General features: G+C 71.9%; 33 protein-coding genes. 19 read left to right on the top strand and 14 right to left on the bottom strand.

Annotated features, from left to right (window positions below; genetic code table 11):
• A partial coding sequence (locus tag AOK22_RS15725) for a hypothetical protein (RefSeq protein ID WP_055699274.1) occupies positions 1-2,756 on the top strand: 2,756 nt, incomplete at its 5' end.
• Here AOK22_RS15725 and AOK22_RS15720 read toward each other — a convergent pair.
• Complete coding sequence (locus AOK22_RS15720) at positions 2,749-3,192, bottom strand: ATP-binding protein (RefSeq protein ID WP_069885471.1); 444 nt, start codon at positions 3,190-3,192, stop codon at positions 2,749-2,751. The two genes, AOK22_RS15725 and AOK22_RS15720, sit on opposite strands and share 8 nt — an antisense overlap.
• 307 nt (positions 3,193-3,499) lie before the next feature.
• On the opposite strand from AOK22_RS15720, the gene AOK22_RS15715 reads away from it, so the two are divergent.
• Entirely contained in the window at positions 3,500-4,327 is an 828-nt protein-coding gene (locus tag AOK22_RS15715) for an enoyl-CoA hydratase family protein (protein ID WP_055699272.1), read from the top strand.
• 2 nt (positions 4,328-4,329) lie between these two features.
• Positions 4,330-6,660 (top strand): bifunctional salicylyl-CoA 5-hydroxylase/oxidoreductase, encoded by a 2,331-nt coding sequence (locus AOK22_RS15710; protein WP_055699271.1) that lies wholly within the window; start codon positions 4,330-4,332, stop codon positions 6,658-6,660.
• Between the two features lie 24 nt (positions 6,661-6,684).
• Here AOK22_RS15710 and AOK22_RS15705 read toward each other — a convergent pair whose 3' ends face one another.
• Positions 6,685-7,551, bottom strand: a complete 867-nt coding sequence (locus AOK22_RS15705; RefSeq protein WP_055699270.1) for a PaaX family transcriptional regulator — start codon at positions 7,549-7,551, stop codon at positions 6,685-6,687.
• 4 nt (positions 7,552-7,555) lie between these two features.
• On the bottom strand, positions 7,556-9,214 hold the full coding sequence (locus tag AOK22_RS15700) for an AMP-binding protein (protein WP_055699269.1): 1,659 nt from the start codon (positions 9,212-9,214) through the stop codon (positions 7,556-7,558).
• A 109-nt stretch (positions 9,215-9,323) separates the two neighbouring features.
• On the opposite strand from AOK22_RS15700, the gene AOK22_RS15695 reads away from it, so the two are divergent.
• The 3 genes from AOK22_RS15695 (at position 9,324) to AOK22_RS15685 (ending at position 11,862) form a co-directional block, all read left to right on the top strand.
• Positions 9,324-10,487 (top strand): acyl-CoA dehydrogenase family protein, encoded by a 1,164-nt coding sequence (locus AOK22_RS15695; RefSeq protein ID WP_055699268.1) that lies wholly within the window; start codon positions 9,324-9,326, stop codon positions 10,485-10,487.
• Positions 10,484-10,885, top strand: a complete 402-nt coding sequence (locus AOK22_RS15690) for a RidA family protein (protein WP_055699267.1) — start codon at positions 10,484-10,486, stop codon at positions 10,883-10,885. Before AOK22_RS15695 ends, AOK22_RS15690 begins: the two co-directional genes overlap by 4 nt.
• Before the next feature lie 227 nt (positions 10,886-11,112).
• The gene (locus tag AOK22_RS15685) at positions 11,113-11,862 is read left to right on the top strand and encodes a hypothetical protein (RefSeq protein ID WP_055699266.1); all 750 of its coding nucleotides are present in this window, start codon (positions 11,113-11,115) and stop codon (positions 11,860-11,862) included.
• Between the two features lie 66 nt (positions 11,863-11,928).
• Here the strand turns inward: AOK22_RS15685 and AOK22_RS15680 are convergent, their stop codons facing one another.
• Together AOK22_RS15680 and AOK22_RS15675 are read right to left on the bottom strand one after the other, a co-directional pair.
• Positions 11,929-13,458 (bottom strand): helix-turn-helix domain-containing protein, encoded by a 1,530-nt coding sequence (locus tag AOK22_RS15680; protein ID WP_055699265.1) that lies wholly within the window; start codon positions 13,456-13,458, stop codon positions 11,929-11,931.
• 93 nt (positions 13,459-13,551) lie between these two features.
• Positions 13,552-15,441, bottom strand: coding sequence for an amidohydrolase (locus tag AOK22_RS15675; protein ID WP_055699264.1), 1,890 nt, complete (start codon positions 15,439-15,441; stop codon positions 13,552-13,554).
• A 125-nt stretch (positions 15,442-15,566) separates the two neighbouring features.
• Here AOK22_RS15675 and AOK22_RS15670 point away from each other — a divergent pair, with 125 nt between their 5' ends.
• Positions 15,567-16,571, top strand: a complete 1,005-nt coding sequence (locus tag AOK22_RS15670) for a LacI family DNA-binding transcriptional regulator (protein ID WP_055699263.1) — start codon at positions 15,567-15,569, stop codon at positions 16,569-16,571.
• On the opposite strand, the gene AOK22_RS15665 is transcribed toward AOK22_RS15670, so the two are convergent.
• On the bottom strand, positions 16,553-17,662 hold the full coding sequence (locus tag AOK22_RS15665; protein ID WP_055699262.1) for an alkene reductase: 1,110 nt from the start codon (positions 17,660-17,662) through the stop codon (positions 16,553-16,555). The two genes, AOK22_RS15670 and AOK22_RS15665, sit on opposite strands and share 19 nt — an antisense overlap.
• 87 nt (positions 17,663-17,749) lie before the next feature.
• Here AOK22_RS15665 and AOK22_RS15660 point away from each other — a divergent pair, with 87 nt between their 5' ends.
• Complete coding sequence (locus AOK22_RS15660; RefSeq protein WP_055699261.1) at positions 17,750-18,649, top strand: sigma-70 family RNA polymerase sigma factor; 900 nt, start codon at positions 17,750-17,752, stop codon at positions 18,647-18,649.
• Between the two features lie 35 nt (positions 18,650-18,684).
• Here AOK22_RS15660 and AOK22_RS15655 read toward each other — a convergent pair whose 3' ends face one another.
• A complete protein-coding gene (locus tag AOK22_RS15655; RefSeq protein ID WP_055699260.1) occupies positions 18,685-19,281 on the bottom strand; it encodes a TetR family transcriptional regulator in 597 nt (198 codons plus the stop codon).
• Positions 19,282-19,355: 74 nt separating this feature from the next.
• Here AOK22_RS15655 and AOK22_RS15650 point away from each other — a divergent pair, with 74 nt between their 5' ends.
• On the top strand, positions 19,356-20,222 hold the full coding sequence (locus AOK22_RS15650; RefSeq protein WP_055699259.1) for a class I SAM-dependent methyltransferase: 867 nt from the start codon (positions 19,356-19,358) through the stop codon (positions 20,220-20,222).
• A gap of 156 nt (positions 20,223-20,378) precedes the next feature.
• A complete protein-coding gene (gene acnA / locus AOK22_RS15645; protein WP_055699281.1) occupies positions 20,379-23,093 on the top strand; it encodes an aconitate hydratase AcnA in 2,715 nt (904 codons plus the stop codon).
• Positions 23,094-23,206: 113 nt separating this feature from the next.
• Here the strand turns inward: acnA and AOK22_RS15640 are convergent, their stop codons facing one another.
• Positions 23,207-24,514, bottom strand: coding sequence for a flavin-containing monooxygenase (locus AOK22_RS15640; protein WP_055699258.1), 1,308 nt, complete (start codon positions 24,512-24,514; stop codon positions 23,207-23,209).
• A gap of 91 nt (positions 24,515-24,605) precedes the next feature.
• On the opposite strand from AOK22_RS15640, the gene AOK22_RS15635 reads away from it, so the two are divergent.
• Positions 24,606-25,193, top strand: a complete 588-nt coding sequence (locus AOK22_RS15635) for a helix-turn-helix domain-containing protein (RefSeq protein ID WP_055699280.1) — start codon at positions 24,606-24,608, stop codon at positions 25,191-25,193.
• On the opposite strand, the gene AOK22_RS15630 is transcribed toward AOK22_RS15635, so the two are convergent.
• From AOK22_RS15630 to AOK22_RS15620, 3 genes are all read right to left on the bottom strand, one after another.
• Complete coding sequence (locus tag AOK22_RS15630; protein ID WP_055699257.1) at positions 25,194-25,952, bottom strand: hypothetical protein; 759 nt, start codon at positions 25,950-25,952, stop codon at positions 25,194-25,196.
• A 136-nt stretch (positions 25,953-26,088) separates the two neighbouring features.
• Positions 26,089-26,481: a VOC family protein gene (locus AOK22_RS15625; protein ID WP_055699256.1), complete on the bottom strand. Its 393-nt coding sequence runs from the start codon at positions 26,479-26,481 to the stop codon at positions 26,089-26,091.
• A 124-nt stretch (positions 26,482-26,605) separates the two neighbouring features.
• Complete coding sequence (locus tag AOK22_RS15620) at positions 26,606-27,955, bottom strand: MFS transporter (RefSeq protein WP_055699255.1); 1,350 nt, start codon at positions 27,953-27,955, stop codon at positions 26,606-26,608.
• A 468-nt stretch (positions 27,956-28,423) separates the two neighbouring features.
• On the opposite strand from AOK22_RS15620, the gene AOK22_RS15615 reads away from it, so the two are divergent.
• Both AOK22_RS15615 and AOK22_RS15610 read left to right on the top strand, forming a co-directional pair.
• On the top strand, positions 28,424-29,596 hold the full coding sequence (locus AOK22_RS15615) for a S1 family peptidase (RefSeq protein ID WP_055699254.1): 1,173 nt from the start codon (positions 28,424-28,426) through the stop codon (positions 29,594-29,596).
• Positions 29,597-29,776: 180 nt separating this feature from the next.
• Entirely contained in the window at positions 29,777-30,361 is a 585-nt protein-coding gene (locus tag AOK22_RS15610; RefSeq protein WP_055699253.1) for a DinB family protein, read from the top strand.
• On the opposite strand, the gene AOK22_RS15605 is transcribed toward AOK22_RS15610, so the two are convergent.
• From AOK22_RS15605 to AOK22_RS15595, 3 genes are all read right to left on the bottom strand, one after another.
• Entirely contained in the window at positions 30,358-32,316 is a 1,959-nt protein-coding gene (locus AOK22_RS15605) for a HEAT repeat domain-containing protein (RefSeq protein WP_055699252.1), read from the bottom strand. The two genes, AOK22_RS15610 and AOK22_RS15605, sit on opposite strands and share 4 nt — an antisense overlap.
• Positions 32,317-33,030, bottom strand: coding sequence for a DUF7019 family protein (locus AOK22_RS15600; protein WP_237773313.1), 714 nt, complete (start codon positions 33,028-33,030; stop codon positions 32,317-32,319).
• Between the two features lie 80 nt (positions 33,031-33,110).
• Complete coding sequence (locus AOK22_RS15595) at positions 33,111-37,016, bottom strand: GH92 family glycosyl hydrolase (protein WP_079036588.1); 3,906 nt, start codon at positions 37,014-37,016, stop codon at positions 33,111-33,113.
• Positions 37,017-37,692: 676 nt separating this feature from the next.
• Here AOK22_RS15595 and ngcE point away from each other — a divergent pair.
• The 6 genes from ngcE (at position 37,693) to AOK22_RS15565 (ending at position 44,533) form a co-directional block, all read left to right on the top strand.
• Entirely contained in the window at positions 37,693-39,126 is a 1,434-nt protein-coding gene (ngcE, locus tag AOK22_RS15590; protein WP_055699251.1) for an N-acetylglucosamine/diacetylchitobiose ABC transporter substrate-binding protein, read from the top strand.
• A 257-nt stretch (positions 39,127-39,383) separates the two neighbouring features.
• Entirely contained in the window at positions 39,384-40,325 is a 942-nt protein-coding gene (locus AOK22_RS15585; RefSeq protein WP_055699277.1) for a carbohydrate ABC transporter permease, read from the top strand.
• 20 nt (positions 40,326-40,345) lie between these two features.
• Positions 40,346-41,242, top strand: a complete 897-nt coding sequence (locus AOK22_RS15580; protein ID WP_055699250.1) for a carbohydrate ABC transporter permease — start codon at positions 40,346-40,348, stop codon at positions 41,240-41,242.
• Positions 41,243-41,432: 190 nt separating this feature from the next.
• Positions 41,433-42,653 carry an extracellular solute-binding protein gene (locus tag AOK22_RS15575; RefSeq protein ID WP_055699276.1) on the top strand — a complete coding sequence of 407 codons (1,221 nt, stop codon included), beginning with the start codon at positions 41,433-41,435 and terminating at the stop codon, positions 42,651-42,653.
• 51 nt (positions 42,654-42,704) lie between these two features.
• A complete protein-coding gene (locus tag AOK22_RS15570) occupies positions 42,705-43,652 on the top strand; it encodes a carbohydrate ABC transporter permease (RefSeq protein WP_193433206.1) in 948 nt (315 codons plus the stop codon).
• On the top strand, positions 43,652-44,533 hold the full coding sequence (locus tag AOK22_RS15565; protein ID WP_055699249.1) for a carbohydrate ABC transporter permease: 882 nt from the start codon (positions 43,652-43,654) through the stop codon (positions 44,531-44,533). The genes AOK22_RS15570 and AOK22_RS15565 overlap by 1 nt, the downstream gene beginning before the upstream one ends.
• Positions 44,534-44,707: the final 174 nt, after the last annotated feature.

The raw sequence follows: 44,707 nt of genomic DNA, 5'->3' as shown, positions 1-44,707 counted from the left end.
TCGCCACCCTGCTGCCGCCCCGGCCCCCCGAGAACGTCCGGGTCCTGGTGACCAGCCGCCCGCACCCGGGCGTCCCCCTCGACGTGCCGGACGACCACCCGCTGCGGCACTGCGTCTGCCGGCGCCTGGACGCGAACGAGTTCGCCCGGCACACCCGGGACGAGGCCAAGCGCGAGCTGCACGAGGCGCTGCGCGGCGACCGTTCGCAGGTGGACCTGCTCGGCCTGCTCACCGCGGCCCAGGGCGGCCTCACCGCCCGCGACCTCGTCGAGCTGACGAAGATGCTCCCCTACCAACTGGAGTCCCGGCTCGCCAGCGTGCTCGGCCGCAGTCTGCGCACCCGCACCCGCTGGGACCTCCAGGAGGAGCAGGGCTATCTGTTCGCCCACGAGACGCTGCGCGAGCAGGCCGAGCAGGCGCTCGGCCCGGCCGTCGCGGAGTACCGCGCCCGCATCCACGCGTGGGCCGACGGGTACCGCGACCGGGGCTGGCCCGAGGAGACGCCCGGCTATCTGCTGCACACCTACGGCAGGCTGCTCGCGGGCGGCGACGACCTGAAGCGCCACCTCGCCACCATCACCGATCCGCGCCGCCAGGAACGGCTCCTCGCCGTCACCGGCAGCGACGTCGTCGCGCGGGCCGACATCCAGGCCGCCCGCAGACGGCTCGTCGCGCTGCCCGGTGCCGACCTCGGCACGGTGAGCGACCTGGCCCTGCTCGACGACGAGCTGGGACACCGGGGCGGATCCCTGCCGGAGTGCCTGCCCGCCGTGTGGGCCGCCCTGGGGCGCGGGGCGCTCGCGGAAGGCATGGCCCGGTCCCTGCTCTCGCCCGAGGGCAGGAGTCGTGCCCTGGCGCGGATGGTCGCGCACACGGCGGTGCCCGACCCGCGGCTCGCCCGGAGCGTCGCCGAGGAGACCGCGGACCTCGCGAGGCGGTCGGTCGGGGCCGTGCCGTCGGCGGCCGGGTACGCCCACCACAGGTTCTGCCTGGACCGTGCGACCGGGCTGCTCAGGGCGGGGGAACCACGCGCCGCCCTGGCCGAGGCGCTGCGCCCCGAGGAGGTCCGGGAGCGGGTCGCCGTGCTGCGCGCCCTCGCCGAGCGCGCCCGCGCGGACACGTCCGTCGACGTCATGGAACTGGCCGAGGCCGCACAGGAGTCGGCGGAGCTGCTGCGCAGGCGGCCGGACCGTGAGCAGCCCGACCGCGCCCTGCTCCTGGGGTGCGCGGCGCTGCTGGTCCGCGAGGCCCACCCGGACCGCGGCGAGCGCCTCCTGCGGGCCGCGGAACAGGTGCCCCGCAGACGCGCCGGGCTCGCCCTCTCCTCGCTCGCCCTGCTGTTGTGGCCGACCGATCCGGTGCGCGCCGAGCGGCTGGACATCCACGCGCGGGTGCGCGGGGGCGGGGCGTACGTGCGCCAAGACGCGGTGCCCGGCGACACGTTCGCGCTCTGCGCGGCCGCCGAGCGCGGGGAGCAGGTCGACCTGCCGCCGCTCGACGCCGGGGCACGGCGGTACGCGGGCGAGGCGCTCGCGCTGGCGGGGCGGACCACGGAGGCCGGGCGGGCCGCGGCCACGCTGGCCCCCGAGACGGCCGCCGAGGTGGAGGCGGCCATCGCCCTCTCCCTGGTCGCCACCGCCCCCGAGGAGGCCGTCGCCCGCGCGCGGTCGCTCGCGGAGCGCTCCCGCAGCCCCGGCAGCGACCGCGTCGCGCTGCGCCCGGTGCTCTCGACGCTCCCCACGGCGCTCGCCACCGCGGGCAACGGCGACCTGGCGCGCACGCTCTCCCGGCACGCCGCCGAGCCGTCGACGACCTGGGCGTACACCCTGGCCTGGCGGTTCGAGGTCGGGGCCGGGACGAAGGGCGTCCTGCGCAGGGCGGGGCTGCGGCTGCCGAACGGCGCCGGCGGGCTCTGGCCCGACGCGGTCGACATGCTGGCCCGCTTCAAGGGGGTGGACCGGGCCGCCGCCCTCGTAGAGGAGGGGTACGGCGAGAGGGCGGTCACCTGTCTCGCCTCGCTGATCAGACAGCTCCCGCCGGACGACCCGCGCCGGGCGCGGTACGCGGAACTGGCCCGCGCGAAGGCCGGTGAGGAGGACCCGCGGCCGGACCCCTCCGCCGTGTGGTGGGCGGCGCTCGCCGCGACCCTGTGGGGCCAGCCGGACGCGGTGCGCCAGTGGATCGCCAGCCGTGAGCGTTCCGTGGGCCGGGCGGCGACGGGCCTGCACTCCCGTATGCCGAGGACGGCCTCCACGCGCTGGCTGGCCTCGCCGTTCGAGCGCGCCTCGGCGGTCCTCGCGCTGGCCCGCGTCGACCGCGCCGAGGCCCGTGCGCGGTTCAAGGAGTGGCGGCGCAGGGACGTGTGGTCGGGCAGCCCGCAGCGGGCCGAGTCGGAGGCGCTGTGGGCGATGACCGCGTTCCTGCTGGACGACGCCGTCGGCGCGTGGGAGCCGCGGGTGCCGGAACAGACCGCCGGGACGTTCCTCGCCACGGCCGCCCTCGCCCACCTGGGCGGCGGCCGGGAGTGGTGCTCGATGGACGGTCTGCCCATCGGCATCCCGTCGATGCTGCGCCGTCTCGTGCTCCTGCACGCCTATGCGGAACCGCCCCCGGAGGTCCGCGCGGCCTCGGGCGAGCAGCTCGTCCGCGACCTGCTCGTGCGCGACGACTGGTGGCGGGTGCTGCCCGTGCTCGCGCTGCTCGACCCGGCGGCGGTCGACCGCTTCGGCGAGACCGTGCGCGGCCGGCTCAGCTGACCGGGGGGCCGCCCGCGCACCCGTGCGCCGGCAGCGTGAACCAGACCGCCTTGCCCGAGTCGGTGGCGCGGTGGCCGCAGGACGAGCTGAGGGTGCGGATCAGGAGGAGACCGCGGCCGTGCTCCTGCCAGGGGTCCGGCTCGCCGGCCGGGTCCGGGTCCGTGAGGTCGCCGGGCGGCAGGGGGTTGGAGTCGTGCACCTCGACCTGGCAGCCGGTCGGCAGCAGCTCGATGACCAGCTCTATGGGGTCGTGTCCCTCGGTGTGCTCGACGGCGTTGGCGACGAGTTCCGCGGTGAGCAGCTCGGCGGTGTCGGTGTCGGCGGTGGACTCGATGTCGTTGAGCGCGGTACGGACCAGGGCGCGCGCGATCGGTACGGCCGCCGTGGTGTGCGGCAGCGCGATGCGCCACGAGGCGGGGGAGGGAGGTTCGGGCAAGGCGGGTCCGTTCAAGGCAGCAGGCGGTCCTGCTTTCAACCGTACGAATCTTAAGCGCTATGTCGACAGGGTCGACGGTCGGGCATGCCCGGGACGTCCGGCCCTGTGGTGCTCCGTGAGACAAGACGCGCATGTCGTGATTTCCGTTCCCTTTCCGGGCGGCCGGGACGGCTGAGGTCCGCCCTCGGCCGGGCCCGGTCGCACCCCCCGGATGTGCTGTATCGCGTACTCGTGACGACAGTCACGGAACGGTGATACCTTCGGAAGGCAGCGCACTCCAGCCCCCAGGCCGAGGAGGCCGCACCTGATGAGTCCCTTCACCGGCTCCGCGTCCCGCACCCCCGACTGGCGGCACCTGCGCCTGACCGTCGACGACGGGGTCGCCACGGTCACCCTCGCCCGCCCGGACAAGCTCAACGCGCTCACCTTCGGCGCCTACGCCGACCTGCGCGACCTGCTCGCCGAGCTCTCCCGCGACAAGTCCGTGCGCTCCCTGGTGCTCGGCGGCGAGGGGCGCGGCTTCTGCTCCGGCGGCGACGTCGACGAGATCATCGGCGCGACGCTCGCCATGGACACCGCCCAGCTCCTCGACTTCAACCGGATGACCGGACAGGTCGTACGGGCCGTCCGCGAGTGCCCCTTCCCGGTGATCGCCGCCGTCCACGGGGTCGCCGCGGGCGCCGGCGCCGTGCTCGCCCTCGCCGCGGACTTCCGCGTCGCCGACCCCTCGGCGCGCTTCGCCTTCCTCTTCACCCGCGTCGGCCTCTCCGGCGGTGACATGGGCGCCGCCTACCTCTTGCCCCGCGTCGTCGGCCTCGGCCACGCCACCCGGCTGCTGATGCTGGGCGAACCGGTGCGCGCCCCCGAGGCCGAGCGCATCGGACTGATCAGCGAGCTGACGGAGGAGGGCGGCGCCGACGAGGCCGCGGCGGTCCTCGCCCGCCGCCTCGCCGACGGCCCCGCCCTCGCGTACGCCCAGACCAAGGCGCTGCTCACCGCCGAGCTGGACATGCCGCTCGCCGCCGCCGTGGAGCTGGACGCGGCGACCCAGGCCCTACTCATGAACGGCGAGGACTACGCCGAGTTCCACGCGGCCTTCACGGAGAAGCGCCCGCCGAAGTGGCAGGGGCGGTGACGATGGCGACCTCCGCGACCCCCGCCCCGGCCGCCTCCCCGACCCCTGCCCCGGGTGGTGGCGCCCGCCGCATCGCCGTCATCGGCGGCGGCCCCGGCGGCCTCTACGCCGCCGCGCTGCTCAAGCGGCTCGACCCCGCCCGCGAGGTGACCGTCTGGGAGCGCAACGCCCCCGACGACACCTTCGGCTTCGGCGTCGTCCTCTCCGACGAGACCCTCGGCGGCATCGAGCACGCCGACCCCGCCGTCTACGCCGCGCTCCAGGCCGAGTTCGTGCGCTGGGACGACATCGACATCGTCCACCGCGACCGGCGGCACACCTCCGGCGGCCACGGCTTCGCCGCGCTCGGGCGGCGCCGGCTCCTGGAGATCCTGCACGCGCGCTGCCGCGACCTCGGCGTCGAGCTCCGCTTCCGCGCCGAGGCGCCGCCCGCCGCCACGCTCGCCGCGGCGTACGACCTGGTCGTCGCGGCGGACGGCGTGCACAGCCTCACCCGCGCCGCGTACGCCGACGTCTTCGGGCCGAGCGTCACCACCCACCGCTGCCGCTACATCTGGCTGGCCGCCGACTTCGCCTTCGACGCGTTCCGCTTCGAGATCGCCGAGACCGAGCACGGCGTGATGCAGCTGCACGGCTACCCCTACGCACGCGACGCCTCGACGGTCATCGTCGAGATGCGCGAAGAGGTCTGGCGGTCCGCGGGCTTCGCGGAGCTCGACGAGGGCGAGTCCACCGAGCGCTGCGCCAAGATCTTCGCGGACGCGCTCGGCGGCCGCCCCCTGCGCGGCAACAACTCCGCCTGGATCAACTTCCGCACGGTCGTCAACTCCCGCTGGTCGCACGGCAACACGGTCCTGCTCGGCGACGCGGCCCACACCGCCCACTTCTCCATCGGCTCCGGCACCAAGCTCGCCGTCGAGGACGCCCTCGCCCTCGCCGCGTGCCTCCAGGAGCAGCCCGACCTGCCGAGCGCGCTGGCCGCGTACGAGACCGAGCGCCGCCCCGTCGTCGCGTCCACGCAGCGCGCGGCCCGCGCCAGCCTGGAGTGGTTCGAGCGGCTGCCCGACTACCTCGACCAGCCGCCCCGCCAGTTCGCGTTCAACCTCCTCACCCGCAGTCGCCGCGTCACCCACGACAACCTCCGGCTGCGCGACGCGGACTTCACCCGCGGCGTCGAGCGCGACTTCGGCTGCCCGGACGGCACCCCGCCGATGTTCACGCCCTTCCGGCTGCGCGGGCTGACCCTGCGCAACCGCGTCGTCGTCTCCCCGATGGACATGTACTCCGCGGTGGACGGCGTCCCCGGCGACTTCCACCTCGTCCACCTGGGCGCGCGGGCGCTCGGCGGCGCGGGCCTGGTCATGACCGAGATGGTCTGCGTCAGCGAGCGCGGCCGCATCACCCCGGGCTGCGCCGGCCTCTACACCGCCGAACAGGCCGGGGCCTGGCGCCGCGTCACCGACTTCGTCCACGCCCAGGCGCCCGGCACGGCCCTCGGCGTCCAGCTCGGCCACTCGGGCCGCAAGGGCTCGACGAAGCTGATGTGGGACGGCATCGACGAACCGCTGCCCGACGGCAACTGGCCGCTGGACGCCGCGTCCCCGCTGCCCTACCGGCCCGACAGCCAGACCCCGCGCGCCCTCTCCCGCGCCGGACTGAACGAGATCCGCCGGCAGTTCGTCGAGGCGGCCCGGCGCGCCGACCTGGCCGGCTTCGACCTCCTCGAACTGCACTGCGCCCACGGCTACTTGCTCTCCGGGTTCCTCTCGCCGCTGACCAACCGCCGCACGGACGCGTACGGCGGATCACTGGAGAACCGGCTCCGCTTCCCCCTCGAAGTCTTCGACGCGGTACGGGAGTCCTGGCCGGACGGCAAACCGATGACGGTCCGCATCTCCGCCACCGACTGGGCCGACGGCGGCACCACCGCCGAGGACGCGGTCGGGATCGCCCGCGCCTTCGCCGCGCACGGCGCCGACGCGATCGACGTCTCCACGGGCCAGGTGGTGTCCGACGAACGCCCCGACTACGGCCGCTCCTACCAGACGCCGTACGCCGACCGGATCAGGAACGAGACCGGCATCCCCGTGATCACGGTCGGCGCCGTCTCCTCCTGGGACGACGTCAACTCCCTGATCCTGGCGGGCCGCGCGGACCTCTGCGCCCTGGCCCGCCCCCACCTCTACGACCCCCACTGGACCCTGCACGCCGCCGCCGAGCAGGACTACGCGGGACCGGGCGCGCCCTGGCCCGTGCAGTACCGCGCGGGCAGCCGACGCCCCCAGACGGGCCGCACCGACACCCCCAAGCAGCGCCTCACGCTGGAGAGCTGAGGCCGGGCGCCGGGCCGGCCGGGCTCAGGCGCCCTCCGTCACGAACCGGCCCCCGGCCTCCCGCAGCCGGCCGTCCAGCGCCGCGAACACCGCGGCCGAGCGGGCGCCCGGCCAGCCGTCCGGCAGCAGGTCCGCGGGCAGGCCCGGGTCCGCGTACGGGAGCCGGCGCCAGGAGTCGAGGGCCAGGAGGTAGTCGCGGTAGGCCTCCTCGGGCGGCGGGGGAGTGTCCTTGTGCCTCTCCCAGGAGTGGAGCACCGGCTCGTGGCGGTCCAGGAACGCCTCGTGCTGCTTGGCCAGCGAGGAGAGGTCCCACCAGCGCGCCACGGCCTCGGCCGTCGGCGTGAAGCCCAGGTGCTCGCCGCGGAACAGGTCGACGTACGGCGCGAGTTGGAGGCGTTCCAGGGTGTGCCGGGTCTCCTCGTAGAGGTGCGCGGGGGCGATCCAGACGCCCGGCGCCGCCGTGCCGAAGCCGAGGCCCGCGAGGCGGGAGCGCAGCACGTGCCGCTTGTGGCGCTCCGCTTCGGGGACGGAGAAGACGGCGAGGACCCAGCCGCTCCCGCGCACGGTGTCCGCCGTGGCGCCGTGGACCAGCCGCACGCCGTCCCGGCGGGCACCGGCCGAGGCGGCGTAGATGCGGTGGTCGCCGTCCTCCAGGAGCTGCCGGGCGTCGGGCGAGAGCGCGTACCCCGCGGCGCCCGACTCCGTGCGCGCGGGCACGAGCAGGCCCCGCCGCTTCAGCCGGGACACCGACGAGCGCACGGAGGGCGCGTCGACGCCGACCGGCGCGAGGAGGCGCACCAGTTCGGCGACCGGCACCGGGCCGGGCGCGGCCCGGCCGTAGGCGCCGTAGAAGGTGACGATCAGGGACCGTGGAGTGTGCTGCTCGGACACGTGATCACTCTACGGGCCCGGATCCCGCCGGCCGTCCGGCCCGGTCCCCGGCCCGCAGCACGAAACGCTGCAGCTTCCCCGTCGCGGTGCGCGGCAGCGCGTCCAGGAAGACGATCTCGCGCGGGCACTTGTAGGGCACGAGCTCCGCCTTGACGAACTCCCGCAGCCGGTCCGCGTCCGGCGCCGCTCCCGCGCGCGGGACCACGTACGCCACCACCACCTGCCCGCGCAGCTCGTCGGCGCGCCCCACGACCGCCGCCTCGGCGACGTCGGGATGGCGCAGCAGGGCGTCCTCCACCTCGGGACCCGCGATGTTGTACCCGGCCGAGATGATCATGTCGTCGGCGCGGGCGACATAACGGAAGTAGCCGTCGGCGTCGCGTATGTAGGTGTCGCCCGTGACGTTCCAGCCGTGGCGCACGTACTGGAGCTGGCGGTCGTCGGCGAGATAGCGGCAGCCGACCGGGCCGCGCACGGCGAGCAGTCCGGGCTCGCCGTCCGGCACCGGGGCGCCGGTCTCGTCGACCACGCGCGCGTGCCACCCCGGCACGGCCCGGCCCGTCGTGCCGGGCCTGATCGCGTCGTCCGCCGCGGAGATGAAGATGTGCAGGAGCTCCGTCGCGCCGATGCCGTTGATGATGCGGTGCCCGGTGCGCTCGTGCCAGGCCTGCCAGGTGCCCGCCGGGAGGTTCTCGCCGGCCGAGACGCAGCGGCGCAGCGAGGAGACGTCGTGCTCCGCCAGCTGGTCCAGCATCGTGCGGTACGCGGTCGGCGCGGTGAAGAGCACCGTGATCCCGTGCCGTCCGATCGCGGGCAGCATCTGTTTGGGCCCGGCCTGTTCGAGCAGCACGGACGAGGCGCCGAAGCGCAGCGGGAAGATCACCAGGCCGCCGAGCCCGAAGGTGAAGCCCAGCGGGGGACTGCCCGCGAAGACGTCGTCGGGGACGGGCTTGAGGACGTGCCGCGCGAAGGTGTCCGCGATGGCGAGCACATCGCGGTGGAAGTGCATGCAGCCCTTGGGGCGGCCCGTGGTGCCGGAGGTGAACGCGATCAGCGCGACGTCGTCGGCGGCCGTGTCCACCGCCTCGTAGGACGCGGGCTGCCGCGCGGCGCGCGCCAGGAGGTCGTCGGGGCCCTCGCCGCCGTACGTGGTGACGCTCAGGCCGGGCACACCGGCCTTCGTCAGGTCGTCGACCGAGCGGATGTCGCACAGCGCGTGCCGCACCTCGGCGATCTCGCACATCGTGGCGAGCTCCTGGGCGCGCTGCTGGGCGAGGACGGTCACGGCGACGGCGCCCGCCTTCATCACGGCGAGCCAACAGGCAGCGAGCCAGGGGGTGGTGGGCCCGCGCAGCAGCACGCGCTGTCCCGGCCGTACGTCGAGCTCGTCCGTCAGCACGTGCGCGATCCGGTCGACGTGGCCCCGCAGCACGCCGTACGTCCAGGTCTCGCCGGACGCCGCGTGGAAGGCGGGCCGCTCGGCGCCGAGCCGCTCCACGGTCCGGTCGAGGAGTTCCGCGCCGCAGTTGAGCCGGGCGGGGTAGTGCAGCTCGGGGCGGTCGTGGACCAGCGCGGGCCACCGTTCACGCGGCGGGAGGTGGTCCCGGGCGAAGGTGTCGACGTGGCCGGACGGTGTCAGCCCTGGGTTGCCGATGGAGTCCATGGCGGCTCTGCCCCCTTGCCTGCCGGTCGGGCGCTGTGGTGGGCTCGCTCCATGAGCGTATCGTGATGGTGACGACAGTCAACGGTGCGCGATAGAGGAGGGGTCCGAGATGACGGCATTCTCGCTCAATCCGGAGCAAATCGCCCGCTGCGCGGAGCTGCGCACCCTCGCCGCCGAGCGGCTGCTCCCGCTGGCGGAGAAGGGCGAGCCCGGCCATGTGAACCGGCCACTGGTGGCGGCCCTGGGGGAACTGGGGCTCCTGGAGGGCCTGTTCACCTCCGGCGCCCTCGACCTCTGCCTGATGCGGGAGTCCCTCGCCCACGCCTGCACGGAGGCCGAGACCGCCCTCGCGCTCCAGGGCCTCGGCGCCCATCCGGTGCACGCGCACGGCTCGGCGGCGCAGCGGGAGCGCTGGCTGCCGGGGGTGTGCGCGGGGCGCACCGTCGCGGCCTTCGCGCTCTCCGAGCCGGGCGCGGGGTCCGACGCGGCGGCCCTCTCCCTGGAGGCGGCGGGCGACGGCTCCGGCTGGCGCCTGACCGGAGAGAAGTGCTGGATCTCCAACGCCCCCGAGGCCGACCTCTACACCGTCTTCGCCCGTACGTCCCCGGGCGCGGGCTCCCGCGGCGTCACCGCCTTCCTGGTCCCCGCCGACCGCGCGGGCCTCACCGGCAGCCCCCTCGACATGCTCTCCCCGCACCCCATCGGCACGCTCGCCTTCGACGGCGTGCGGGTGGACGCGGCCGACGTGCTCGGCGAGGTGGACCGGGGCTTCAGGGTCGCCATGACCACCCTCAACCGCTTCCGGCCCAGCGTCGGCGCGTTCGCGGTCGGCATGGCCCGGGCCGCCCTCGACGCCACGCTCGCCCACACCGCCGAACGGACCGCGTTCGGCGGCCCGTTGAAGGACCTCCAGGCGGTCGCCCACCAGGTCGCCGAGATGGCCACGCGCACGGAGGCGGCCCGCCTGATGGTGTACGCGGCAGCGGCGGCGTACGACCGCGAGGGCCCCCAGGCCCCGGGCATCGCCCGCCGCGCCGCCATGGCGAAGCTGCTGGCCACCGAGACCGCGCAGTACGTGGTCGACGCGGCCGTCCAGTTGCACGGCGCGCGTGCGCTGCGGCGCGGGCACCTCCTGGAGCACCTGTACCGCGAGGTGCGCGCGCCCCGCATCTACGAGGGGGCGAGCGAGGTCCAGCGCACCATCATCGCGAAGGAACTGTTCGCGAACCCGCCGCAGCCCGCCCCGACCTCCGCCGAGGAGCCGCCCGCATGAGCAGCCTGCACCGCGTCAACCCCGCCGAACTCTCCCCGCCCACCGGCTTCTCGCACGCCGTCGCCGCGACCGGCTCCCGGCTCGTCTTCCTCGCCGGGCAGACCGCCCTCGACGGCGAGGGCAAGGTCACCGGCGCGACCCTGCCCGAGCAGTTCGAGCGGGCCCTCACCAACCTCCTCACCGCCCTGCGCCACTCCGGCGGCACCCCCGCCGACCTCGCCCGCGTCACCGTCTACGCCACGGACGTCGCCGACTACCGCGCGTGCGCCCCCGAACTCGGCCGTATCTGGCGGCGGTTGGCGGGCCGCGACTACCCGGCGATGGCGGTGGTCGGCATCGTCCGCCTGTGGGACGAGCAGGCCATGGTGGAGATCGACGGGGTGGCGGTGCTCGACTGACCGCGCTGTTCGCGTGCGTGATCCATGGCGCGTGGCCGCTCGATTCTTCGCGCTCGACCTCTCGATTCGCCCCGCCGCGCATTCCCCCGATTCGCCGTTCCATGCGGGAAGGGTGAATTCCCGGATTCCGTGTGAGAGCGGGGAATTCCCGGGTACCTGATGGCAATCGCGGTCATCGGGGCCGCGGGGAATCGGGACGTCCAGGCGTTCCGCGGGAGGTTGAAGACGTGCGCGCCTGCAAGGTTTCGGGTGTCATCGGGATCACGGTGCTTTCGGCGGCTCTGCTGACGGGCTGCGGCGACGACGGCGGGGACGGGGGCGACTCGGGAAAGCCGTTCGCCGGGGACAGCGCGGACCAGATAGCGGCGAAGGCGGTCGCGGCGACCAAGAAGGCTGATTCGATGCGCCTCAAGGGCGACATGACGCAGGGCGGTAAATCGGTCGCCATGGATCTCGCGGTGGACCAGGAGAAGAACTGCGAGGGCACGGTCGACACCGACGGTGCAAAGGCAGACGTGCGGCACACGAATGGTGTGCTGTACATACGCGGAAACGAGCACTACTGGAAGAACGCTCTGAAGAACAAGCCCGGTTCGGAAAAGGTGCTTTCCAAGGTCGCCGACAAGTGGGTCAAGATGCCGGCCGACGACGCCTCCACATCCGGAATGTGCGACAAGCAGGGGCTTGTCGCGTCGATGGACGAGAACAAGTCGGAGCGCACGGGCCTGAAGAAGGGCGACACGACGTCCATCGACGGCAAGGAGGCGATCGCCCTGACGAAGAAGACCTCGGGCGGCGAGACCCACACCCTGTACGTCGCCACGGAGGGCGAGCCCTACCTCCTGCGCACCTCCGTGAAGGGCGGCGACCGGCCCAACGAGGCGACGTTCAGTGACTACGGCAAGCCCGTGAGCCCGAAGGCGCCGGGCAAGGACGAGACGGTCGACCTGAAGGAACTCGCCGCTTCCGGCGAGTAGCCCCGTGCCGGGGACGGCCACCCGCACCCGGCACGGGTGGCGTGGCCGTCCCCGGGGCCGCCGGGCTCAGATGTCCCGGAAGGTCTCGATCTGGGCGCCCACCGAGTTGAGCCGCTCCGCCAGGTCCTCGTACCCGCGGTTGATGACGTAGACGTTGCGCAGCACGGACGTGCCCTCCGCCGCCATCATCGCGAGCAGCACCACCACCGCGGGCCGCAGCGCCGGCGGGCACATCATCTCGGCGGCGCGCCAGCGGGTCGGCCCCTCGACCAGGACCCGGTGCGGGTCCAGGAGCTGGAGGCGTCCGCCGAGGCGGTTGAGGTCCGTGAGGTAGATCGCGCGGTTGTCGTAGACCCAGTCGTGGATCAGCGTCTTGCCCTGCGCCGCCGCCGCGATGGCCGCGAAGAAGGGGACGTTGTCGATGTTCAGGCCCGGGAACGGCATCGGGTGGATCTTGTCGATCGGCGCCTCCAGCTTGGAGGGCCGCACCGTGAGGTCGACCAGGCGCGTACGGCCGTTGTCGGCGAAGTACTCCGCCGTGCGGTCGTGGTCCAGGCCCATCTCCTCCAGGACCGCGAGCTCGATCTCCAGGAACTCGATCGGCACCCGGCGCACCGTCAGCTCGGACTCCGTGACGACGGCGGCGGCCAGCAGGCTCATCGCCTCGACCGGGTCCTCGGAGGGGGAGTAGTCGACGTCGACGTCGATGTTCGGGACGCCGTGCACGGTCAGGGTGGTCGTGCCGATGCCCTCGACCTTGACGCCCAGCGCCTCCAGGAAGAAGCACAGGTCCTGGACCATGTAGTTCGACGAGGCGTTGCGGATGACGGTCGTGCCGGCGCTGCGCGCCGCGGCGAGCAGCGCGTTCTCGGTGACGGTGTCCCCGCGCTCGGTGAGGACGATGGGGCGGTCGGGGGTGATGTCGCGCGCGACCTCGGCGTGATAGAGCCCCTCGGTCGCCGCGATGTCCAGGCCGAACCGGCGCAGCGCGATCATGTGTGGCTCGATCGTGCGGGTGCCCAGGTCGCAGCCGCCCGCGTACGGCAGCTTGAAGCGGTCCATGCGGTGCAGCAGCGGGCCGAGGAACATGATGATCGAGCGGGTCCGGATCGCGGCCTCCGCGTCGATGGCCTCCATGTCCAGCTTCGCGGGCGGCACGATCTCCAGGTCGACGCCGTCGTTGATCCAACGGGTGCGCACGCCGATGGAGTTGAGGACCTCCAGGAGGCGGTAGACCTCCTCGATGCGGGCGACGCGGCGCAGCACCGTGCGGCCCTTGTTGAGCAGGGACGCGCAGAGCAGCGCCACGCACGCGTTCTTGCTCGTCTTGACGTCGATGGCGCCGGAGAGCCGGCGACCGCCGACCACCCGCAGGTGCATCGGCCCGGCGTAGCCGAGCGACACGATCTCGCTGTCGAGCGCCTCGCCGATCCGGGCGATCATCTCAAGGCTGATGTTCTGGTTGCCGCGCTCGATGCGGTTCACGGCGCTCTGGCTGGTGCTGAGCGCCTCGGCGAGCTGCGTCTGTGTCCAGCCCCGGTGCTGCCGGGCGTCACGGATGAGCTTGCCGATGCGTACGAGGTAGTCGTCTGCCATGCGTCGCAGGTTATCTCAGATATGAGATGGCGCACGCGCTGGGGTAGGCCATATGAGGAGCGGCCGCCCGGCGACCGCTCCCCGCACGGGAGTTCAGCCGCAGCCGCACGACGCGTGTCGCCCGCCGTGCACCGACGCGTGAGCCGTGGGCCGGGGCCCCGCCGCCGCCCGCGTCACTCGGGCGGCGGCCGCGCGACCTGCCGACGACTCGGCGTCGTGCACCACTGTGCCCCCGACGAGCGTGAGGCGCACCTCGACGGAGCTGATATCGGCCACCGGACACCGCGTCACATCGCGGTCGAGCAGCACCAGATCGGCCGCTTTGCCTCTCTCGACGGTCCCGGTGATGTGCTCCATGCGCAGTTGACGCGCGGTGCCCAAGGTGTGCATGAGCAGGGACGACGTCCGCGTGAGGCCTTCCTCGGCGCGGTAGAGGCCGCCCCCGCCCTCCGTGCCCTCGCGGTCGATCGCGGTACGGATCTGGTTCCAGACCTGTAGAGGGTCGACCGGCCAGTCCGAGCCACCCGCGAGCGCCGCGCGCCGGTCCCGCAGACTGCGCGCCGGGTACAGCCACCGATGGCGCTCCGGGCCGATGTAGGGCAGCAGGGCGTCCATCGTCCAGGTGTTGCGGGCGGCCCACTGGAGCTGCATGCACGGGACGACACCCAGCGCGGCGAAGCGGGGGAGGTCGGCGGGGTCGACCAGTTGGAGGTGCGCTGTGGTGTTGCGGAGATCACGGCGGCCGGTGCGGCGCAGCGCGTACGCGTACCCGTCCAGGGACGTCCGCACGGCGCGGTCGCCGATGGCGTGGGCGTGCATCTGCCAGCCGTCGGCGTTGAAGGCGGCGCTGAGGCGGCCGTAGTCCGCCGCCGACACGTACAGGTCGCCGCGGTGGTCGGTGGGCCTGCCGTCCTCGTCGAGATAGGGCTTCAGGAGCGCGGCGGTCTGCGCCGGGTACTCGATGACGCCGTCGAGGAACACCTTGATGGTGCCGAAGCGCAGTGCGCGTACGTCCCGGAAGTCCTTGCGCAGCTTCCGCGCGTACGCGACCGCGGCGGCCGGGTCCTTGGTCTGCTCGGTCTCGACGCGCAGCGCGGGCACGAAGCGCTGCAGGAGGCGGTCCGACTCGGCGAGCCGCCGGTAGAGCCCCAGTTCGTCGCGGCCCACCACGGCCTCCATGAACGTGGTGATCCCGGACGCGGCCGCCTCGGCGAGGATTTTCGCGGCGGCATCGGCCAACCGGGTCTCGTCGGGCTCGGGGATGTGCCGCGCGACGAGCGGCTGCGCGTCGTCCTTGAGCACGCCGGTCGGTTTCCCGTCCGTACCCTTCACGATCTTTCCGCCGACCGGGTCGGGCGTCGAGTCGGTGATCTTCGCGATGTCCAGGGCGCGCTGATTGGCCCACAGATTGTGGCCGTCGCCGCCGCGCAGCGCGATCGGCCGGCGCGTCGGCAGCGCGTCGAGCATGGAGTGGTGCGGGGCGGTGCCGTGCGGGAGCAGTCCCACCGGGTTCCAGTCCTCGACCACCAGCCAGCCGTCGGGCTCCTGCTCGGCGGAGTCCCTCAGGAACCCGGTCAGCGTCTTCTGCAGCTCCCCGACGGTCTGCTCGGCGCCCGCGAGCGAGGGCCGCAGCGAGCGGTTCGCGGCGTCCATCGGGTGGGCGTGGCCGTCGTGGACACCGCTCATCACGGTGCCGCCGCGCGCGTCCACGACGTCCGTGTCGCGCCCGACGAAGCGCCGCAGGGCGGCGTCCGTGCCGACGGCGAGGATCTTCCCGTCCCGTCCGACGGCCACCGCCTCGGCGGACGCGTGTCCCGAAGTGCCGGTGAACACACGGGCGTTGTGCACGACGAGTGCGGCGGAGCGGCGGGGCGAGGAGGCCTCGGCGGGGCCCGCGACGGTGACGAGGCCGGCGGCTCCCGCGGCCCCCGCGGCGGCGAGCAGGCCGCGCCGGGAGAGCGGGGGAAGGGACGACTGGGGCATGACCACACTCCAACGCGTAGCGGTGACGGGTGGAGGGAACCCTCGACGAGTAATCCGTTAACCAGAACCCGCCGCCGACGACGGATTCCGCACGAGCGGCGTCCGCCGCCGGCGGACTCCGTACGATGTGCCGCGTGCCAGGCCCGACACTCGCCGACATCGCCCGCGCCGCGGAGGTCTCGACCGCGACGGTCTCGCACGCCCTCAACGGCACCGGCAGGATCGGCGAGGCCACCCGCCGCCGGGTCCGCGAGACCGCGACACGCCTCGGCTACGGCACCCCCGGCCCGCCGCGCGGCCGCACGATCGGCATCGCCGTCACCACCTTCCCCGCCGCCTGGAACTACACGGAGATCGCCTACTTCTCGCGCGCGGTCACCGCCGCCACCTCCGCCGCCCACGCGCGCGGCTACGCCCTCACCACGCTCCCCGCCGACCGCGCCGCCGACGACTCCTGGCACGGCCTCGCCGTCGACGGCATGGTGATCATGGACAGCCCGCGCGGCGACCCCATGGCCCGCGCCCTGCGCGCCCGCGGCATCCCGCTCGTCTTCGACGGCGTCCCCGGCGACCCGTGCCCCGGCGACCACTGGGTCGACAACGACCACGAGGCGACCACCCGCGAGGTCCTCGACCACCTCGCCGCGTCCGGCGCCCGCCGCGTCGCCCTCCAGTCGGGCAACGGCGACGAGCACTACGCGCGCGCGGTGACGGCGGCGTACGAAGCGTGGTGCGCGGAGCGCGGTACGCCCCCGCTCGTCGTGTGCTTCGACCCGGCCGACGACCAGGGTCACGCCTTCGACGAGCTGTTGCGACGCCCCGACCGCCCCGACGCCTGCTACGCCGCCTACGACCCCGGCGGCCGGCAGCTCCTGTCCGCCGCGGCCCGGCACGCCCTGCGCGTCCCGGACGACCTGCGCGTGATCTGCGCGAGCGAGGACCCCGCCTACGCCCGCACGGCGCCCCCGCTCACCACGGTCACCCTCGACCCGGAGCGCACGGCCCGCACGGCGGTGACGCTCCTGATCGACCTGGTCGAGCACACGCGCACGACCGCACCGGGCCCGGTGACCGTGCCCGCCCGGCTCCTCGTCCGCGCATCGTGCGGCGCTCAGCCCGCGGCGGGGTAGTCGACGTATCCCTCGGCGCCGCCCTGGTAGTACGTGGCGGGGTCGCCGGCCGCCAGCTCCCGCCCGAGCGCGAACCGGCTCACCAGGTCCGGGTTGGCGACGAAGTGCGTGGCGAAGGAGACGGCGTCGGCGAGTCCCGCGTCGACGAGGGCGTTCGCGGACTCCCGGGAGAAGCCGTTGTTCGCGATCAGCGGCCCGTCGAACCGCCGCCGCCAGCGCGCGAACGTCGCGAAGTCGGGGGTCTCGTCCGGGCCCGCGAGGTCCGGGCCGCGCAGATGGAGGTAGGCGAGGGGACGGTCGGCGAGCACCGTCACGAGTTCGTCGTGGTCGGCGAGGAGCGCGTCGTCGACCACGAAGCGCTCGGTCGGGGCCATGTACGGCGACAGACGTACGCCCACCCGTCGGCCGCCCCACTCGGCGACGGCCGCGTCGACGACCTCCAGGAGCAGCCGTCGGCGTCCCGCCCGGTCACCGCCGTAGGCGTCGGTGCGGTGGTTGAGGCGCGGGTTGAGGAACTGGGCGAACAGGAACGCGCCGAGGGCCCCGATCTCGACCCCGTCGAACCCGGCGCGCCGCGCGTTGGCCGCCGCCGCGCGGAAGTCGGCGACGGTGGCCCTGATGTCGTCGACGGTCATCGCGCGCGGCGTGGGCGTCGCCTTGAACCCGTCGGCGGTGAAGGTCTGCGCGCGCGGGTCGACGGCCGACGGCCCCGCGGGCAGCGCGCCGCCGAGGTGGTCGGGGTGCGAGACGGCGCCGGTGTGCCAGAGCTGCTGCACGATGCGGCCGCCGAGCGCGTGGACGACGTCGGTGACCCGGCGCCAGCCGGCGACCTGTGCCTCGCTGTAGACGCCGGGCACGTTGACGCACCCGATGGCCCGTTCGCCGACCCAGCTCCCCTCGGTGACGAGGAGTCCGGCGGTGGCGCGCTGCGCGTAGTACGCGGCGTGCAGTTCGGTCGGTACGAGGCCGGGGTTGGCGGCGCGGGCCCGGGTCAGCGGCGCCATCACCACGCGGTTGGGCAGCCGGAGATCCCCCAGGCGGGTGCCGTGCAGCAGGGGCTGGTCGAGCGCGGTGCACAGGGTGGTGGTCATGGCGGTTCTCCTTCGGCGCGTTAGTGTCGCGGCGGCTCGGCCGCGGGGGACACGGAGGCGACGACGCGTGACGGGGAAAGGTGACCGATGGACGGGCAGGAGTTGCTGGCGGAGCGGTTCGAGGGGCAGCGGGGGCAGCTGCGGGGCGTCGCCTTTCGGCTGCTCGGCTCGCTGAGCGACGCCGACGACGCCGTCCAGGAGACCTGGTTGCGGCTCAGCCGGTCCGACGCCGACGGCATCGAGAACCTCACCGCGTGGCTGCGCACCGTCGTCTCCCGGATCTGCCTGGACATGCTCCGCTCCGCGGCGTCCCGGCACGAGGAGGCCGCGGGAGACGAACTGCCCGACCAGACACGGGAGTCCGGTGGTGAGGGCGTCCCGGAGGACGAGGTCGTGCTCGCCGACTCGGTGGGGCGGGCGCTGCTCGTGGTGCTCGATGCGCTGGGGCCCGCCGAGCGGGTCGCGTTCGTGCTGCACGACCTGTTCGCCGTGCCGTTCACCGAGATCGCGCCCATCGTCGAGCGCACCCCCGTCACCACGAAGAAGCTCGCGAGCCGCGCCCGCCACAAGGTGCGGGGCACGCCCCGCGTCGCCGCCCCCGAACTCGCCGAGCACCGGCGCGTCGTCGAGGCCTTCCTCGCCGCCGCCCGCAGTGGCGACCTGGCGGCGCTGCTCACCGTCCTCGCGCCCGACGTCGTCCGCACGGCCGACCTCTCCGCGCTCCCGGCCGGCCGGGCGGCCGAGATCCGCGGCGCGCGGGCGGTGGCGGAGGAGACCGTGCTCCTGCGACGCAACGCCCGCTACGCGCAGGCGGCGCTCGTCGACGGCACGGTGGGCGTGGTCGTCGCCCCCCGCGGCCACCTGCGGCTCGCGCTGCGCATCACGGTCGAGGCCGGCCGCGTGGCCGCGTACGAGGTGATCGCCGACCGGGTACGGCTCCGGACGCTGGAGGTGGCGGTGCTGGCGGGGGCTCCCGGAGCGGAGTGAGGAGCGGGCCGCCGAGGCGCGCGGCGCGCCGCTCCTCACCCCTCTCCTGTCACCACCCCCGCGAGCACCGCGTCCACGACCCTGTGGAGCTCCTCCGCCGGTGGCCGCGTGCCCTCGTGGCCCGCGAAGAGCAGGTGGCCGGTGCCGATCAGCGTGAGCGCCAGTGTGTCGACGTCGGCGTCCGGGGTCAGGCGGCCCAGGTCGCGTTCCGCCGTGAGGTAGGCGGCGAGTTCCACGCCGGCCTCCGTCAGGACGGGCAGGCCGGTCGGCGTCGTCGCCCGCAGCCGTGCCCGCAGCGTGTCCCGCGCGGTGACCAGGCCGAGGATCGCCAGGGCGACCGAGCCGAACAGCTCCGTCAGGGCGTCGGCCACCCGGTCCGGCACCGTGCCCGTCCCCGCGGCGGCGCGCAGCGCGGCGCCCCGCTCGCCGACGCGGCCGATCCGGTCGGTCACCAGCTCTTCGAGGAACGCGTCGACATCGGCGAAGTGCCGGTGCAGCACCCCCTTGGCGCAGCCCGCCTCCGTGGTGACGGCGCGGCTGGTCAGCGCGTTCGGTCCGTCCCGCAGCAGCACTCGCTCGGCCGCGTCGAAAAGCTGCTCGCGCACGTCGCGCATGGCCACTCCTGTCGGCACGTACGTCCCGCCCTTCTTCCGTAGTTCCCACGCATCGGTTGACGAGTGGGCATGCGCCCACTCAGAGTGGGCGCATGCCCACTATCTCGCGGAACGAGCCCCACCGGCACCGTCAGGTCGCCGAGTCCTTCGGTGTCGACGCCGAGCGCTACGACCGTGCCAGGCCCCGCTACCCCGAAGCCCTGGTGGACCGGATCGTCGACGGCGGCGCGCCCGCCGTCCTCGACGTCGGCTGCGGCACGGGCATCGCGGCCCGGAGGTTCCGGGCGGCCGGCTGCGAGGTCCTCGGGGTCGAGCCCGACGCGCGCATGGCCCAGGAGGCGGGCCGGCTCGGGATCACGTCCGAGGTCGCCACGTTCGAGGACTGGGACCCGGCGGGCCGGCGGTACGACGTCGTGGCGGCCGGTCAGGCCTGGCACTGGGTCGACCCGGTCGCGGGCGCCGCGAAGGCCGCCCGCGTCCTGCGCCCCGGCGGCCGCCTCGCGGTGTTCTGGAACGCCCCCGAGCTGCCGCCCGCCGTGACGGCGGCCTTCGCCGAGGCCTACCGCCGCGTGGCGCCCGACTCCCCGATGGCGGTGTCGGCGGCGCCGGGAAAGGCCGAGGAGGGGTACCGGCCCCTGCTCGACCTGGCGGCCGACGGCATGCGGCGCGCGGACGGACTCGACGCGCCGCAGGAGTGGCGCTTCGCCTGGGAGTGGACGTACACGCGGGACGCGTGGCTGGACCAGCTGCCGACCCAGGGCTCGCTCACCCGCCTCCCGGCGGAGAGGCGGGCCGAGGTCCTGGCCGCGGTCGGCGCCGCCGTCGACACGCTGGGCGGCACCTTCGCGGCGCGTTACGCGACGATCGCGGTCACGGCACGGGCGACGGACGGCGGCGGGCGCGCGGAAGCGCGGCGTGACCCAGGGCATGCGGACACGCCTCGTCGTACCCATGGGTGATGTACTAGGGTTATCTCGACATCGAGATATCTGCCGAGGCGCACCAGTAGCCGCCACCCGGTAAGGGTTACCTAACTAAGCCTTACCTTAGCGGATCGACGAGGAGTCGTGGCGGCAGGATGTGATGGAACGCGCACATATATGAAGGAGACTGTCGTGTCGGCGAACAGCTTCGACGCCCGCAGCACGCTGCGCGTGGGCGACGAGTCGTACGAGATCTTCAAGCTGGACAAGGTCGAGGGCTCCGCACGCCTTCCCTACAGCCTGAAGGTGCTGCTGGAGAACCTGCTCCGTACCGAGGACGGCGCGAACATCACCGCCGACCACATCCGTGCCCTCGGCAACTGGGACTCGCAGGCCCAGCCCTCGCAGGAGATCCAGTTCACGCCGGCCCGCGTGATCATGCAGGACTTCACCGGCGTGCCCTGCGTGGTGGACCTCGCCACCATGCGCGAGGCCGTGAAGGAGCTCGGCGGCGACCCGGCGAAGATCAACCCGCTGGCCCCGGCCGAGCTGGTCATCGACCACTCCGTCATCGCCGACAAGTTCGGCACCGCCGACGCCTTCGGCCAGAACGTGGAGCTGGAGTACGGCCGCAACAAGGAGCGCTACCAGTTCCTGCGCTGGGGCCAGACCGCCTTCGACGAGTTCAAGGTCGTCCCCCCGGGCACCGGCATCGTCCACCAGGTCAACATCGAGCACCTGGCGCGCACGGTCATGGTCCGCAACGGCCAGGCCTACCCCGACACGCTGGTCGGCACCGACTCGCACACCACGATGGTCAACGGCCTGGGCGTCCTGGGCTGGGGCGTCGGCGGCATCGAGGCCGAGGCCGCGATGCTCGGCCAGCCGGTCTCCATGCTCATCCCGCGCGTGGTCGGCTTCAAGCTGACCGGTGAGCTCAAGCCCGGCACCACCGCCACCGACCTGGTCCTCACGATCACCGAGATGCTGCGCAAGCACGGCGTCGTCGGCAAGTTCGTCGAGTTCTACGGCGAGGGCGTCGCCGCCACCTCGCTGGCCAACCGCGCCACCATCGGCAACATGTCGCCGGAGTTCGGCTCCACCGCCGCGATCTTCCCGATCGACGGCGAGACGCTGAACTACCTGAAGCTGACCGGCCGTTCCGAGCAGCAGGTCGCGCTCGTCGAGGCGTACGCCAAGGAGCAGGGCCTCTGGCTGGACCCGGCCGCCGAGCCGGACTTCTCCGAGAAGCTGGAGCTGGACCTCTCCACGGTCGTCCCGTCGATCGCCGGCCCGAAGCGTCCGCAGGACCGCATCGTCCTCGCCAACGCCGCGCAGCAGTTCGCCCTCGACGTACGCAACTACGTCGACACCGCGGACGAGGCGGGCCAGGAGTCCTTCCCGGCCTCCGACGCCCCGGCCACCACCAACGGTGTCCCGTCGCGTCCGACCACGGTCACGGCCCCCGACGGCTCGACCTACGAGATCGACCACGGCGCGGTGACGGTCGCGGCCATCACCTCCTGCACCAACACCTCGAACCCGTACGTGATGGTCGCCGCCGCGCTCGTCGCGAAGAAGGCCGTCGAGAAGGGCCTGACCCGCAAGCCGTGGGTCAAGACCACCCTCGCCCCGGGCTCGAAGGTCGTCACCGACTACTTCGACAAGGCGGGTCTGACCCCGTACCTCGACAAGGTCGGCTTCAACCTCGTCGGCTACGGCTGCACCACCTGCATCGGCAACTCGGGCCCGCTGCCCGAGGAGGTCTCGAAGGCCGTCAACGACCACGACCTGGCCGTGACGTCCGTCCTCTCCGGCAACCGGAACTTCGAGGGCCGCATCAACCCCGACGTCAAGATGAACTACCTGGCGTCCCCGCCGCTGGTCGTCGCGTACGCCATCGCCGGCTCGATGAAGGTCGACATCACGACCGAGGCGCTCGGCACCGACCAGGACGGCAAGCCGGTCTTCCTCGCGGACATCTGGCCCTCCGAGGCCGAGGTCAACGACGTCGTGGCGAACGCCATCGGCGAGGACATGTTCAACAAGTCCTACCAGGACGTCTTCGCGGGCGACGCCCAGTGGCAGGCGCTGTCCATCCCGACGGGCAACACCTTCGAGTGGGACGCCGAGTCGACGTACGTCCGCAAGCCCCCGTACTTCGAGGGCATGGCCCACGAGCCGGCCCCGGTCGAGGACATCGCCGGCGCCCGCGTCCTGGCCAAGCTGGGCGACTCGGTCACCACCGACCACATCTCCCCGGCCGGTGCGATCAAGGCCGACACCCCGGCCGGCAAGTACCTCACGGAGCACGGCGTGCAGCGCCGCGACTTCAACTCCTACGGCTCGCGCCGTGGCAACCACGAGGTCATGATCCGCGGCACGTTCGCCAACATCCGCCTGCGCAACCAGCTCGCGCCGGGCACCGAGGGCGGCTTCACCCGCGACTTCACGCAGGCCGACGGTCCGGTGTCGTTCATCTACGACGCCTCGCGCAACTACATCGAGCAGGGCACCCCGCTGGTCATCCTGGGCGGCAAGGAGTACGGCTCCGGCTCGTCCCGCGACTGGGCCGCCAAGGGCACCGCGCTCCTCGGCGTCAAGGCCGTCATCACCGAGTCGTACGAGCGCATCCACCGCTCGAACCTCATCGGCATGGGCGTCCTTCCGCTCCAGTTCCCGGAGGGCCAGAGCGCCGACTCCCTCGGCCTGACCGGCGAGGAGACCTTCTCCATCACCGGCGTGACCGAGCTGAACGACGGCTCGACCCCCCGCACGGTGAAGGTCACCACCGACACCGGTGTCGAGTTCGACGCGGTCGTCCGCATCGACACCCCCGGTGAGGCGGACTACTACCGCAACGGCGGCATCATGCAGTACGTGCTGCGCAGCCTGATCCGCAAGTAAGCGGTCGGGCAGGGCAGTTGAGGGTCGTACCCCCGGACGTGTCCGGGGGTACGACCCTCGTCGCGTTCTCACGCGGTGGCGCTCACGGGGGCGGGCTCATGCGGCGGCGGTCCTCACGCCGTGACCAGTGACGTCGACGAGCCCGAGCGCATGACGTGGTCGACGTGGATCAGGCGGGCGAGGAACCGCCCGTTCTCCACGTTGGCCGCGATGCCCACCGGGACCACGTAGTTCCCGTCCGGGAGCCCGGCGTAGTACAGGCCGGGGAGCGCCCCGAGGAGACCTCTCTCCTGGACCGGTGCCCCGTTCGCGTCGAGCACGTGCCGCGGCAGGATGCGGTAGTCGGGACCGAATCCGGTGCACCAGACGATCGACGTGATGCCGTGCTGCGCCAGGTCGAGCCGCTCGCCGAAGCCGGCGACGTGCTCCATGGGCACCCGGGGGGCGGGTTCCTCCTCCGGGGCCACGAAGCCCCGCCGGCGGATGCGGTCGTCGATCATGTCGACGGCGTGCCGGAAGGAGCGGGCGGACTCCTCGGCGACGGCGACGACGTTGTCCTTGAGGTGGAGCGTGCGGCCGTCGGCCGCACGCACGGAGCCGACCAGGGTGACGCCCTGCGCGGCCAGGGTGCCGACGTTCAGGTCCTCGCGCTTGTCCCGCACGGCGGTCACCGGCAGGCCGGGCAGGACGAGGCCGCCGTCGCCGCCCACGGTCCCGAAGTCGTCGTACAGGGAGAGCGCCGACAGCCATTCGAGGAGGCCGCGGCCGCGGTAGTGGCGCGGCCACGCGCGATGCCGCCCGACCGACAGGAAGGTGCGCCGCCCGGCGCCCGCCAGCTCGTGCGCGATCTGCTGGCCGCTGATGCCCGCCCCGACCACGAGCACCGCCCCGTCCGGCAGGGCCGCGGGATTGCGGTAGTAGCGGGAGTGCAACTGGTGGACGGACGGGGCGACATCGGCGGCGAGGGCGGGGGTGCGGGGCGCCGCGTAGCCGCCCACCGCCACGACCAGGTTGCGGGACTCCACGACGCCCCCGGCGGACAGCCGCGTCCTGAACCTCACCTCGTCGTGGTCCGAGGCGTCCGGCAGGCACTCCACCTCCCGGACGGGCGTGTGCTCGCGCACCCGCAGCTCGCGATCCTCCACGTACCGGCGCAGCCGCCGGGCCAGCTCGGGCCCCGACATGAACCCGTCGGGGTCGTCGCCGTCGTACTCCCGGCCGGGAAAGCGCACCGACCGGTTCCCGCTCCCGACCAGCAGGCTGTCCCACCGCTCGTGGGCCCAGGCCTGGCCGATCTCACCCCGCTCCAGGACGAGCGCCTCGTGCCCGAGCTCCCGCAGGGCCCCGGCCACTCCGCACCCCTGTTGTCCGGCGCCGATGACGACGGACTCCGCGTATTCGACGTACTCGTCTGCTGCCATGACCGAACCCCTCCGCCGCGAGAACGCGGCTACTTAGGCTTACCTAAGAAAGACCTTGCCTTCTCAAGTCGCCTTGATGTCAACTGTGTTCATGGCGCGACGGAGCGAGGTGCTCATCGGCGACGCGGCGGCCCTGTACGGCCTCGCGCCGTCCACGGTGCGGTGGTGGGAGCGGCAGGGGGTGCTCAACCGGCCCGCCCGCGACGGCGGCAAGCGGCTCTACGGCGACACCGACCTGCGCCGCCTCGGCCTCGCCTATCTGTGCTGTGTGGTCGGGCGGATGCCGCTGGACCAGGCCGCCGTCGTCAGCTCGGGGAAGGCCACACGGGACGCCTGGCAGGAGGCCATCGACGCCCAGCTCGTGCGACTGGAGCGGACGATCGCGGAGTTGGAGGCGGCCCGGGGATACCTCCGCCACGCCTTGAACTGCACGAGCGACGACATCGCGGGCAGCTGCTCGATCATGGACGCCGAACTGGCCGCGCGCACCCCGCGCGGGCGCTTCCCGGGCTCCGACCTCGTCACCGCCGCCCGCGCGGCCCGCCCTGCGGGTGACGAAAGTCCGGTGCTCTGCCCCGGCTGCCGGGGGCCGGTCACGCGGACATCGGGCGGCCGGCCCCGGACGTACTGCTCACAGGCCTGCCGGCAACGCGCCTACCGCGCGCGTCGCCGCGAGTGATCAGCTCAGAGGGATGTTCTTCACGGCCGACAGCAGCGGGACGAGTACGTAGTCGCCGTTGCCGGAGCCGCAGGTCGGGCTCGTCTCCTGGGTGTCGGAGATCTTCGTGCCCGTTGTGTACCGCTTGTCCGGCGCCGGTACCACGCTCGTCATGTGGCTCTTGAGCCGCTCCGAGTAGTACACGCACTGGTGCAGGTTGAGGTAGCGGCCCGCGGTCAGGTCCAGGGGCAGGGAGCCCGAGAGACCGGGGTTGGGCACGTGGTTGCCGTTGCCCGGACCGCAGGTGGGAGTGGTCTCCTTGGTGTTCGAGACCTTCGTGCCCGTGGAGTAGCGTCCGTCGCCGCTCGGCGTCACGAGGGTGGTGAAGCGGTCCGTGCTCGCGCTCCGGTAGTAGTCGCACTGCTGGAGGTCGAGGTAGCGCCCGGCGGTGAGGTCCAGCGCCTTGACGCCGTGCAGGACCGGGACGGGTACGTGATTGCCGTTCCCCGCGCCGCAGGCCGCCGTGGTGTCGGGGCTCGCGGAGTGCTTCGTGCCGGTGGAGTAGCGCCCGTCGCCGCTGGGCGTCACGAAGGTGTTGAAGTGGTCGTCGAGGCTGCTCGCGTAGTACGCGCACTGGTGCAGGTTCAGATACCCGGAGACCGCCGCCGCCTCCGCCTGCCGGGCCTGCCGGTCCTGCCGGTCCTCAGCCGCCGGGGCCCGCCCGGTGGCGCCCAGGAAGGCGCCCGCGGCGAGGGTGAGGGCGAGTACCGGTCGCCACACGCGTGTGGCCGTCCATCGCATCATTTCGGTTCTCCCGTCCGGGTGCGGGCTGCGCTCTGGAACCGTCCCGCACTTCCTGCGACGAAGGTCCCAGGAGCACCCCGCACCCCGGTATCCCGAAATTCGGGGATTGCGGTTACGGGGCGGGCCAGCCGCCGTACGGCACCGTGATCAGCTCCATGGCGTGGCCCGACGGGTCCAGGAAGTAGACGCCCTTCCCGCCGTCGTTGCGGTTGATCTCGCCGGGCTGCTTCTGGTGGGGGTCGGCCCAGTGCGGGATGCCGCGCTCGCCGATCTTCGCGTACGCCGCGTCGAACTCCTCCTCGGAGACGAGGAAGGCGTAGTGCTGCGGAGTGATCGACTCGGCGGGGATGGCGGCGAAGTCCAGCGTGACGCCGTTGCTCAGGGCCACCGCGACGAACGGGCCCCATTCCGAGGTGATTTCGAGGCCCAGCAGGTCCGCGAAGAAGTCGGCGGACTCCCGGTTGTCCCGGGCGTGGATGATCGTGTGGTTCAACTCGACTGACAAGGAATGCCTCCAGAAGGCATCTCCCGACACCTCCATGCCTCACCCAGCCGGTGACCGACACGCGATGTCGCCGTGGATCTTAAGCACGGCGACATCCCGTTGTCGAGCCGCTTCTCGGGCGTGGTCAGCGCGGCGTGCGCTTCCTGGGCGCGGCCAGTACGACGCCCGCGGCGGCCGCGAGGACCGCGGCCGCCGCCCACGCGAACGCCGCCCGGAAATCGACCGCTTGGGTCGCGCCGCCGCCGACCGCCGCGCCCACCAGGACCGCGAGGCCCAGCGAACCGCCGAGCTGGTCCACGGAGCGCTGCACCCCGGACGCGGCGCCCGCGTCGGCCTCCGTGACGTCGGACAGCGCCGCGTTCTGCAGGGCGAGCAGCCCGAGCCCCATCCCGGCCGCCACGGCCAGCATCCCCGGCAGCACGTCCACCCACAGGCCGCCCTCGTCCGGCAGCCGCGCCAGCCACCCGAGCCCGGCGGCCGTGAGCAGCAGGCCCGCCAGCGCGGTGCGCCACATGCCGAGCGTGCCGATCAGCGAGGACGCCGAGTGGATGGCGATGAGCAGCACCGCGCAGAACGGCAGGTACGCCAACCCGGCCTGGAACGGGCCGAGTCCGACCACGTCCTGCAGATACAGGGTGACCAGGAAGAACATCGCGGAGAGCCCGGCGCTGAGCGGAATCGTCGCGGCGTTGGCGACGGCGCGGGCGCGGTGGGTGAAGAAGGAGAGCGGCACGAGCGGGTGGTCCGTACGCGCCTCGACGGCGACGAACGCCGCCAGGAGCACCGCTCCGACGAGCAGCGAGGCCACCGATCCGCTCAGCGCGCCGTGGACGAGGGCGAGCGGGCCGCCGGTGAGCAGTGCCGCGCCGGGCAGGTCGAGCCGGCCGCCGGAGGCGCGCGGCCCGTCGGCGCGCACCAGCCGGGGAGCGAGCGCGACGACGGCCGTCACGATCGGCACGTTCACCCCGAAGATCCACCGCCAGTCGAGGAGTTGGACGATGGTGCCGGAGAGCAGGACACCGACGACGAGACCGCTCGCGGAGATCGCGCCCCAGACGCCGAGTGCCTTGGCCCGCTCCGCGGGTCCGGGGAAGAGGAGCGCGATCAGCGACATGGCCGCGGGGGAGGCGAGCGCCTCGCCCACGCCCTGCGCGAACCGCGCGGCGATCAGCGTCTCCAGGTTCGGCGCGAGCCCCGCCGCGAGGGACGCGGCGCCGAAGAGGACGGCGCCGAGCAGGAACATCCGGCGCCTGCCGAACAGATCGGTCAGCCGCCCGCCGAGGAGCAACAGGCCGCCGCCGGCGAGCGTGTAGCCCGTGACGACCCAGGACAGGGAGGCCGTTCCGGCGCCGAAGCGGGCGCCGATGGAGGGGAGCGCGACGTTCACGACGGTGACGTCGATCGCGATGAGGAACTGGAGGAGGGAGAGCAGCGCGAGGCTGAGGGCGCGGCGGTCCCGCGTAGGGGTGTTCATGAAGTGGGCACTCCAGGTCGGCCCCTGGCCGGTGTGCGGCGGGGGCTGAGGAAGACAGGTCGCTTCCGTGCCACGGACCCGCGGGGCGGGTGGGGCACCTGGAGTTACTTGGTCCCGGACATGAGGGGGACCGTAGCCGATGGGGGCGGGCGGCGCAGCTGGATTTCCGCGGCGGCTCTTCCGGATGACGAGAGGCTCGACGGCGCACCGCCCTGCATGGGTGCTCGTCCCGCATGGGTGCACCGCCCCCCACATGGGCCCCCGCACGGCCATGGCTGGATGAGCGCACGGCCATGGCTGGACGAGCGCACGGCCATGGTCCGCACATCGGAAGCGGAGCGCCCGATGCCGTAGGTCTGGACTTGGCCGCGTGCTCTCTCTACGCTCTGCCGCACCATGAGCTGAGAGCGCTCTCAGATCTCAACTCCGCTCCACCGCCGTCCTGTTGGAACGACGAGAGGTCCTCCTGTGAGACGCAAGACCAGCGCACGCCTCCGCCTGTCCGCCGTGCTCCTGACCACCGCCTGCGCGGCCGCCGGCCTCACCGCCACCGGCCTGGCCCCCGCCGCTGCCGCCGACCCCGCCCCGGCGCCGGAGTCCCGGCAGCCGGCCTCCCCGGCCCTCCTCGACGCGATGAAGCGCGACCTCGGCCTCACCCCCGCCGCCGCGCGCGAGCGCCTCGCCGACGAACGGCAGGCCGTCACGACCGAACGCGCGGCGCGCAAGGCGGCCGGTGCGGCCTACGCCGGATCCTGGTTCGACGCGGCCCGGGGCAGGCTCACGGTCGCGGTCACGCAGCGGAGTGCCGCCGCGGACGTACGGAAGGCCGGCGCCGACACGCGCATGGTCGAACACAGCGCCGCGCACCTCGACGCGGCCAAGAGCCGTATCGACGCCCTCAAGGCGCCGAAGAACGTGGCGAGTTGGCGGGTCGACCCCAAGGCGAACAGCGTCGTGGTGGACGTGGTCGCCGGACACCGTACCGACAACGATGTCAAGACCTTCCTGCGGAAGGCCCGTGCCGCCGCGCCCGTCCAGGTCGGCACGGTCGCGAACGCGCCGAGCACCTTCGCCGCCGGAACGGTGGGCGGCGACCCGTACTACACCGGCAACGTCCGCTGCTCCATCGGCTTCTCCGTGCACGGCGGCTTCGTCACGGCCGGACACTGCGGCAGGGCGGGGGCGGCGGTGCGCGGCTGGGACGGCTCCGGCATCGGCACGTTCCAGGGCTCCTCGTTCCCCGACAACGACTACGCGTGGGTGTCGGTCGGCAACGGCTGGTGGACCGTCCCGGTGGTCCTCGGCTGGGGCACGATCCCGGACCAGCTGGTCCGCGGCTCGGCGGAGGCGCCGGTCGGCTCGTCGATCTGCCGCTCCGGCTCCACGACGAAGTGGCACTGCGGCAACCTCCTCGCGAAGAACGAGACGGTCAACTACTCGGACGGCACCGTCGTCCACCAGCTCACCAAGACCAGCGTCTGCGCCGAGGGCGGCGACTCGGGCGGCTCGTTCATCAGCGGTGACCAGGCCCAGGGCGTGACGTCGGGCGGCTGGGGCAACTGCGGCAGCGGCGGCGAGACGTGGTTCCAGCCCGTGAACGAAATCCTCCAGCGCTACGGCCTGACCCTGCACACGGCCTGACCTCCGGCGCCGCCCTCCCCGGCGCCCCACCGTGACGGTGAGAGCCGACGTGCGGCTCTCACCGTCACAGCGCGTTCGCCGCACGCCACAGCGCCCACGACGGCTGCACGCTGTGGCGTGCCGCGAACAGCCCTTACGGGATCTTGAGACCACGAGCGGCCGATGGCAGGCTCATGCCGCATGATCGACGAATTCGCGAAGGGCAACCTGCACGGGAGACTGCGGCGGGACCGCAAGGCGCTGCTCTGGAAACTCGACGGCTTGTCGGAATACGACGCCCGCCGGCCTTTGACGGCGACCGGGACGAACCTCCTCGGCCTGGTCAAACACGTGGCCACCGTCGAGGCCCGGTACTTCGGCGAGGTCTTCGACCGCCCTTCCCCGGAACCGCTGCCCCGGTGGCAGGACTACGACGGCGACGACTTCTGGGCGTCCGAGGACGAGACCCGCGATCAGATCATCGGGTTCTACCGGCGCACGTGGGAGCACTCGGACGCGACGATCAACGAACTCTCCCTCGACGCCCCCGGACACGTGCCGTGGTGGCCGGAGCCGTATCCCAACACGAACCTGTTCGCCATCATGGTCCATGTCCTCGGCGAGTCCATCCGGCATGCCGGGCACGCCGACATCCTGCGCGAGGGCCTCGACGGCCGGACCGGGGTGCGCGCCGAGAACGAGCAGCCGATCGACGAGGAAGCCCGTGCGGCCTACTGGGCGAAGATCGACCAGGCCGCCAGATCGGCCGGACCGGTCAAGGCTTAGCCGTCCGCCCCGTTGGACCGGGGCTCAGCGAGCCGAGGCCCCCGTCTCCCCGCGATGACCGTGAGTGCCGCGCGCAAGGCCGTCCTGTCCCGGTGGGGCGGGTGAGGGTGGGTCAGTACGTACGTGTCGGCCTCCTCCGTGTCGAGGGAGGTCAGGGCCGGCAGGGCCGCGTCGCGGCACGCCCAGTGGTCGTCCGTCAGGAGTGCCGTCAGGGGGCGGGCCGCTGCCGGGTCCCCGCGCTCGCCCAGTGCCGCGGCCACCGCCACGTGGACCTCCTCCGGGTGGGTCGGGTCCGTCAACTCGCACAGGCCGGCCACCGCTTCGGGGCCGGGGCAGCCGGCGAGCGCGGCGATCAGGTCGTCGGCGAGTTCCGGGCGCAGGGGGCGGGTCAGGGAGGCGAGGACCGGTGCCGCCGGGGCGCCGATGCGGCCCAGGGCGCGGACGGCCGCCCGCGCGACGTCGCGGTCCGCGTCCCGGGCCGCGAGCGCTCCCAGCGCCTCGGCCGCCTCCGCCCCGGGGAAGGCGCCCAGGGCCTTCGCCGCCTGGAGGCGGACCGTCGCCGACGCCTCCCGGACGGCGGCGAGCACCGCAGGGAGCGACTCCCGCGCTCCGATGCGGCCCAGCGCGTGCAGGGCCCTGGACCGGAGCGTGCCGGGCAGCTCGGCGTCCTCCGCCAGGGTGGCGAGGCCGGCGGCCGCCGGGCGGTGACGCAGCGCCGCGAGCGCGTCGACCGCGGCGGCGCGCGGCTTCGGGGGCTCCTCCTCGCCGAGGGCGGTGGAGAGGAGGAGGGATGCGGCTGCCGTGTGTTCCAGATGGCCCAACGCCTCGGCTGCGTACAGGCGTTGGGTCGCGTCACCGGTTCCTGACAGGAGTGCGAGCAGGTCCCGCACGGGTGGCCGCGGCAGACGCGCCATGGCCCGCGCGACCGCCTCCCCGACCCGCCGGTCACCGAGGGCGGCCAGCAGAGCCTGGGTCGCCACCGTGCCGCCCACGGCCCCCAGCGCCCCGGCCGCCGCCCTGCGCACGGTCGGTACGGCCGCCGCGTCGAGCAGCTCGATCAGGGTCGGTACGTCGCGGTAGTCCTGCTCCTCGCCGAAGAGGTCGGGCCGCTTCTGGATGAAGCCGCAGACCGTGACGGCGACACAGTCGGGGACCCGGTACGGGGCACGCCGGCCCGGCACGGAGTCCATCAGGCCGCCCCGCAGCTCGTCCCGCCCCGTCTTCGTACGGGCGAGCAGCTCGGCGGCGGGAGCCGCGGTCGCCGCGTCCGGGTCCCGCAGCGCGCGGCGCAGCATGATCTCCGGAATCCATCCGGCCGGCGGTGGCCAGGACTCCTCGGGAAGGTCGGCCAGCGCCGCGACGGCCGCCCTGCGCAACGGGGGAGAGGTGCCCTCGGAGTCCACGAGGAACAGCAGGGGCGCGCCCGTCCGCGGATCGCGCATCGCCCCGAGCGCCCGCACGGCATGCACCTCGTCCCAGGGCAGCAGCGTCCACAGCGCGGCGAGCAGCGCGGGCACGGCCTCCGGCGGACGCAGCGCGGCCACCGCGTCGACCACGTACTTCGAAGGGCGCGGCCCGGCGAGCCGCTCGACCAGTTCGCGGACGACCTCGGGTCCGCCGAGGGTGCCGAGCGCTCCGTACAACGTCTCGGGCCAGCTCGTGTTCTCCGGCAGCCCCTCGCGCAGCCGCCGCAGCAGGAAGGGGACCGCACGGCGCTCGCCGAGCCTCGCCAGCGGCGAGATGACCCACAACTCCAGGTGGCGGGGGTAGCGGCCCGGCATCGCCAGGCAGTGGAGGAGCGCCTCACAGGCCTCGGGGCCGCCGATGTCCCCGAGCAGCTCGGCGGCCCTCAGGGCCGTCGAGACGTCCTCGGACCGCAGGCTCCGGCGCAGGCCCGCCACGTCCCCGGCCAGCCGCATCCGGATCAGCTCGGGGACCGCCTCGTCCGGCGCCACTCAGGCTCCCCGCCCCGGGTCCTCGTCGGCCATCGCCACGTACAGCGGGGTGCCGACGACGATCCGCAGCTCCCGCCCGTCCGGTCCGGTGACGGTGCCGGTCAGCAGGCGCCGCGCGAGGAACTCGGCGTAGACGGGCGCGACCGTCAACGAGTCGGAGAACTCAAGGACTTGGTGCAACGCCTGGTTCTCGTGGGCGGGCGTCACGGCCCGGGGCGTCCGGTACTGCCGGGGCCAGTCCTCCGGCGCGTCGTCCAGGAGCCGGAACAGCGACGGCAGCATGGAGTACGAGGCCCGGATCGTGTCCTGGGCCGCCCGCTGCCCGACCAGATGGCGCGCCGACCCGATGAGCGCGACGACCGTGTCGCCCTCCCGCCCCGTGATGAACGTCGGCCCGTCGGGCGAGCCGTACCCCGCGATCCGCAGGCCGAGATCGCCCCGGAACCACGGCCGCGGCTCCGTCATCCAGCTGACGTCGGACTCCCGCTCCAGGTACGCCTCGACGATGTCGAGCCGGTCGTACGTGCTCGTCTCGGCGCGCGGCGACTGCACGGCGACGCTCAGCACCTTGAGGTCGACCTTCGCCTCGACGGCGAGCCGCTTCAGGAGCTTGGCCGGGATCTGCTCGTACAGCATGTCCAGCTTGTCGCCGGACAGATAGAGGTAGTAGCGCACGGGGGAGGCCTCCGGGTCGCGAGCCGGGAGCCGCAGCATCGCACACTTCGCGGCGCGGACGGGGGCGGGAGTGAACTCACCACTCCCGCCCCCGCGTCACCGTGATCCGCCGCGACGGATCAGCTCAGGAGCTCCACCTCCGCGAGCGTCGCGGACCCGTCCGGCACCAGCCGGTAGTGCCCGTACGTCCCCGGATCGGTCACCGTGAACACCCGCGTCTGCTTGTCCCACGCGAAGGACTCGCCGGACCGCTTGTCGAGGTCCCTCCACTTCTCGCCGTCCTTCGAGCCCTGGAGGACCCAGCCGCGCGGCGCCTTCGCCCGGTCGCCCGACGACGTCAGCGTGTACTGCACCGCCTTCGTCTCCTTGCCGACCGGCAGCTCCACGGCGGAGTCCGCGGTGGCCGCCGTCGCCGAGGAGTCGTCGAAGAGCGCGCCCTCACCCTTGAGGGCATCCTCGCGCGGCGACGGCACCTTGTCGTCCTGCGTGATCGACGTCGGCTGGCCGCCCTTGCCGGAGCCCCAGGCCGACGGCTTCGGACCCATGTCGAACTCCAGGACACCGCCGCGCGCGATCTCCTTGTGGGGGAGCGCCGTCGAGCCCCACTTCTTGCCGTTGACCCTGAGCCCCTGCACGTACACGTTCTCGGCGCTGTTCTTCGGCGCCTTGACGACCAGGTCGCGGCCGTTGTCGAGGTGCACGGTCATCTTCGTGAACTGCGGTGAGCCGATGGCGTATTCACCACTGCCCATGACCAGCGGGTAGAAGCCGAGCGAGGAGAAGAGGTACCAGGCCGACTGCTCGCCGTTGTCCTCGTCGCCGTGGTAGCCCTGGCCTATCTCGCTGCCGGTGTAGAGGCGCGAGAGGACCTCGCGGACCTTCTCCTGCGTCTTGGCGGGCTGTCCGGCCGCGTCGTACATGTACGCCGCGTGGTGGGCGACCTGGTTGGAGTGGCCGTACATGCCCATGCGGACGTCGCGGGCCTCCGTCATCTCGTGGATGACGCCTCCGTAGGAGCCCGCGAACTCGGCGGAGCCGGTCTCGGGGGTCGCGAAGTACGTGTCGAGCTTGTCGCCGAGGCCCTTGCGGCCGCCGTACAGGTTCGCCAGACCGCGCGAGTCCTGCGGAGCGGTGAAGGCGTAGCCCCAGGCGTTGGTCTCCGTGTAGTCGTGGCCCCACACGCGGGGGTCGAACTTCTCCGACGGCACGCGCCAGACGCCCTTGCCGTCCTTGCCCTGGAAGAAGCCGGGGCTCGTGCCCGCCCCCGCCGCCTTGTCGTCGAAGAGGTTCACGTAGTCACGGGCGCGGTTGAGGAAGTACGCGGACTCCTCCTTGTAGCGCTTCTTCCCCGTCTTCTTGAAGAGGGCGTCACCCATGCGGGCGATGCCGTAGTCGTTGAGGTAGCCCTCGAGCGCCCAGGACAGGCCCTCGTGGGTCTCGCTGGGCGTGTAGCCGAGGAACGGCGACTTCTCCATGCCCTTGCGGCCGACGCCCGAACTCGGCGGCACCACCGTCGCGTTCTTCACCGCCGCGTCGTACGCGGCCTCCGCGTCGAACTTCACGCCCTTGACGTACGCGTCGGCGAACGCCACGTCCGACGAGGTGCCCGTCATCAGGTCCGCGTAGCCGGGCGAGGACCAGCGCGAGGTCCAGCCGCCGTCCTTGTACTGCTGCACGAAGCCGTCGACCAGCTCGCCCGCCTTCTTCGGCGTGAGCAGCGAGTAGGCCGGCCAGGTGGTGCGGTACGTGTCCCAGAAGCCGTTGTTGACGTACGGCTTGCCCTCGACGATCTTCGCGCCGGTGTGGGTCGGGGTGTCGGGCCCGGTCTGCGGGGAGAAGGGGGACGCGTACTTGTACGTCGCCCTGCCGCCCGCCGAACGCACCTTCTCGAAGCCCGAGTTGGGGTAGAGGTACAGCCGGTACAGGCTGGAGTAGAGGGTCGTGCGCTGTCCCTCGCTCGCGCCCTCGACCTCCACCTTGCCGAGCAGGTCGTCCCACTGCTTCCGCGCGCGGTCCTTCACGCGGTCGAAGGACGTGCCGGACGGGATCTCCTGGGCGAGGTTGTCCTTCGCCTGGTCCAGGCTGATCAGCGACGTCGCGATGCGCAGGTCGACCGTGCGGTCCTTGCCCGCCTTGAAGCGGAGGTAGCCGGTGACGTCGCCGCCACCGCCGCCCTCCAGCTTGCCGCCCGCCGTCACGGAGTCGTCGAAGACGCCGTACACGAACATGCGCGTCGCGCCCGTCGACAGACCCGACTTGACGTCGGAGAAGCCGGAGACCGTCCCCTTCTCCTTGTCGAGGGTCAGGCCGCCCTTCTCGGAGACGTTGTCGAAGATCACGCTCGCGTCGTCACCGGGGAAGGTGAACCGCATCATCGCGGCGTGGTCGGCCGGGGCCATCTCGGTCCGCAGGCCGTTCTCGAACGTCACGCCGTAGTAGTGCGGGCGCGCCGTCTCCTTCGCGTGCCTGAACGGCAGGGCCCGCTTGGTCCGCGAGGCGCTCGGGGTGTCCTTGTCGACGGACGGCATCATCTGGAACGTCTGCCGGTCGCCCATCCACGGGCTCGGCTCGTGGCTCGCGCTGAACGCCTGGATCGTCGGCAGGTTGTCGTCGTTGTTGCCGCGCGCGTAGTCGTACAGCCAGCTCAGGGAGCCCGCGTTGGTCACCGGCGTCCAGAAGTTGAAGCCGTGCGGGACGGCCGTCGCCGGGAAGGTGTTGCCGCGCGAGAAGCCGCCGCTGGAGTTGGTGCCGCGCCGGGTGTCCGCGTAGTCGGAGGGGTGCGCCTTCGGCTTCGCGGGCGCCTTCTCCTTCAGCGACACGTCGTCCAGCCAGCCGCGGAACTTCGCCGGGCCCTTGGGGGAGTCGTACGCGAGGAGGATCCGGTCGACCGTCTTGCCGGCGGCGACCTCGCCGACGCGGGAGGCGACGTCGTTCCACTGGTTGACGTACAGCACCTTGGACGCGCCCTGACCGCTCGGGCTCAGCGCAAAGCCGTGCTGGTCCACGGCCTTGAGGTCACTGAGGTACGTGCCGTCGGTGAAGGCGAGGTCCACGGCGACGTTCGTGGCGGCGTAGTCGAGGTCGCCCTCGGCCATCGAGGGGAAGACGCGGTAGCCGAGCTCGGTGTCGCGGCGCACCTTCACATCGACGTCGAAGACCTTGTTGTACGAGTAGCCGCGGCCGTCCGCCTTGTGGGTGCCCGCGTAGCGCAGCGCGTGCGTGCCGGTGAACCCGGCGCGGGACTTGGCGGTGGGGGAGCCGCTGGGGCCGCGGTCCACCAGGCTCAGCATGTCCTCGGGCGCGGGGGCCTGCGTGCCGCCCACCGACAGCTGGACGTCGGCGAGCTGGAGCGCGTCGTCGGCGCCGTTGTTCGCGGTGACGTCGAGCCGGTAGTGCGCGTAGGCCGTGGCGTCCCCGGGCTCGGCGAAGTCGTACTTCTTCGTCTTGTGCCGGCCGTCGAAGGTCTCGCCCTTGCGCTCGTCGAGGACCTTCCACTCCTTGCCGTCGGCCGAGCCCTTGAGCGTCCAGTCCTTGGGGTCGCGCTCTGCGTGGTCGTTGGCGGAGGTCAGCGCGTAGGTGAGGACCTTCGCCGGCTCGTCCAGGTCGAACTCGACCCAGCCGTCCTTCGCGAACGTCAGCCACTTGCTGGTGGCCTCGCCGTCGACGAGGTTGGCCGCGACCTCGCCGGAGCCCGTGTTCTCGCCGCTGGTGCGGACGTCCGTGACGTGGTCGTTGACACTGCCGGGCAGGCCGGAGCTGAACTCGCCGTTCACGCCGGAGGCCTTCTTCTTGCCGTCGGGGCCCGTCTCGACGGTGCTGAGCCAGTCCGGCTGGGCCTCGCCCTCCTCGAAGGAGGAGACGAACTCCTGCTGCTGCCGCGGAGGTTGCTCGGGCCCGGCGACGGCGGCCCCCTGTGCCGCCGCGACGAGCGCGAGCGCCAGCGCCCCGGCGGCCGCGGCCGAGCGGGGTCCCTGACCGGGCGGACGGTGGTGTCTGAAACGAGGTCTGCGTGCCGAGTGCGGCATCCCCGAGCCCCTCCTTGCGGGTGTGGACAACGTTGTCACGGTCGCTGCGCAAGGTCTAGTAGGGCGGCAAGTGACGAGTGGTGTCAAGGCTGTTGGCGGGGGGCGTGATGGTGTAGAGGGGCCGGCGCGCCGTGGAAGGAATCCGGCCAGGCGCCCGGCGCGACGGCGATCGGGCGGCGCGGCCTGCGAGATCGTCGGACGGATCCCGAAGGCCGCCGACGCCCCGTGGGTCACCTGCCGGAAAGTCCATGGAAACCGCCGCGAAAGTCCACGTGGATCGACGGTGATGTGCGAGAGGTTTCGGAGGGGAACATCGCAGGTCTCAACTCGGACAAGGCTGCCGGTCAATGCTGTATTCGATCTTGCCCACCCCGCGGCGAGTGGACTATACCTGTCGGCGTCTGCACGGCCGTTCGGCCGGTTCGCGGGCCCGGGACGGCGGGGTGCGGGGGCTCGGATGTGCGAACTCCGTTTTCCGCCAACCGAATCCGATGTTCCACCGCTCCATCGCAGTGCCCTACAGATCCATCGCAGTGCCGCTCCACCGAACCACCGCAGTGCTCCACAGATCCACCGCACGACCCAGCTGTAACGCACGACCCCAGCTTCACACCACCGCGGTGCCGGGGAGGGTCCGGTTCACCGCCTGAGTCCTGGAGAAGGCGAGGACTTGAGCATGGGATCCACCAGCGTCAACCGTCGTGATGTCATGAAGAGGGCGGCAGCCGTCGGTCTGCTCGCGGTCCCCGCCGTCGGGGCCCTCACCTCCTGCGCCAGCGGAGGCGGCGAGGACAACAAGGCCGAGAAGGGCAAGAAGTCCAAGAAGAACCCGCTGGGCGTGAAGGACGACGCGGGCCTGACGGTCTACATCTTCAACGGCGGATACGGCGACAAGTACGCCCAGTTCGTCACGGACATGTATGCCGAGAAGTACCCGAAGGCCGAGCCGGACCAGAAGGCGACGACGAAGATCGCCACCCAGGTCCAGCCGAAGATCGTCCGCGGCAAGCCCACGGCGGACGTCGTCAACAACTCCGGCGCCGAGCAGATGAACATCGGCAAGCTGGTCCACAACAAGCAGGTCGCCGACCTCGGCGAGGTCCTGGACGCGCCCTCCTGGGACGACCCGGGCGTCACCGTGCGCGACACCCTGGTGCCGGTCGTCGAGCAGATGGGCCGCTTCGGCGGCCAGGAGTGCTACCAGCTCAACATCACGCTGACGGTGTACGGCAACTGGTACTCCAAGAAGCTGCTGGAGGAGGGCCTGGACTCCGCGTACCCCAAGACCTGGGACGAGATGCTCGCGGTCTGCAAGAAGGCCAAGGGCAAGGGCATCCACGGCTGGAGCTACCCGGGCGGGCACCCGCGCTACATGTTCTTCAGCATGTACGCGATGTTCGCCCAGCGCGGCGGCCGCGACGTCATCGAGGCCATGGACTACCTGGAGCCCGACGCCTGGAAGCACGACGCGGTCAAGGACGTCTTCGAGGCCTGGGAGGAGCTCGTCTCCAAGAAGTACGTGCTCACCGGCTTCGACGGCACCGAGGCGCACACCGAGATGCAGACCGCGTGGACGAAGGAGGGCAAGTGCGTCTTCGTCCCCAACGGCTCCTGGGTGGAGAACGAGGCGAAGGACACCACGCCCGAGGACTTCGCGATGACGGTGGGCGCGACCCCCTCGCTCGACTCCTCCGACAAGATGCCGTTCGGCACGCTCTACGCCCCGGCCGGTGAGCCCTTCATCGTCCCGGCCAAGGCCCGGAACCGCCAGGGCGGCCTGGAGTGGATGCGGATGATGTACAGCAAGGAGGCCGCCCTCAACCTCTTCAAGGAGGTCGGCTCCATCCCCGTCGTCAAGGGCGCCATCGACGGCCAGAAGCTGCCGTCCGGCGCGGCGAGCGCGAAGAAGGCCATCGACGCGGCGGGCGAGAACATCGTCATCCCCAAGTTCTTCGACTGGTACAACGAGCTGTTCCGCGAGGACTTCAACAACATGATCCACCAGTTCATGCAGGGCCAGATCGGCACCAAGCAGGCGATGGAGACCATGCAGAAGGCCTCCGACCGGATCAAGAACGACCCCGACATCACCAAGATCAAGAAGGCCTGACCCTCCAGGCGGTCCGGGGCCTTCGCGGCCCCTGACCCCGGTACACGACCGAGGGCGTACGGCCCGGCGGGCAGGCCACGGCACCCACCGGGCCGTACGGCACCCAACAGCACGTAGAGCATGTGACAGAGCGGGCGGGGCTGAGCAGCGTGAAGACCGACACACGGGTGGACAATCCGCCACCTTCGACGAAGCAGGCGGGCAGCGGGCCCGCGCCGGGCGCGCCGAACGCGCTGTTGTTCGTGCTGGCCGTGGTGCTGCCACCACGCTTCACCCCCGAGCGGGTCCGCTACGACCGGCGCTATCGCACGCTCGACAAGTACCGCTTCATCGTGGGCTTCCTCGCCGTGCCACTCGCGTTCTACGCGCTGTTCGTCATCTCGCCCTTCCTCCAGGCGATCTACTACTCGTTCACCGACTGGTCCGGCGGCCCGGTCGCGAACTTCATCGGGTTCGACAACTACCAGAAGATGTGGAACGACGTCCGGTTCTGGGACTCGGTGAAGGTCAGCACCCTGCTGCTGGTCGTCGCCCCGTTCCTCACCCTCGTCCTCGGCGTCTTCTTCGCCTACATGATCACCTCGGGCGGCCGGCACCGCAGGGGCCAGGCCATCGCGGGCATCGCGGGATCCTCGTTCTACAAGGTCGTCTACTTCTTCCCGCAGGTCCTGTCCGTCGCCATCATCGCCGTGGTGTGGGGGCGCGTCCTCAACACCAACAGCGGCCTGATCAACGGCGGCCTCGACAAGATCGGCATCACCGGGCCCGCCTGGCTGGGCGGCGAGTGGTCCCTCGGTGTGATCTCGCTGCTCGTCGTCATCAGCTGGAGCTTCGTCGGCTTCTACGTCGTGCTCTTCTCCGCGGCGATGGGGTCGATCCCCAAGGACATCTACGAGGCGGCGCTCCTGGACGGCGCGGGCCGCACCCGCACCTTCTTCAACGTCACGCTGCCGCTGATCTGGGACACGGTCCGCACCGGCTGGATCTACATGGGCATCCAGGCGCTCGACACCTTCGCGATCTGCCTGGTGATGGTGCCTCCGCACGTCCTGAAGGTGACTCCGGTCTTCCTCTACGAGCGCTTCCGTGACGGCCAGTACGGCTACGCCACGGCCATCGGCGTCGTCCTTCTCGCCCTGAGCATGGTCTTCTCCCTGATCGTCATGCGCGTCGGGAATCGCGACCGGATCGAATACTGAGACCGCGGGAGCACTGCATCATGACCACGACCACCGCCGCCGGGCCCCGTGCCGAGAGCAAGGACGCGCCCCGCCGCGAGAGCGAGACGGGCGGCGCCACCCTCAACGTCTTCTCGCACGCCTTCCTCGTCCTGTGGGTGATCCTCGCCGCGGGACCCCTGATCTGGGTCGCGCTCACCGCGTTCCGCCCCTCGGCCGAGATCCTCAGCGATCCGATGGGCTGGCCGGCCTCCTTCCACTGGGAGAACTTCAGCAACGCGTGGAACAAGGCCAATATCGGTCAGTACACCCTCAACTCGCTCATCATCCTGGCCGGTTCGCTGACCGGCACGATGCTGCTCGGTTCGATGGCGGCGTACGTCATCGCCCGCTTCACCTTCCCGGGCAACCGCCTCGTCTTCATGCTGTTCGCGGGCGGCATGATGTTCCCGGTCATCCTCGCGCTCGTGCCGCTGTTCGCGGTCATGGAGAACTTCGGTCTCCTCGACACCCGGCCCGGCCTGATGATCGCGTACATCGCGTACTCGCTGCCCTTCACCACCTTCTTCCTGACCTCCTTCTTCCGCACGCTGCCGACCGGTGTGCAGGAGGCGGCGATGGTCGACGGGGCCTCGCACACCCGGACGTTCTTCCAGATCATGCTGCCGATGGCCAAGCCGGGCCTGGTGAGCATCGGCATCTTCAACTTCCTCGGCCAGTGGAACCAGTACCTGCTTCCGCTGCTGCTGAACAACGAGGAGGAGAAGAACTACGTGCTGCCGCAGGGGCTCGCCTCGCTGGCGGTCTCCCAGGGCTACCGGGGCGACTGGGGCGCGCTCTTCGCGGGGCTGACGATCGCCATGCTGCCGGTGCTCGTCGTGTACGCGGTCTTCCAGCGACAGGTACAGGCCGGTCTGACCGCGGGAGCCATCAAGTGACCTGGTGGAGCAGGTGATTTCAGCTTGGCCACGAAAGTGGTCTAGGCCTGTTGAGGTGATTCTGGGCGTGAGTAGTCTCGGCCCACGGCGCCGCGGGGGGCGACTGTACGCGCTCAAGTCGACACCGATGTCGAAGGGTTGAACAGCAATGAGGAATCGAATGGTCGCCACCGGTGCGGCAACGCTCTGCATGGCACTGGCACTTGCCGGCTGCAGCGGGGACAGCGACGGCGGTGACAGCAAGACCATCAAGCTCGTCGCCGCCGACTACGGCGACAAGGCCTCCAACGCCTCCAAGGTGTACTGGGCCGAGGTCAAGAAGGAATTCGAGAAGGCCAACAAGGGCTACACGGTCGACGTCCAGGTCATCAACTGGAACGAGATCGACAAGTCCGTCAAGAACATGATCCAGGCGGGCAACGAGCCCGACCTGCTGCAGACCGGCGGCTATGCCGACAAGGTCGCGGACGACCTGCTGTACAAGGCGGACGACGTCCTCTCGCGCGAGACCCGCGACAACCTGATTCCCTCCTTCGCCAAGGCCGGCGAGGTCGACGGCACCCAGTACGGCATTCCGTGGGTCTCCTCCAGCCGCGTGATGTTCTACAACAAGGACGTCTTCAAGAAGGCCGGCATCAAGAGCCCGCCGAAGAACTGGGACGAACTCGCCGCCGCGGCCAAGAAGATCAAGGACAAGAAGGCCGCCGAGACGCCCTACGCCCTGCCGCTCGGCCCCGAGGAGACCCAGGGCGAGTCGATGATGTGGGAGCTCGGCAACGGCGGCGGCTACACCGACGCGGACGGCAAGTACACGCTCGACAGCGCGAAGAACGTCGAGACCTTCGACTGGCTGAAGACCAACCTGGTCAAGCCCGGCCTCACGTACGCCAACCCCGCCTCCACCGACCGTAAGACGGCGTTCGCCGACTTCGCGGCGGGCAAGGTCGGCATGCTCAACGGCCACCCGAGCCTGATCCAGATGGCCAAGGAGGGCAAGGTCGACTACGGCGTCGCGCCCATACCCGGCAAGGCGGGCCCGCTGAACAGCACGCTCGGCGTGGCCGACTGGATGATGGCGTTCAAGGACGGCGGCGCGGAGAAGGAGGGCGTGAAGAAGTTCCTGGACTTCACGTACTCCAAGAAGATGCTGGCGTTCGACGAGATGTACAACCTCATGCCGGTCACCAAGGACGCCCTGAAGCAGATGACGGACAGCGGCAAGCACAAGGACCTGGAGCCGTTCTTCCAGGTGCTGCCGAACGCCAAGTTCTACCCGCTGGGTGACACCTCCTGGGACGTCGTCTCCGCCGAGATCAAGAAGACCGGCGGCAAGGCGGTCTCCGACGACGCGAAGTCGGTCCTCGGCGACCTGCAGAAGAAGGCGGAGTCGGCTGCGGCGGAGTCCAAGTAGCCGTCACGTCACCGTAGTTACCCCAGTTCACCCAGTTCGCAAGGAGTCCTTGTGTCACTGAAGGCCCCTCCGTCCCCGGCCGAGACCGGCCGGGGACGGGGCGGGCGCGCGCCCAGGCCGGTGAGCCGCCGCAGCGGCATAGCCAGGCTTGGCCCGCTGCCCTGGATAGCGCCCGTCATCCTGCTGATCCTCGCCGTGGTCGTCTGGCCCGTCATCGAGCTGATCCGCACCTCGTTCCTCAACATCTCCATCGCCGGCAAGGTGCGCGGCAGCGCCGGGACCGACAAGTTCAAGAAGCTCTTCGAGGAGAGCGACTTCGGGTCCGTCCTCATGTGGACCGTGCTGTGGACGGTCGTCGTGGTCGGCGTCACCATGCTGTTCTCGCTGGCCCTCGCCCAGCTGTTCAACCAGCGGTTCCCCGGCCGCCGCATCACCCGCTGGGCGCTGATCGCCCCCTGGGCCGCCTCCGTCCTGATGACCGCCATCGGCTTCAAGTGGATGCTCAACCAGACCGCGGGCGTCCTCAACACGCTGATGCTGGATCTCGGGCTGATCGACAGCTCCAAGGACTGGCTGGGCAAGCCGGAGACCGCCTGGCCGTGGATGATGGGCGTCGCCGTCTTCGTCTCCCTCCCCTTCACCACGTACACGCTCCTGGCCGGTCTGCAGACCATCCCGCAGGACGTGTACGAGGCGTCGCGGATCGACGGGGCGGGGCCCTGGCAGACGTACCGCCACATCACGCTCCCGATGCTGCGGCCCGCCTTCCTCGTCGGCGTCGTCATCAACCTCATCAATGTCTTCAACTCCTTCCCGATCATCTGGGCGATGACCCAGGGCGGTCCGGGCTACGACACCTCCACGTCGATGGTGTTCATGTACAAGCTGAAGGAGACCGACATCGGTGAGTCCGCGGCCATGTCGGTCGTCAACTTCCTGATGGTCGTGGTGCTCGTGCTGATCTTCCTGAAGGTCAGCCGGTGGAACGAGGAGGACTGATGGCCACCGCGACGGCGACCCGCCCGGCGCCGCAGAAGAGCGGCGGGGGTGACCGGCCCGGGCGCACGTTCCGGCCGCGCACCCTGGTCATCACGGCCTGCGCCTGGCTCCTCGCGGCGATCTTCCTGGCGCCGTACCTGGAGATGATCGTCACCGCGCTCCGCCCCAAGGAGGAGCTGCGGGACCGCACCTACCTGCCCCAGAACCTGGAGTGGGCCAACTTCATCGACGTCTGGAAGGAGTCCGAGCTCGGCCAGAACCTCCAGGTCACGCTGCTGGTGGCCGGCGGCGCGACGCTGCTGGTGCTGCTGGTGTCGCTGCCCGCCGCGTACTACACGGCGCGCATGCGCTACCGGGGCCGCAAGCTCTTCCTCCTCCTGGTCCTGGTCACCCAGATGTTCCAGCCGACGGCGCTCCTGGTGGGCCTCTACCGCGAGTTCCACCAGCTGGACATGCTCAACTCCGTCTGGACGCTGATCCTCACCAACGCGGCGTTCAACCTCGCGTTCGCGGTGTGGATCCTGACGGCCTACATCTCCTCGATCCCGCCGGAGCTGGAGGAGGCCGCCATGGTCGACGGCACCAGCCGCTTCGGCGCCATGATCAAGGTGACCCTGCCGCTGGCCCTGCCGGGCGTGGTGACGGCCGTGATCTTCACCTTCATCACGTCCTGGAACGAGTTCGTGATGGGCCTGACCCTCACCACGGAACCGGACAAGCAGCCGCTGACGGTGGGCATCAACAACTTCATCGGCAACTACACGGTGCAGTGGAACTACCTGTTCGCCGCGTCGGTGGTCGCCATCGTCCCGGTCGTCATCCTGTTCGCGTTCATCGAGCGGCATGTGGTGTCGGGCCTGACGGCGGGCTCGGTGAAGTAGCGCTCACCCGTCACCGGGCGCGGGGTCCACGGGGGATCCGTGGGGCCTGCGCCCGGCCGGGGCTCCGCGATACCCAGCACGCCCCCATCGATTCCGACCCCGGACGCGTCGATCCTGCGAACCCGCTCCGCGCGGCGGCGGAGTGGGGGGTTCCGGGGGTGCGTACCGTGAGGG

It is taken from the genome of Streptomyces silaceus, from assembly GCF_001419745.1.
In the GTDB taxonomy this organism is placed as follows: Bacteria; Actinomycetota; Actinomycetes; order Streptomycetales; family Streptomycetaceae; genus Streptomyces; species Streptomyces silaceus.
Note: the sequence above shows the minus strand (reverse complement) of the source record. Positions and strands in the feature narration are given on the sequence as shown.

Bases quoted from the DNA above. Each gene is read 5' to 3' on its own strand.
- AOK22_RS15620 (WP_055699255.1), bottom strand. From the start codon at position 27,955: ATGAACACCCCTACGCGGGACCGCCGCGCCCTCAGCCTCGCGCTGCTC.
- AOK22_RS15595 (WP_079036588.1), bottom strand. From the start codon at position 37,016: ATGCCGCACTCGGCACGCAGACCTCGTTTCAGACACCACCGTCCGCCC.
- AOK22_RS15670 (WP_055699263.1), top strand. From the start codon at position 15,567: ATGTGCCGCGTGCCAGGCCCGACACTCGCCGACATCGCCCGCGCCGCG.
- AOK22_RS15675 (WP_055699264.1), bottom strand. From the start codon at position 15,441: ATGCCCCAGTCGTCCCTTCCCCCGCTCTCCCGGCGCGGCCTGCTCGCC.
- AOK22_RS15700 (WP_055699269.1), bottom strand. From the start codon at position 9,214: ATGGACTCCATCGGCAACCCAGGGCTGACACCGTCCGGCCACGTCGAC.
- AOK22_RS15565 (WP_055699249.1), top strand. From the start codon at position 43,652: ATGGCCACCGCGACGGCGACCCGCCCGGCGCCGCAGAAGAGCGGCGGG.
- AOK22_RS15610 (WP_055699253.1), top strand. From the start codon at position 29,777: ATGATCGACGAATTCGCGAAGGGCAACCTGCACGGGAGACTGCGGCGG.
- AOK22_RS15715 (WP_055699272.1), top strand. From the start codon at position 3,500: ATGAGTCCCTTCACCGGCTCCGCGTCCCGCACCCCCGACTGGCGGCAC.
- AOK22_RS15580 (WP_055699250.1), top strand. From the start codon at position 40,346: ATGACCACGACCACCGCCGCCGGGCCCCGTGCCGAGAGCAAGGACGCG.
- AOK22_RS15690 (WP_055699267.1), top strand. From the start codon at position 10,484: ATGAGCAGCCTGCACCGCGTCAACCCCGCCGAACTCTCCCCGCCCACC.
- AOK22_RS15710 (WP_055699271.1), top strand. From the start codon at position 4,330: ATGGCGACCTCCGCGACCCCCGCCCCGGCCGCCTCCCCGACCCCTGCC.
- AOK22_RS15600 (WP_237773313.1), bottom strand. From the start codon at position 33,030: ATGCTGCGGCTCCCGGCTCGCGACCCGGAGGCCTCCCCCGTGCGCTAC.
- AOK22_RS15650 (WP_055699259.1), top strand. From the start codon at position 19,356: ATGCCCACTATCTCGCGGAACGAGCCCCACCGGCACCGTCAGGTCGCC.
- AOK22_RS15680 (WP_055699265.1), bottom strand. From the start codon at position 13,458: ATGGCAGACGACTACCTCGTACGCATCGGCAAGCTCATCCGTGACGCC.
- AOK22_RS15660 (WP_055699261.1), top strand. From the start codon at position 17,750: ATGGACGGGCAGGAGTTGCTGGCGGAGCGGTTCGAGGGGCAGCGGGGG.
- AOK22_RS15695 (WP_055699268.1), top strand. From the start codon at position 9,324: ATGACGGCATTCTCGCTCAATCCGGAGCAAATCGCCCGCTGCGCGGAG.
- ngcE (WP_055699251.1), top strand. From the start codon at position 37,693: ATGGGATCCACCAGCGTCAACCGTCGTGATGTCATGAAGAGGGCGGCA.
- AOK22_RS15665 (WP_055699262.1), bottom strand. From the start codon at position 17,662: ATGACCACCACCCTGTGCACCGCGCTCGACCAGCCCCTGCTGCACGGC.
- AOK22_RS15640 (WP_055699258.1), bottom strand. From the start codon at position 24,514: ATGGCAGCAGACGAGTACGTCGAATACGCGGAGTCCGTCGTCATCGGC.
- AOK22_RS15575 (WP_055699276.1), top strand. From the start codon at position 41,433: ATGGCACTGGCACTTGCCGGCTGCAGCGGGGACAGCGACGGCGGTGAC.
- AOK22_RS15635 (WP_055699280.1), top strand. From the start codon at position 24,606: ATGGCGCGACGGAGCGAGGTGCTCATCGGCGACGCGGCGGCCCTGTAC.